Annotated in this window: 48 protein-coding genes and 1 pseudogene (1 of these 49 cut by a window edge); 30 read left to right on the top strand and 19 right to left on the bottom strand. The window is 72.2% G+C overall.

Annotated features, from left to right (window positions below):
* Positions 1-49: 49 nt before the first annotated feature.
* Complete coding sequence (locus AB0M30_RS32415; protein ID WP_364591580.1) at positions 50-802, top strand: fructosamine kinase family protein; 753 nt, start codon at positions 50-52, stop codon at positions 800-802.
* A 70-nt stretch (positions 803-872) separates the two neighbouring features.
* Here AB0M30_RS32415 and AB0M30_RS32410 read toward each other — a convergent pair whose 3' ends face one another.
* The 3 genes from AB0M30_RS32410 to AB0M30_RS32400 form a co-directional block, all read right to left on the bottom strand.
* Entirely contained in the window at positions 873-1538 is a 666-nt protein-coding gene (locus AB0M30_RS32410; protein ID WP_103339214.1) for an HNH endonuclease family protein, read from the bottom strand.
* A 94-nt stretch (positions 1539-1632) separates the two neighbouring features.
* Positions 1633-2244: a hypothetical protein gene (locus AB0M30_RS32405; protein WP_364591577.1), complete on the bottom strand. Its 612-nt coding sequence runs from the start codon at positions 2242-2244 to the stop codon at positions 1633-1635.
* A gap of 687 nt (positions 2245-2931) precedes the next feature.
* Positions 2932-4665 carry a pyruvate dehydrogenase gene (locus AB0M30_RS32400; protein ID WP_364591574.1) on the bottom strand — a complete coding sequence of 578 codons (1734 nt, stop codon included), beginning with the start codon at positions 4663-4665 and terminating at the stop codon, positions 2932-2934.
* Positions 4666-4735: 70 nt separating this feature from the next.
* On the opposite strand from AB0M30_RS32400, the gene AB0M30_RS32395 reads away from it, so the two are divergent.
* Both AB0M30_RS32395 and AB0M30_RS32390 read left to right on the top strand, forming a co-directional pair.
* On the top strand, positions 4736-5638 hold the full coding sequence (locus AB0M30_RS32395; protein ID WP_364591571.1) for a LysR family transcriptional regulator: 903 nt from the start codon (positions 4736-4738) through the stop codon (positions 5636-5638).
* A gap of 51 nt (positions 5639-5689) precedes the next feature.
* Positions 5690-6787: an ionic transporter y4hA gene (locus AB0M30_RS32390; RefSeq protein WP_364591569.1), complete on the top strand. Its 1098-nt coding sequence runs from the start codon at positions 5690-5692 to the stop codon at positions 6785-6787.
* A gap of 202 nt (positions 6788-6989) precedes the next feature.
* Here AB0M30_RS32390 and AB0M30_RS32385 read toward each other — a convergent pair whose 3' ends face one another.
* The 3 genes from AB0M30_RS32385 to AB0M30_RS32375 form a co-directional block, all read right to left on the bottom strand.
* Entirely contained in the window at positions 6990-9380 is a 2391-nt protein-coding gene (locus tag AB0M30_RS32385; protein ID WP_364591566.1) for a SpoIIE family protein phosphatase, read from the bottom strand.
* Positions 9377-13936, bottom strand: coding sequence for a HAMP domain-containing protein (locus tag AB0M30_RS32380; RefSeq protein ID WP_364591656.1), 4560 nt, complete (start codon positions 13934-13936; stop codon positions 9377-9379). Before AB0M30_RS32380 ends, AB0M30_RS32385 begins: the two co-directional genes overlap by 4 nt.
* A 340-nt stretch (positions 13937-14276) precedes the next feature.
* Positions 14277-15248 (bottom strand): magnesium transporter CorA family protein, encoded by a 972-nt coding sequence (locus AB0M30_RS32375; RefSeq protein WP_364591563.1) that lies wholly within the window; start codon positions 15246-15248, stop codon positions 14277-14279.
* 76 nt (positions 15249-15324) lie between these two features.
* Here AB0M30_RS32375 and AB0M30_RS32370 point away from each other — a divergent pair, with 76 nt between their 5' ends.
* The gene (locus tag AB0M30_RS32370; RefSeq protein ID WP_364591653.1) at positions 15325-16005 is read left to right on the top strand and encodes a fumarylacetoacetate hydrolase family protein; all 681 of its coding nucleotides are present in this window, start codon (positions 15325-15327) and stop codon (positions 16003-16005) included.
* Positions 15897-16346 (top strand): annotated as a pseudogene (locus AB0M30_RS32365) (VOC family protein); the annotation flags it as partial. The gene AB0M30_RS32370 and the pseudogene AB0M30_RS32365, both read left to right, overlap by 109 nt.
* Here AB0M30_RS32365 and AB0M30_RS32360 read toward each other — a convergent pair.
* Positions 16329-18182 carry a prolyl oligopeptidase family serine peptidase gene (locus tag AB0M30_RS32360; protein ID WP_364591560.1) on the bottom strand — a complete coding sequence of 618 codons (1854 nt, stop codon included), beginning with the start codon at positions 18180-18182 and terminating at the stop codon, positions 16329-16331. The pseudogene AB0M30_RS32365 and the gene AB0M30_RS32360 sit on opposite strands and share 18 nt — an antisense overlap.
* Positions 18183-18205: 23 nt before the next feature.
* Entirely contained in the window at positions 18206-18640 is a 435-nt protein-coding gene (locus AB0M30_RS32355) for a DUF6292 family protein (protein ID WP_364591558.1), read from the bottom strand.
* 188 nt (positions 18641-18828) lie between these two features.
* Between AB0M30_RS32355 and AB0M30_RS32350 the strand changes: the two genes are divergently transcribed.
* The 7 genes from AB0M30_RS32350 to AB0M30_RS32320 all read left to right on the top strand — a co-directional run bounded on the left by AB0M30_RS32350 (position 18829) and on the right by AB0M30_RS32320 (position 24728).
* Positions 18829-19266 carry a DUF6292 family protein gene (locus AB0M30_RS32350; protein WP_364591556.1) on the top strand — a complete coding sequence of 146 codons (438 nt, stop codon included), beginning with the start codon at positions 18829-18831 and terminating at the stop codon, positions 19264-19266.
* Positions 19263-19802, top strand: coding sequence for a hypothetical protein (locus tag AB0M30_RS32345; protein WP_364591554.1), 540 nt, complete (start codon positions 19263-19265; stop codon positions 19800-19802). Before AB0M30_RS32350 ends, AB0M30_RS32345 begins: the two co-directional genes overlap by 4 nt.
* Before the next feature lie 101 nt (positions 19803-19903).
* Positions 19904-21310: an FAD-binding oxidoreductase gene (locus AB0M30_RS32340; protein ID WP_364591551.1), complete on the top strand. Its 1407-nt coding sequence runs from the start codon at positions 19904-19906 to the stop codon at positions 21308-21310.
* 11 nt (positions 21311-21321) lie between these two features.
* Positions 21322-22587: a class I SAM-dependent methyltransferase gene (locus AB0M30_RS32335; RefSeq protein ID WP_360170712.1), complete on the top strand. Its 1266-nt coding sequence runs from the start codon at positions 21322-21324 to the stop codon at positions 22585-22587.
* A gap of 100 nt (positions 22588-22687) precedes the next feature.
* Positions 22688-22891, top strand: a complete 204-nt coding sequence (locus tag AB0M30_RS32330; RefSeq protein ID WP_004558414.1) for a cold-shock protein — start codon at positions 22688-22690, stop codon at positions 22889-22891.
* Between the two features lie 288 nt (positions 22892-23179).
* Complete coding sequence (locus tag AB0M30_RS32325) at positions 23180-24112, top strand: acyl-CoA desaturase (protein WP_360170716.1); 933 nt, start codon at positions 23180-23182, stop codon at positions 24110-24112.
* A 70-nt stretch (positions 24113-24182) separates the two neighbouring features.
* Entirely contained in the window at positions 24183-24728 is a 546-nt protein-coding gene (locus AB0M30_RS32320) for a polysaccharide deacetylase family protein (protein ID WP_364591547.1), read from the top strand.
* 86 nt (positions 24729-24814) lie between these two features.
* Here the strand turns inward: AB0M30_RS32320 and AB0M30_RS32315 are convergent, their stop codons facing one another.
* Positions 24815-25798 carry an endo-1,4-beta-xylanase gene (locus tag AB0M30_RS32315; RefSeq protein ID WP_364591544.1) on the bottom strand — a complete coding sequence of 328 codons (984 nt, stop codon included), beginning with the start codon at positions 25796-25798 and terminating at the stop codon, positions 24815-24817.
* A gap of 113 nt (positions 25799-25911) precedes the next feature.
* On the opposite strand from AB0M30_RS32315, the gene AB0M30_RS32310 reads away from it, so the two are divergent.
* The gene (locus tag AB0M30_RS32310; RefSeq protein WP_364591541.1) at positions 25912-26973 is read left to right on the top strand and encodes a LacI family DNA-binding transcriptional regulator; all 1062 of its coding nucleotides are present in this window, start codon (positions 25912-25914) and stop codon (positions 26971-26973) included.
* 188 nt (positions 26974-27161) lie between these two features.
* On the opposite strand, the gene AB0M30_RS32305 is transcribed toward AB0M30_RS32310, so the two are convergent.
* From AB0M30_RS32305 to AB0M30_RS32290, 4 genes are read right to left on the bottom strand one after another with little or no spacing between them, the layout of a single operon-like run.
* Positions 27162-30203, bottom strand: a complete 3042-nt coding sequence (locus AB0M30_RS32305; protein ID WP_364591538.1) for a glycosyl hydrolase 115 family protein — start codon at positions 30201-30203, stop codon at positions 27162-27164.
* A 15-nt stretch (positions 30204-30218) separates the two neighbouring features.
* Positions 30219-31043, bottom strand: a complete 825-nt coding sequence (locus AB0M30_RS32300; RefSeq protein ID WP_364591535.1) for a carbohydrate ABC transporter permease — start codon at positions 31041-31043, stop codon at positions 30219-30221.
* On the bottom strand, positions 31043-32014 hold the full coding sequence (locus AB0M30_RS32295) for a sugar ABC transporter permease (RefSeq protein WP_364591532.1): 972 nt from the start codon (positions 32012-32014) through the stop codon (positions 31043-31045). The genes AB0M30_RS32300 and AB0M30_RS32295 overlap by 1 nt, the downstream gene beginning before the upstream one ends.
* The gene (locus AB0M30_RS32290) at positions 32011-33306 is read right to left on the bottom strand and encodes an extracellular solute-binding protein (protein ID WP_364591530.1); all 1296 of its coding nucleotides are present in this window, start codon (positions 33304-33306) and stop codon (positions 32011-32013) included. Before AB0M30_RS32290 ends, AB0M30_RS32295 begins: the two co-directional genes overlap by 4 nt.
* A gap of 134 nt (positions 33307-33440) precedes the next feature.
* Between AB0M30_RS32290 and AB0M30_RS32285 the strand changes: the two genes are divergently transcribed.
* The 5 genes from AB0M30_RS32285 to AB0M30_RS32265 all read left to right on the top strand — a co-directional run bounded on the left by AB0M30_RS32285 (position 33441) and on the right by AB0M30_RS32265 (position 40821).
* A complete protein-coding gene (locus AB0M30_RS32285) occupies positions 33441-34451 on the top strand; it encodes a LacI family DNA-binding transcriptional regulator (RefSeq protein WP_364591527.1) in 1011 nt (336 codons plus the stop codon).
* A 47-nt stretch (positions 34452-34498) separates the two neighbouring features.
* Positions 34499-36796, top strand: coding sequence for a glycoside hydrolase family 3 N-terminal domain-containing protein (locus tag AB0M30_RS32280; RefSeq protein ID WP_364591524.1), 2298 nt, complete (start codon positions 34499-34501; stop codon positions 36794-36796).
* Positions 36793-38022, top strand: a complete 1230-nt coding sequence (locus tag AB0M30_RS32275; RefSeq protein ID WP_364591521.1) for an SGNH/GDSL hydrolase family protein — start codon at positions 36793-36795, stop codon at positions 38020-38022. The genes AB0M30_RS32280 and AB0M30_RS32275 overlap by 4 nt, the downstream gene beginning before the upstream one ends.
* 233 nt (positions 38023-38255) lie before the next feature.
* On the top strand, positions 38256-39056 hold the full coding sequence (locus AB0M30_RS32270) for an Asp23/Gls24 family envelope stress response protein (protein ID WP_364591518.1): 801 nt from the start codon (positions 38256-38258) through the stop codon (positions 39054-39056).
* A 61-nt stretch (positions 39057-39117) separates the two neighbouring features.
* Positions 39118-40821, top strand: coding sequence for a ubiquitin activation protein (locus AB0M30_RS32265; RefSeq protein WP_364591515.1), 1704 nt, complete (start codon positions 39118-39120; stop codon positions 40819-40821).
* A gap of 130 nt (positions 40822-40951) precedes the next feature.
* Here the strand turns inward: AB0M30_RS32265 and ptsP are convergent, their stop codons facing one another.
* Positions 40952-42562 carry a phosphoenolpyruvate--protein phosphotransferase gene (gene ptsP / locus AB0M30_RS32260; protein WP_364591512.1) on the bottom strand — a complete coding sequence of 537 codons (1611 nt, stop codon included), beginning with the start codon at positions 42560-42562 and terminating at the stop codon, positions 40952-40954.
* Between the two features lie 103 nt (positions 42563-42665).
* Between ptsP and AB0M30_RS32255 the strand changes: the two genes are divergently transcribed.
* From AB0M30_RS32255 to AB0M30_RS32235, 5 genes are read left to right on the top strand one after another with little or no spacing between them, the layout of a single operon-like run.
* The gene (locus AB0M30_RS32255; protein WP_364591509.1) at positions 42666-43427 is read left to right on the top strand and encodes a DeoR/GlpR family DNA-binding transcription regulator; all 762 of its coding nucleotides are present in this window, start codon (positions 42666-42668) and stop codon (positions 43425-43427) included.
* Positions 43424-44368 (top strand): 1-phosphofructokinase, encoded by a 945-nt coding sequence (gene pfkB / locus AB0M30_RS32250; protein WP_364591506.1) that lies wholly within the window; start codon positions 43424-43426, stop codon positions 44366-44368. Before AB0M30_RS32255 ends, pfkB begins: the two co-directional genes overlap by 4 nt.
* Complete coding sequence (locus AB0M30_RS32245; RefSeq protein ID WP_364591503.1) at positions 44365-44817, top strand: fructose PTS transporter subunit IIA; 453 nt, start codon at positions 44365-44367, stop codon at positions 44815-44817. The genes pfkB and AB0M30_RS32245 overlap by 4 nt, the downstream gene beginning before the upstream one ends.
* Before the next feature lie 2 nt (positions 44818-44819).
* Entirely contained in the window at positions 44820-46271 is a 1452-nt protein-coding gene (locus AB0M30_RS32240; protein WP_364591501.1) for a fructose-specific PTS transporter subunit EIIC, read from the top strand.
* 11 nt (positions 46272-46282) lie between these two features.
* Positions 46283-46561 carry an HPr family phosphocarrier protein gene (locus AB0M30_RS32235; RefSeq protein ID WP_364591498.1) on the top strand — a complete coding sequence of 93 codons (279 nt, stop codon included), beginning with the start codon at positions 46283-46285 and terminating at the stop codon, positions 46559-46561.
* A 132-nt stretch (positions 46562-46693) separates the two neighbouring features.
* Here the strand turns inward: AB0M30_RS32235 and AB0M30_RS32230 are convergent, their stop codons facing one another.
* Positions 46694-47272, bottom strand: coding sequence for a helix-turn-helix domain-containing protein (locus tag AB0M30_RS32230; protein WP_364591495.1), 579 nt, complete (start codon positions 47270-47272; stop codon positions 46694-46696).
* A 92-nt stretch (positions 47273-47364) separates the two neighbouring features.
* On the opposite strand from AB0M30_RS32230, the gene AB0M30_RS32225 reads away from it, so the two are divergent.
* From AB0M30_RS32225 to AB0M30_RS32200, 6 genes are all read left to right on the top strand, one after another.
* Positions 47365-48657 (top strand): cytochrome P450, encoded by a 1293-nt coding sequence (locus tag AB0M30_RS32225; protein WP_364591492.1) that lies wholly within the window; start codon positions 47365-47367, stop codon positions 48655-48657.
* Positions 48654-49544, top strand: a complete 891-nt coding sequence (locus tag AB0M30_RS32220) for an alpha/beta hydrolase (RefSeq protein WP_364591489.1) — start codon at positions 48654-48656, stop codon at positions 49542-49544. The genes AB0M30_RS32225 and AB0M30_RS32220 overlap by 4 nt, the downstream gene beginning before the upstream one ends.
* Positions 49528-50373, top strand: coding sequence for an SDR family NAD(P)-dependent oxidoreductase (locus AB0M30_RS32215; protein ID WP_364591486.1), 846 nt, complete (start codon positions 49528-49530; stop codon positions 50371-50373). Before AB0M30_RS32220 ends, AB0M30_RS32215 begins: the two co-directional genes overlap by 17 nt.
* Entirely contained in the window at positions 50370-51845 is a 1476-nt protein-coding gene (locus AB0M30_RS32210) for an NAD(P)/FAD-dependent oxidoreductase (RefSeq protein WP_364591483.1), read from the top strand. Before AB0M30_RS32215 ends, AB0M30_RS32210 begins: the two co-directional genes overlap by 4 nt.
* Positions 51846-51878: 33 nt before the next feature.
* The gene (locus tag AB0M30_RS32205) at positions 51879-52745 is read left to right on the top strand and encodes an NAD(+)/NADH kinase (protein ID WP_364591480.1); all 867 of its coding nucleotides are present in this window, start codon (positions 51879-51881) and stop codon (positions 52743-52745) included.
* Positions 52746-52855: 110 nt separating this feature from the next.
* Entirely contained in the window at positions 52856-53557 is a 702-nt protein-coding gene (locus AB0M30_RS32200) for a DUF998 domain-containing protein (RefSeq protein WP_364591477.1), read from the top strand.
* On the opposite strand, the gene AB0M30_RS32195 is transcribed toward AB0M30_RS32200, so the two are convergent.
* The gene (locus AB0M30_RS32195) at positions 53539-53898 is read right to left on the bottom strand and encodes a DNA polymerase ligase N-terminal domain-containing protein (protein ID WP_364591474.1); all 360 of its coding nucleotides are present in this window, start codon (positions 53896-53898) and stop codon (positions 53539-53541) included. The two genes, AB0M30_RS32200 and AB0M30_RS32195, sit on opposite strands and share 19 nt — an antisense overlap.
* 78 nt (positions 53899-53976) lie before the next feature.
* Between AB0M30_RS32195 and AB0M30_RS32190 the strand changes: the two genes are divergently transcribed.
* A complete protein-coding gene (locus AB0M30_RS32190) occupies positions 53977-54966 on the top strand; it encodes a YdcF family protein (protein WP_364591471.1) in 990 nt (329 codons plus the stop codon).
* Positions 54967-54978: 12 nt separating this feature from the next.
* On the opposite strand, the gene AB0M30_RS32185 is transcribed toward AB0M30_RS32190, so the two are convergent.
* The 3 genes from AB0M30_RS32185 to AB0M30_RS32175 form a co-directional block, all read right to left on the bottom strand.
* Complete coding sequence (locus tag AB0M30_RS32185) at positions 54979-56193, bottom strand: glycosyltransferase (RefSeq protein WP_364591468.1); 1215 nt, start codon at positions 56191-56193, stop codon at positions 54979-54981.
* 124 nt (positions 56194-56317) lie between these two features.
* The gene (locus tag AB0M30_RS32180) at positions 56318-57148 is read right to left on the bottom strand and encodes an SDR family NAD(P)-dependent oxidoreductase (RefSeq protein ID WP_364591465.1); all 831 of its coding nucleotides are present in this window, start codon (positions 57146-57148) and stop codon (positions 56318-56320) included.
* Positions 57145-57159 carry the end of an alpha/beta hydrolase family protein gene (locus tag AB0M30_RS32175; RefSeq protein ID WP_364591650.1) on the bottom strand. The gene runs 978 nt beyond the window's last position, so 15 of the gene's 993 nt are visible here — the last part of the coding sequence; its start codon lies beyond the right edge, outside the window; its stop codon occupies positions 57145-57147. The genes AB0M30_RS32180 and AB0M30_RS32175 overlap by 4 nt, the downstream gene beginning before the upstream one ends.

Here is a 57159-nt window from a genome sequence, read left to right as displayed (position 1 = left end):
CCCCCTCGTTCTCCGGCGCCCACCGTAGCGCGCCGGTACCGTGCGGAACATGACCGAGTCCGGAGACGGCCGCGAGGTGGTGGTCAAGCGGGGCCACGCGCCCGGCGCGACGGCGGCCGAAGTGGCGGGCCTGCGCTGGCTGGCCGCGGCGGGCACGGTCCCGGTACCCACCGTGCGCAGCCACGACCGGGACCGGCTGGTGATCGATCGCGTCCCCGCCGGTCACCCGTCGGCCTCCGCGGCGGAACGTTTCGGCCGCGGGCTGGCCGGGTTGCACGCCGCGGGCGCTCCGGCGTTCGGGGCTCCGCCGCCGGACGGACCGGCGGAGGCGTGGATCGGCCGGGCGCCGATGGCCAACGTGCCGTCGGATGACTGGGCGTCCTGGTACGCGGCCGACCGCGTGCTGCCCTACGTCCGGCTGGCGGTGGACGCGGGCACGTTCGGCCCGTCCGAAGCGGCGTTGTTCGAGCGGGCCTGCACGCGGATCCCGGCCTCGGCCGAGCGGCCCGCGCGGCTGCACGGCGACCTCTGGAACGGCAACGTCCTGTGGGACGGGCGCGAGGTGTGGCTGATCGACCCGGCCGCCCACGGCGGGCACCGCGAGACGGACCTGGCCATGCTGCACCTGTTCGGCTGCCCGCACCTCGAGCGCGTCGTCGCGGCCTACGAAGAGGCGTCGCCGCTGGCGGAGGGCTGGCGCGACCGGATCGGGCTGCACCAGCTGTTCCCGCTGCTGGTGCATACCGTCCTGTTCGGACAGTCCTACGCCGGCCGGGCGGTGGCGGCGGCCCGCTCGTTCTAGTGTCGCGCGTCGCAAGTTGTTTGACATCCGGGAAGAGCGCCCGCTGTCACTGAACTTCGGACGCGCGACACTAGCAGTGGTCGAGCATGGTTTCCAGGGCCTTCTTCTCCGGCACGGTGATCGTCAGGCCGTAGTTGCGCTTCACGACGATCCAGTCGGTGGCGTAGACGCACCAGAACGACACCAGCGGCGGCTTCCACGCGTCCGGGGCCTTGTCGCTCTTCTGTTCGTTGAGGTTGTCCGTGACCGCCCTCAGCTGCGGGCGGACGAGGTCGTTCGCGAACTCTTCGCGCCGTTCGCGCGTCCAGCTCTTGGCGCCGCTGATCCAGGCCTGCCCGAGCGGCACCATGTGATCGATGTCCACATCGGACGCCTTGTGCCAGGTCTCGCCGTCGTACGGGCTGACCCAGGTACCCGACTTCGCGGCGCACTGCGCATCGGTCTGGACGTCCTGGCCGTCGCGCTTGAGCACCTGCTCGCGGACGTCGCAGTTCGCGTCGACCTTGTCCCAGTGCGGGAACTCGTCGCGGCTGTAGCCGTCCATGGTGCCGCGCACGGCGATCTGCAGCGCCCCGAGCTCGTTGCGCGCCTCGGCGGGCGCGATCGGCGGGGCGGCGACCGTCCCGGGCGCTTGGGTCAAGGAGCCGCCGGAGGCGAGTCCGTCGGCGAGCTTGCAGCCGGTGACCGACGAACCCACGAGAACGGCGAGAAGGACAAGCGCTCGGGTGCGCGGCATCGTGAACCCCTTTCACGTCTACCGGGAGGTGCCCAGCGGACGCGCCGGGGAAACGGTGCAGATGGCGTAGCTGACGCGAAATAACCGTGGCAGATCAGGAGCCGTGAAAGACCTGGTTGACGAACACGGCGGCCACCACCCCGGCGGTGACGAGCATGATCAGCACGAAGAGCAGGCCCCACGGGACTTGCCGGATCGGCCGCTGGCGCGGGAAGACCAGCCCCCGCCCGCTCGGAGTCCACGGGAGGGGATCGTCCTCGGCCGCCGGCGGTGGCGGTGGTGACGGCGGCGGTTCCGGCAGCACCGGGATCACGGCCGGCAGTTCCGGCAGCCGGTCGAGCACCGGAAGCCGCGCCGGGAACCCGTCGGCGATCAGGGCCGCGCGGGGCGGGGCGAGGTGGGCGAGGGAAAGGGCATAGCAGGCGTCGAGGACGTCATCGGCCGACCAGACGGTCCGCCACCGGTTGTGCTGCGCGATGATCCGCCGCAGGCCACGGCGTTCGGCGAGGACGACGGCGACCCCGGGCACCGGCGGCGGGTCGGGCCAGTGCCCGGGCGGCGGGGCGGTCCGGAAGGCTTGCTGCGCAAGGCCTTCTTCGGCCGACGGCCCGGCCGCCTCCGGCTTACTCGCCTGCGCGCCCTCCACCGGCCCGGGTTCGCGCGCATGCCGGGACGGCCCCAGGTCGCTTGCGGGCGGGACCGCCACCGGCCCACTCCCCCGTGAGCCCTCGACCGGCCCGGGTTCTCGCGCATGCCGTATCAGCTCCGGGTCGCGTGCGGGCGGGACCGGAACCGACCCAGCCCCCTGGGAGCCATCCACCGGCCCACCCGCCTGCGGGCCCACCACCGGCCCGGCCTCCACCGAACTACTCGGCCCCCACCCGGTTCGTGCTTCCGCCGACGGCACCACCGCGACCAGACCAGTCACATGCCGCCCGCCTTCGTGACCCGCGAGGGCTCCCCTCGCCGCCGCCACTGCCGCTCCCGTTCGGTCGCCGGGGCCCGGCCAGGACACCGGACCCGGCTCGTGGGCCGCGATCACCACCACTCCGCACCTCGTGAACACCAGCGCGTCCACGGAGCGAAGACCGAGGCGGGTCGGCAGCGTGATGCCCGCCAGCGCCAGCCCCGTCAGGTGCTCCGGGCCCGGCCCCCACGATCGCAGCAACGCCACCACGTGCTCCGCCGCCGGTGGGAGCGGCCGGTCTTCACCGGTTCGCTGGAGGGCCACGAGCACGCCGGTCACACCTCCGTCGAAGGAACCGCGAGCAGTCCTTCGACGGTAGGAGGAAGACCCGCCGCCACCCAGCAGCCGAACGAGTGGTCGATCACCACCGTGTGTGACGGCGTGCCTCCGGAAGCGTTGATCCCTCCGGGAAGCGGGGCGCTCCGGCTACGGCCGCGGGGTGTTGCGCAGGTTGGCCCGCGCCAGGTCGACCATCTTGCCGACACCGCCGTTGAGCACCGTCTTCGTGGCGCCCAGCGCGAATCCGCGCACCATGTCCCCGGTGATCCGCGGCGGGATCGACAGCGCGTTCGGGTCGGTCACCACCTCGACCACCGCCGGGCCGGGGTGGGCGAACGCCTTCTCCAGCGCGCCGCGCACGTCGGCCGGGTCCTCGACGCGCTCGGAGAACACGCCGCAGGCCGCCGCGATCGCCGCGAAGTTCACCGGGGCGTGGTCGGTGCCGAAGTCCGGGAGGCCGTCGACCAGCATCTCCAGCTTCACCATGCCCAGCGTGGCGTTGTTGAACACCACCACCTTCACCGGCACGTCGTACGCCGGCAGCGTCAGCAGGTCGCCCATCAGCATCGCGAGCCCGCCGTCGCCCGACAGCGACACGACCTGCCGCCCCGGCTGGGACAGCTGGGCGCCGATCGCGTGCGGCAGCGCGTTCGCCATGCTGCCGTGCCGGAACGAACCCAGCACGCGACGGCGGCCGTTCGGCGTCAGGTACCGCGCGGCCCAGACGTTGCCCATGCCCGTGTCGACGGTGAACACCGCGTCGTCGGCGGCGACCTCGTCGAGCACCGAAGCGACGTACTCCGGGTGGATCGGGCGGCGGTGCTCGATCTTCGTCGTGTACGCGCCGACGACCTTCTCCAGCTTCCGCACGTGCTCGCGCAGCATCCGGTCGAGGAATCCGCGTTCGGTGCGGGGCCGCAGCAGCGGGAGCAGCGCGCGCAACGTCTCGCGCACGTCGCCGTGCACGGCCAGGTCCAGCGGCGTGCGCCGGCCGAGACGCGAGGCGTCGTGGTCGAGCTGGATCGTCCGGGCCTGCGGGAGGAAGTTGTCGTACGGGAAGTCCGTGCCCAGCAGCACGATCCGGTCGGCTTCGTGCATCGCGTCATAGCAGGCGCCGTAGCCCAGCAGGCCGCTCATGCCGACGTCGAACGGGTTGTCGTACTGGATCCACTCCTTGCCGCCGAGCGAGTGCCCGACCGGCGCGGCGAGCTTCTCCGCCAGCGCCATCACCTCGTCGTGCGCGCCACGCACGCCCGCGCCGGCGAACAGCATCACCTTCTCACCGGAGTTCAGCAGGTCCGCCAGCTCCTGGACGGTCTCCGAGGACGGCACGGCGGGCGACGGCGTCACCAGCGGGAGGTGCTCGGTGAGCGGGCCGGTGGCCCTGCGGTCGGCGAGGTCGCCCGGGATGGTCAGCACCGCGACGCCGCCCTTGCCGACGGCGGCCTGGGTGGCGATCCGGAGCAGCCGCGGCAGCTGGGCCGGGTCCGCCACGACCTCGCTGAAGTGGCTGCACTCGGCGAAGAGCCGGTCCGGGTGGGTCTCCTGGAAGAACCCGGTGCCGATCTGGTTCGACGGGATGTGCGACGCGATCGCCAGCACCGGCGCGCCCGAACGGTGGGCGTCGAACAGGCCGTTGATCAGGTGCAGGTTGCCCGGTCCGCAGCTGCCGGCGCAGACGGCGAGCTTGCCGGTGACCTGCGCCTCGGCCGCGGCGGCGAAGGCGGCCGTCTCCTCGTGGCGGACGTGCACCCATTCGATGCCGTCGGTGCGGCGGACCGCGTCGACGATCGGGTTCAAGCTGTCCCCGACGATGCCGTAGATGCGCTCGACCCCCGCGTCGCGCAGGGTCCTGACCAGTTGTTCCGCCACGGTAGTCATACCTCCAGCCTGGCCCGGGATGATCGATGCGTCCAATGCCTGATTGGCTGAAAATCCATACACTGGGGACATGGAAGTCCAGACGCTGCGGCTCTTCCGGGAGGTCGCGGCCGGCGCCACCGTCACGGAGACCGCCGCACGGGCGCACCTCACCCAGCCCGCGCTGTCGCGGGCCCTCCGGCGGCTCGAACACGACGCCGGCGCGGAGCTCTTCCGCCGGTCCGGGCGGGTGCTGCGGCTGACCCCGGCCGGGCACGCCTTCAAGCGGCACGTCGCCCTCGCGCTCGACCAGCTCGACCAGGGCCTGCGGGAGGTCGGCGAGATCGTCGCACCGGACACCGGCGTCGTCCCGCTGGCGTTCCTGCACACGTTCGGCACCTGGCTCGTCCCCGCCGTGCTGAGCGGCTTCCTGCGCGAGCACCCCGGCACCCGGTTCGAACTGCGGCAGCACGGCGAAGCCGGGCTCGAGGCGGAGCTGCTCGACGGCACCGCCGACCTCGTCATCACCAGCGGCGACCCCGGGCACCTCCAGCTGCACTGGTCCCGGCTGCTCGTCGAGCCGCTGCGGCTGGCCGTGCCGCCGCACCACCGGCTCGCCGGGCGGGAGCGGGTCCGTCTCGCCGACGTCGCGGACGAGACGTTCATCCTCCTGCGGCCCGGTTACGCCCTGCGGAAGACGACCGAGCAGCTGTGCGCCGAAGCCGGGTTCGCCCCGCGCATCGGGTTCGAAGGCGACGAAGTCGAGACCCTGCGGGGGCTGGTGACCGCCGGGCTCGGCGTGTCCGTGCTTCCGTTGCCGCACACGGCCGCGTTCCCGGCACCGCACCTGGAACTGACCGATGTGGACGCTGCCCGCGACATCGGGCTCGCCTGGGCGGCCGGCCGGAACCTCCCACCGCCCAGCGAAACCTTCCGCCGGCACGTCCTCGCCACCGTGCCCGCCGCGTTCGATCGTCCACAAGGGACGGTGTGAGAAGGGCCGTACGGGCCCGCGAAACCGCGGCCGGTGTGCGAGGGTGGAGGCATGGTCGCCGCGCTGAGATCCTTCCTGCTGTCCTGGACCTCCGTCACCCCGGTGCTCGGCATCCTCGTGCTGGCGCTCGCCTGGGGCCGCGACCTCGGCCCGGTTTTCGTCGCCGTCGTCGCCGTCGCGCTGGGGGCGACCGTGCTGGCCGCGGTGCACCACGCGGAGGTCGTCGCCCACCGCGTCGGGGAACCGTTCGGCTCGCTGGTGCTCGCGGTGGCGGTCACCGTCATCGAGGTCGCGCTGATCGTCACGATGATGGTTTCCGGCGGTCCGGACGCCGGTTCGCTCGCGCGGGACACGGTGTTCGCCGCCGTCATGATCACGACCAACGGCATCGTCGGCATCTCGCTGCTCGTCGGCGCCCGCCGCTACGGCTCGACGCTGTTCAACTCCGAAGGCAGCGGCGCCGCGCTGGCGACGGTCGCGACGCTGGCCACGCTGAGCCTGGTGCTCCCGGCGTTCACCACCAGCACGCCCGGACCGGCCTTCTCCCCCACACAGCTGACGTTCGCGGCACTGGCGTCCCTGGTGCTGTACGGGACGTTCGTGCTGACGCAGACGGTGCGCCACCGCGACTTCTTCCTCCCGGTGGCGGCCGACGGCGCCGTCAAGGAGGACGACCACGCCGACCCGCCGTCGAACCGGGCGGCGCTGGGCAGCCTGGCGCTGCTGCTGGTGGCACTGGTCGCGGTGGTCGGGCTGGCGAAGGTGGAGTCGCCGGCGATCGAAGCCGGGGTGCGCGCCGCCGGGTTCCCGCAGTCGTTCGTCGGCGTGGTGATCGCGCTGCTGGTGCTGCTGCCGGAGACCCTCGCGGCGGTGCGCGCGGCCCAGCGCGACCGGATGCAGATCAGCCTCAACCTCGCGTACGGCTCCGCGATCGCGAGCATCGGCCTCACGATCCCGGCGATCGCGCTGGCGTCGCTGTGGCTGCCGGGCGGGCTGCTGCTCGGCCTGGGCTCGACGCAGATCGTCCTGCTCGCGCTCACGGTGGTGGTGAGCGTCCTGACGGTGGTCCCCGGCCGCGCGACCCGCCTCCAGGGCGGCGTACACCTGGTGCTGCTGGCGGGCTTCCTGGTCCTGGCCATCAACCCCTGACCCGTGTCGACCCCCCAATCACGAGTGATGGCCCCTCAATCACGCATGATGCCCGCCCAATCACGCGTGAGGCCCTGCAGAGCACGGCCGATGCCCGTGCCGGCCCACCGGCCGGCCGTGGGCCGACAGCCCCCGCCCGTGCTGAAACAGGCATCGCCTGTGATTGGAGGGGCATCATGCGTGATTGGGGGGTCGACACGGGTCAGGTGGTGGTGACCTCGATGCCGACCACGCAGGTGTCGTCGTCCGTGTCCGCCGTGCTGTAGGTCAGCAGCCGGTCCAGCTGGTGCTCGAGGCCGCCGTCGTGGCCGTCGACCAGGGTGACCAGGCGGGACACCGAGTCCTGGACCGGGCGGTCGCGGCGCTCGATCAGGCCGTCGGTGTAGATCAGCAGGATGTCGCCCTCGGCGAGCTGAACCTCTTCCTCCTGGTAGACGACGTCGCGGACCGCGCCGAGGAGGGAGCCGCGGATCAGGGGCAACGTCGTCGCCGAGCCGTCGCGGTGGCGGACGATCGGGGGCAGGTGCCCGGCCCGCGCCCAGCGCAGCTTCCGGTGCGCCGGGTCGTAGACCGCCGCGACCGCCGTGGCCGTGACGTGGTCGGTGAGGTGGTAGGCCACCAGGTTCAGCCACGTCAGCAGCTGGGCCGGCCCGGCGCCGGTCGCCGCGAGACCGCGCAGGGCGTTGCGCAGGCTCACCATCCCGGTCGCCGCGTCGATGCCGTGGCCGGCGACGTCGCCGACGCACAGCAGGACCTCCCCGGTCGGCAACGCGACCGCGTCGTACCAGTCGCCGCCGACCAGGTGCTCCTTCTCCGCCGGGCGGTACCGGACCGCCGCGCGCAGGCCCGGCATGTCGATCGGGCCCTTGGCCGGCGGCATGATCGCGTGCTGCAGCTGCAGCGCGAGCCGGTTGCGTTCGATCGCCTCCTGCTCGGTCTCGGCCAGCCTGTCCCGCGTCGCGGCCAGCGCCACCTCGGTCCAGTGCTGCGACGAGACGTCCTGGTAGGCGCCACGGACCGCGACCAGTTCGCCCCGGGCGTCGACGACCGGCTCGGCGACCACCCGGATGTGCCGGGCGACGCCGTCGGAGCGCTGCAGCCGGAACGCCGTCGACGACGGCCGCTTGTGGTGCAGCACCGCCCGCAGGAACCGGCCGATCGACTGCGCGTCGTCGGGGTGCGCGTGCGCGGCCAGTTCGTGCAGCGAGAGCGGCGTCGCGTTCGGCGGGAGGCCGTACAGCGCGAACAGCTCGGTGTTCCAGGTGATCACCCCGGTGACCACGTTCTCCTCGAAGCCACCGATGCGCCCGAGCCGCTGCGCGTGCTGCAGCAGCACCGCGAGCTTCGCCGCGTCGTCCTGGATGCGCAGGATCAGCAGCACGTTCCCGGCGAAGCGCGTCACGCTGACGTCGGTGAGCACGGTCAGCGGCACCTGGTCGACCAGGGTGGTGATCGCCATGCTGTCGGCCCGGAACGGCTCGCCGGTCGCGTAGACGCGCTGGATCTTGTCGAGCAGGCCGCTCTCCTCGGCCGCCATCGGGTACGCCTCCAGCAGCCGCGTGCCGACGATCCGGCTGCGCGGCCGGCCACCCGGGTCCGCGAACCGGACGTTCGCGTGGTGGATCCGGAAGTCGCTGAGCCGGTTGCCGCCGTCGACGCACGGCGACAGCAGCACCGCCGGGTCGTGCAGGCCGTCGACGAAGTCGACCAGCTCGCCGAGGAAGTCGCCGGAGCCGCCCGCGGCCACCGGCGCGACCACGCCGTCCCAGGTGTCGAGGGTGTGCGCGCACAGCTCGGCCAAGGCCTCCAGCTGACGGAGCTGGCGTCCCGGCTCCGCGGGCAGCGGCTCCGGCCAGCACATCTCGACGACGCCGATGATCCGGCCGCCGGTGCCGGTCGGCACCGTCACCCGGCCGCCGCCGGAGAGCGTGTGCTGCCCGATCGAGGGCAGCCCGCCGCCCGAAAGCGTGGGGAACCAGACGGTGTCGCGCTCGAGCAGCGCGCTGCGCGCGGGCGTCGCCACGCCGGGCGGGACGTAGCACCACCGCGCCGCCTCCTCGGCGGAGAACCCGGCCGAACCGGCCAGCGTCAGCGACCCGTCCGGCCCTGCGAGCCACACCGCGACGGCGGTCGCGCCGAGCGGCCGCAGCGCGTGCTCCAAAATGGACTCCGCGACGCGCTGGGTGTCCCCGGCCGCGAGCACGCCGCTCTCGGCGGTCCGCAGCCGCACCGCGACGGACTCCTCGCCTTCGGCGCGGGCCAGGAACTCCTGCGTCACCTCGGTGATGCGGTCCTCGGCCGCCTCGCCGACGACCTCCGCGGCGAACTCCAGCGGCGTCAGCCCGGAGCGCTCGGCCAGCGACTCGAGCTGCTTCGCCGCGTCCGGCGGCGTGCAGTGCAGGCGTTCCATCAGGACGCCCTTGGCCAGCTCGATCAGCCCGCGGCCGTCCGCGACGGCGTGCGCGTGGTCGACCTCGCCGCGCAGGCGGGCAACGGTGTCGGCGAGCCGGGCGAGGTTGGCCGACACCTCGGCCGGCGCGGGCAGCACAGGTACGGCCTCGTCTTCGGCGGCCAACCGCTCTTCCCCGATCACGCCGTCACGTGCCGCTTGATGCGGGCGATCAGGTCGTCCGCATCGACCGGTTTCGTGACGTAGTCGGTCGCGCCCGAGGCGAGGCTCTTCTCGCGGTCGCCCGGCATCGCCTTGGCCGTCACGGCGACGATCGGGATGCCGGCGTGCTCGGGCATCGCCCGGATCTTCGCCGTCGCGGTGTAGCCGTCCATCTCCGGCATCATGACGTCCATCAGGATCAGGTCGATGCCGGCGTGCGACGCGACCGTCTCGACGCCCTTGCGGCCGTCTTCCGCGTGCAGCACGTGCATGCCGTGCAGTTCCAGGATCCCGGTGAGCGCGTAGACGTTGCGCGGGTCGTCGTCGACGATCAGCACCGTCCGCCCGGCCAGGGTGGTGTCGACGTCGGCCGCCCGCACCGGCGTGGCCGGCTCGTCCGGGCGGACCAGCGGCAGCACCGCGCCGGGCTCCTCGGCCGACAGGTGCAGCGCGATCCGCTCGCGCAGCTCGTCGAGCCCGGACAGCACCTCCAGCGACTGCACGTCCGCGCGGGACTGCACCAGCTGTTCGAGCTCGCTGTCGAGCCGGCGGCTGTTGTGCGCGAGCACCGGCACCAGCCGCAGCGCGCTGTCGCCCTGCATCGCGTCGAGGAACGTGAACGCGGTCCGTTCGGGCAGGTCCAGGTCGAGCACCACGCAGTGGTAGGCGTCGGTGGCCAGCGCGGCCGCGGCCTCCTGGGTGCCGACCGCCGTCACGACTTCGACGTCGGCGGGCGAAAGACCGATGTCCCGGCTGTCGGCCAGGTCCGCGGCCGCGCTTTCGGCCACGAGCGTCAGCAGCCCGTGCTGGCGTTCCTCGACGACCAGCAGCCGCCGGTACGCCCGCGGGCCCGAGGACGCGAGGGCCGTCCCGGAATCGGTCGTGACGAGGGCGGTCCCGGGGTGCTCACCCGCCGGCAGCGGCGCGAAGTCCGGCCGCGCGACCGGCAGCGAGAAGGTGAACGTGCTGCCCTCGCCCAGCGTGCTTTCGGCGGTGATGACGCCGCCGAGCAGCTGCGCGATCTCGCGGCTGATCGACAGGCCGAGCCCGGTGCCGCCGTACTTGCGGCTGGTCGTGCCGTCGGCCTGCTGGAACGCGCCGAAGATCGATTCGAGCTGGTGCTCGGCGATCCCGATGCCGGTGTCGGTGACCCGGAACGCGACCGCGGGCCCGTGCACGCGCAACGGCCGCGGCAGCTGCTCCGGGTCGACCGCCTCGATGTGCAGCTCGATCCCGCCGACCTCGGTGAACTTGACCGCGTTGGACAGCAGGTTGCGCAGCACCTGCCGCAGCCGGGAGTCGTCGGTGAGCAGCTCGACGGGCGAGCCGGGCGCCACGGTGATCCGGAAGTCCAGGTTGCGCTGCGAGGTCATCGGCCGGAACGTCGCCTCGACGTAGTCGATGAGCTGGCGCAGCGACACCTGCTCCGGGGTGACGTCCATCTTCCCGGCCTCGACCTTCGACAGGTCGAGGATGTCGTTGATCAGCTGCAGCAGGTCCGAACCGGCGGAGTGGATGATGCCCGCGTACTCGACCTGCTTGGCGGTGAGGTTGCGGGTCGGGTTCTGCGCGAGCAGCTGGGCGAGGATCAGCAGGCTGTTGAGCGGGGTGCGCAGCTCGTGGCTCATGTTGGCCAGGAACTCGGACTTGTACTTCGACGCCAGCGTCAGCTGCTGGGCGCGGGCCTCCAGCTCCTGGCGGGCCTGCTCGATCTCCAGGTTCTTCGTCTCGATGTCGCGGTTCTGCGTGACCAGCAGGGCCGCCTTCTCCTCCAGCTCGGCGTTGGAGGACTGGAGCTCCTCCTGCCGCGCCTGCAGCTCCTCCGAGCGGGCCTGCAGTTCCGCGGTCAGCCGCTGCGACTCGCCGAGCAGCTCGTCGGTGCGGGCGTTGGCGACGATGCTGTTGACGTTGACGCCTATCTGCTCCATCAGCAGCTCGAGGAACGCCCGGTGCACCAGCGTGAAGCCGTGCACCGACGCCAGCTCGATCACGCCGAGCACCTGGTCCTCGACCACGATCGGCAGCACGATCAGGCTGGCCGGCGTGGTGCTGCCGAGGCCGGAGGAGATGGTGGCGTAGCCGGGCGGCACGTCGTCGACGGCGATCGCGCGGCGGCTGCGGGCGGCCTGGCCGACCAGCGACTGGCCGACCCGGAACCGCACCGTGGGGCCGTCGCCGACCGCGCCGGACTCGGGGTGGCCGTACGCGCCGACGAGCCGCAGCTCCGGCACTTCGGCGGTGTCGTCGGCCAGGTAGAAGGCCCCGTACTGCGCGTTGACCAGCGGGACCAGCTCGTCCATCACCGCGGCCGCGACGACGGCGAGGTCGCGGCGGCCCTGCATCAGGCCGGTGATCGTGGCCAGGTTGGACTTCAGCCAGTCCTGCTCCTGGTTCGCCCGCGTCGTCTCGCGCAGCGACTCCACCATCGAGTTGATGTTGTCCTTCAGCTCGGCGACCTCGCCGGAGGCGTCGACGGTGATCGAGCGGGTCAGGTCGCCCTCGGCGACGGCGCTGGTGACCTCGGCGATCGCGCGGACCTGCCGGGTGAGGTTCCCGGCCAGCTCGTTGACGTTCTCCGTCAGCCGCTTCCACGTGCCCGAGACGCCTTCGACCTCGGCCTGGCCGCCGAGGCGACCCTCGCTGCCGACCTCGCGCGCCACGCGCGTGACCTCCGCGGCGAACGCCGAGAGCTGGTCGACCATCGTGTTGATCGTGGTCTTGAGCTCGAGGATCTCGCCGCGGGCGTCGACGTCGATCTTGCGGGTCAGGTCGCCCTGCGCGACGGCGGTGGTCACCTGGGCGATGTTGCGGACCTGCCCGGTGAGGTTGTTCGCCATCGAGTTGACGTTGTCGGTGAGGTCCTTCCACGTGCCGGCCACGTTCGGCACCCGCGCCTGGCCGCCGAGCATGCCCTCGGTGCCCACCTCCCGCGCCACCCGGGTGACCTCGTCCGCGAAGGCGGACAGCGTGTCGACCATCGTGTTGATGACGTCGGCCAGCGCCGCGACCTCGCCCTTGGCCTCGACGGTGATCTTGCCGGACAGGTCGCCGCGCGCGACGGCCGTGGCGACCTGCGCGATCGAGCGGACCTGGCCGGTCAGGTTGGACGCCATCACGTTGACGTTGTCGGTGAGGTTCTTCCACGTCCCGGACACGCCGCGGACGGTGGCCTGGCCGCCGAGGTTGCCCTCGGTGCCGACCTCGCGGGCCACCCGGGTGACCTCGTCCGCGAACGCGGACAGCTGATCCACCATCGTGTTGATGGTGTCCTTCAGCTCGAGGATCTCGCCGCGGGCGTCGACGCGGATCTTCTGGGACAGGTCGCCGCGGGCGACGGCGGTGGTGACCTGCGCGATCGAGCGGACCTGCGCGGTGAGGTTGTCGGCCATGACGTTGACCGACTCCGTGAGGTCCTTCCAGGTGCCGGAGACGCCCTTGACGTCGGCCTGGCCACCCAGCCGGCCCTCGGTGCCCACCTCGCGCGCCACCCGGGTGACCTCGTCCGCGAACGCGGACAGCTGATCCACCATCGTGTTCAGCGTGTCCTTGAGCTCCAGGACCTCGCCGCGGGCGGTGACGTTGATCTTCTGCGACAGATCGCCGCTCGCCACCGCGGTGGCGACCTGGGCGATGTTGCGGACCTGGTCGGTCAGGTTGCCCGCCATGAAGTTCACCGAGTCGGTGAGGTCGCGCCAGGTGCCCGAGACGCCCTTGACGTCGGCCTGGCCGCCCAGCCGGCCTTCGGTGCCCACCTCCCGGGCGACGCGGGTGACCTCGTCCGCGAAGGACGACAGCTGGTCCACCATCGTGTTGATGGTGTTCTTGAGCTCGAGGATTTCGCCGCGGGCGTCGACGGTGATCTTCTGCGAGAGATCACCCTTCGCGACCGCCGTCGTGACCTGGGCGATGTTGCGGACCTGGTCGGTCAGGTTGCCCGCCATGAAGTTCACCGAGTCGGTGAGGTCCCGCCAGACGCCGCCGACGCCGGGCACCTGCGCCTGGCCGCCGAGGCGGCCTTCGCTGCCCACCTCGCGCGCCACCCGGGTGACCTCGTCCGCGAACGACGACAGCTGGTCCACCATCGTGTTGACGGTGTCCTTCAGCTCGAGGATCTCGCCGCGGGCGTCGACGTCGATCTTCTGCGACAGGTCGCCCTTCGCCACCGCGGTCGCCACCTGCGCGATGTCACGGACCTGGGTGGTCAGGTTGCCGGCCATGGCGTTGACCGAGTCGGTGAGGTCCTTCCACGTGCCGGACACACCGGGGACCTTCGCCTGCCCGCCCAGCTGCCCCTCGCTGCCGACCTCCCGCGCGACGCGGGTGACCTCGGAGGTGAACAGCGAAAGCTGGTCGGCCATGCCGTTGAAGACCGTGGCGATCTCGCCGAGCAGGCCGTCGGCCCCGCCCGGCAGCCGGATGCCGAAGTCGCCGTCGCGGACGGCGGTCAAGCCGGCCAGCAGGCGGCGCAGCTCCTGCTCCCCGGCCTCGCCCACGCCCGAGGCATCCGCCCCCGCGCCCGGGCGCACACCGTCGACCATTGCCCCGCTCATCCGCCACCCGTTTCGTCGTTCGTCGGCGCCCGGCGCCCGGCGCCGTCCCGCTGCCTGCACACCGGATGGCTCAGCATAGTGCAGCTGCACTACAGTGAACGGCAACGGTTGAGCAACCAGCCGCGCCCGTGTCCACGCGCGCTCCCCCGGCGGTGCTCGAGAGCCTTTCCTTCTCTCCCAGGCCATCCGGCCACATTGACCCGTTCGGCTGAATGGCGGTACGGGCTACGTCGACGCACACTCCAGTGCGTCGCGAGGCCTCGTCGCGCCCTGCTCCTATGTCCGGAATGGACACTCCACAGTGATACTCCACTGTGGAGCTTCGACGTCAGAGCCAATCCTTTTTCTTGAACAACGCGTACAACCCCACCGAGAGCACCACCAAGATGACCGTCGAGGTCCAGAACCCGCTCGGCGCGCCGTTGCCCGGGTACGGCACGTTCTGGCCGTAGAACCCGGTCACCGCGGTGGGCACCGCGATCACCGCGGCCCAGCCGGTGACCTTCTTCATGATCAGGTTCAGCCGGTTGCCCTGCAGGTTCAGCTGGGTCTCCCGGACCGTCGCGATCAGCTCCCGCATGGCCTCGGTCTGCTCGGCCGCCTGGCGGGCGTGGTCGTGGACGTCCTCGAAGTACGGGCGCGTCAGCTCGTCGGCCAGCCCCAGGTCCGGGCGCATCAGGGCGCTGACCACTTCCCGCATCGGCAGCACCACGCGGCGCAGCGCGGTGAGGCTCTTGCGCAGCCGGAACGAGCGCTGCTGCAGTTCCGAAGCGTCCGGGCGATCGGCGAAGATCAGGTCCTCCAGGGCTTCGACTTCGTCGTCGAGCGCCTGCACGGCTTGGTACTGCCCGTCGACGACGTGGTCGAGCAGGCCGTGCAGCAGGAAGGACGCACCGGACTTCGCCAGTTCCCCCGCCTGATCCCACCGGCGCACGACCGGCTCGATGTCGAAGCCGTCGTCCTTGCGGACGGTCACCAGCGCCCGCGGCGTGACGAAGGCGCCGAGCTCGGCGATGGCGACCCGGCCACTGCCCGCGTCGAACCGCACCGCGTAGGCGGAGAGGAAGGCGTGGCCGTCGTAGCGGTCGAGCTTCGGCCGCTGGTGTTCGGACACCGCGTCCTCGACGGCGAGCTGGTGCAGGCCGAGTTCGCCGGCGAGCCGGGTCAGATCCGCTTCGGCCGGTTCGCAGAGGTCGACCCACACCGTGGTGCCCGGCTCGGCCAGGAACTCCGACACGTCCTCGACGGGGAAGTCTTCCTTCTGCAGCGCGCCGTCGCGGTACACCCGGGTTCTGGTCATCCTCCCGGATACCCGACGCGGCGGCGGCTCACACGATGCCGCGAGCGTGTAGCCCTTCCCCTACGGCGCAGATCATATATTATTTGCGATATGGTTCTCGAGCGGCCCGGCAAGATCATCGCGCTGCACCTCAACTACCGCTCCCGCGCTGGTCATCGGCCGCACCGCCCGCCGCGTCGCCCCCGAAGAGGGCTGGTCGTACGTCGGCGGCGTCACCGCGGCCAACGACTTCGGCGTCTACGACCTGCGGTACGCCGACCGGGGCAGCAACCTGCGCGCCAAGGGCGGCGACGGCTTCACCCCGCTCGGCCCGGTGGTCCTGCCGGCCGCCGGCCTCGATCCGGCCGCCCTGCGCCTGCGCACCTGGGTCAACGGCGAGCTGGTCCAGGAGGACTCCAGCGGTGAGCTGCTCTTCGGCTTCGGACGGCTGGTCGCCGACCTCTCGCAGCTGATCACCCTCGAACCCGGCGACGTCGTCCTGACCGGCACGCCCGCGGGCGCGTCGGTCGTCGTCCCCGGCTACGTCGTCGAGGTCGAAGTCGACGCGGGCGGGCAGACCACCGGCCGGCTGGTGACCACGATCGCCGGCGGGACCGTCCCGCTCGGACCGTACGGCGCGCTCCCCCGGGTCGACGAGAATTGGACCAGACCGGCGGCGACGGCCCGCGGCTGCACCACATCGCGTTCGCCTCGCACGAGCGGCACCAGATCCTGCACATCTGCGACCACCTCGGCGCGCTGCGGAAGTCCGGGATGATCGAGCGCGGGCCGGGCCGGCACGGGGTGTCGAACGCGTTCTACCTCTACGTCCGCGACCCCGACGGGCACCGCGTCGAGATCTACACCCACGACTACTACACCGGCGACCCGGACAACCCGGTGATCACCTGGGACGTCCACGACAACCAGCGCCGCGACTGGTGGGGCAACCCGGTGGTGCCGAGCTGGTACACCGACGCATCGCTCGTGCTCGACCTCGACGGTGCGGTCCAGCCGGTCGTCGAACGGGCCGAGCCGCGCGAAGCCGGCGTCACCGTCGGCGCGGACGGCTTCTCGTTCACCGGCGGGGCGGAGCTCAAGCTAGGCGAGCAGGTGTGAGAACCACTCGCGGGTGCGGTGCAGGAGGTCGAGCTGGTGGCCGCGTTCGCGGAACGAGTGGCCCTCCCGCGGGTACACGACGAATTCGTGCTCGCGGTCGCCCAGGGCGTGGTGCAGGAGTTCGCCCTGCGACAGCGGGACATTCGTGTCGCATTCGCCGTGCACGATGAGGACAGGGGTCGAGATCCGGTCCGCATAGGTGATCGGGCTGTTTTCCCGGCCACCGAGGGCGAGGTCGAACCGGCCCCACTCCCCGGTCGCGGCGAGCAGGGGCCAGTCGATCACGCCCGCGGAGACGACGGCCGCCTTGAAGCGGTCCGTCTGGGTGACGGCCCAGGCGGCCATGAACCCGCCGTGGCTCCCGCCGCCGATCCCGAGCCGGTTCCCGTCGGCGACGCCCGCCTCGACGAGCAGGTCGATCCCGGTGAGCAGGTCGGTGAACTCCGCGCCGCCGACGGCCCCGGCGACGCTCGCCGCGAAAGCGTGCCCGTGGCCGAGGCCGCCGCGCGGGTTCGGGAGGAACACCGCGAAGCCGACCGCGGCCAGGAACTGGCCCCACCGGAACCAGCCGACCTGGGCCTGGTCGGCGTAGCGGTCTTTCGGGCCGCCGTGGACGACGGTGACCAGCGGGAAGGGCCCGTCGGCGCGGGTCCGCCCGGGCGGGAGGACCAGCAGGCCGTCGAGCTCCAGGCCGTCTTCGGCGCGGTAGAACAGCCGTTCCTGGGTGCCCCACCGGATTCCGCTCAGCTGCGGCTCACTCAGCCGGGTGAACGGGCCGCCGGGCGGTCCACAGTAGACGGCCTCGGGCTCGGTGGCGGTGCTCGCGACGAAGGCGATCCGGCCGCCGCTCGCGTTCAGGTGCTGCAGGGCGCCGGTCGCGCCGTGCCGTTCGATGAAGGTGCCGGTGGCGGGGTCGAGGCGCCGGATCGTCGTGTCGAGCCCTTCGGCGAACAAGGCCAGCAGCGCGCCGTCACCGGACTCGGCCAGGCCGATCGGGCAGACGCTCAGCCCGGCGGTGAGGTTGCGGTGGTCACCGGCTTCGAAGACGGCGTCGCCGCCGACCAGGCCGGGCGGGGTGATGCCGAGGTAGGCCAGGCGCCAGCCGGTTTCATCGTGCCACCAGGTGAGCGATTCGGCCTCCGGCGCCGGGACGCCGAGATCTTGCCGGGCACCGGTGGCGGGATCGATCAGGTGCAGGCCGGGTTCGAAGATGCCGGGCTCCTGGTCGGCGACGGACCAGGTGACCACGGCGACGGTGGCGCCATCCGGCCGCACGGCGGCTTCGACGACGTGCCGCGGGCCGAAGTCGCCGAGGGGGCGGACCGCGCGGGTCCGGAGGTCGAGGGACCAGAGCCGCCCGGGCGGGTCGGCGGTGTCCCAAGTGGGGGGTCCGGCATCGGTTCGCCGCACCACCCGGACGCGGGGATCGGCCGCCGCTGCCTTCTCTTCCGGCGCGACGAACACCACCGCATCGCCGTCCGGCATCACCACGTAGTTCTCGAGGCCCGCGCCCCAGTCCGTCAGCCGCTCCGGCTCGCCGCCCTCCCGACCGGCCCGGTACAGCTGCGCCGTCCCGCGTTCCGCCCGGTCGGAAAGGAAGTACACCGAGCCGGAATCCGCCGACCACCGCGGCTCCTGGTCCTCCGCGTCAGCGGCCGCGAGCTGCCGAGGTGGGGAACTCCCGTCCGCGGCGGCAACCCACAGGCCGCTCACCGGATGCGTGCCCACCCGGCCCACCGGCGAACTCGCGAACACCACCCACCGGCCGTCGGGCGAGATCCGGGGCGTCTGCGGCACCATCCGGTCGACCACGGCTTCCGCCGTCAGTTCCCCCATACCGCCAGTCTGCCGTAAGAAAGTCACCCACGGCCAGGCACTGCGGGAACCATCGCCAGCAACCGCTCGTGGTCGCCCGCCTCGCGCAAAACCGGGGCCTCCAGCGTGCCCGCGTCGGGGTCGCCCGCGCGGACCGCCGCCAGGAAGCGGACTACCGCCCGGGGGTCCGGGAGGACTTCGCGCCCCAGGTAGGCCAGTACCGTCGCCGCCTCGCCGGTGGCGTCTTCGACCGCCGCCGCCCAGCCGTGCACCTCGTCCCAGACCAGGGCCAGGTCGTGGCCCTGGAAGCGGGACAAGCGCCAGTCGAGGGCGATGTAGGCCGCCGCGGGCGTTCCCGCGTCGAGCGTGCAGGACTCCCAGCCCACGCCCACGGCCCGGGCCACCGCACCCACGTACCCCTGCAACCCCCGCTCGAACGAGAACTCCGTGTCGCGCTCGAAGTCGATCAGAATGCTCAACGCTGCCTCGCTTTCCCGTCCCCCGCCGCGGGATCCTCCGCGGTCGCCCGATCGGGTACCCCGGTCACGCGCTGCTCAATCCCGGCGTACCGGGCAACCGACGTCGTCTATCCGGCGACAATTCACTTGTCATCGTTCCGATGACATGTTAGAACCGGGGTACCCGAAGAGAAAGGCGAGCCACCCCCGTGACCGCATCGATCGAACTCCCGACCGGTTACCAGCACCCCGCCGTCCCCGCCCTGCTCGGCTACCTCCGCGAAGTCACCGCCGAGCTCGGGATCGGCCTCGAGTCCTGCACCTTCGACCACGACAGCCCGGTTTCGGCCTACGTCGCCCTCGACACCCGGCTGCCGCACTACCCGGACCGGGACGTCGCCCTGCTGTGGGACGAGGAACACGGCTGGGCGGCGGCGATCGAGACGCACTCGGGCGAGGACCTGATCGTCCTGCGCTACCTGGGCGGCCCCACCGTGGCCCCGCCGCCGCGGCGGGTCGCGCGGTTCGTCGCCGCCCTGTACGAAGACGACCACACCGTCGGACGGCCCGACCCGGTGCGCCTCCGGACCGCGGGCGACGCCGCCGCGCTCGCCGCGCTGCTGGCCCGGCCGGCCGTGGCCCGATGACGGCGCCGCTGCCCCTGCCGGAGAGCTTCGCGCTGACGTTCCGCGGTTACGACCGCGCGCAGGTCGACGAGCGGATCGACGAGCTCCTCGCCGAACTGCGCCTGCTCACCGTCGATCGCGACGCGGCCGTCGCCGAGGCCGGCCACCTCGCGCGGCAGCTCGAACGGGCCCGGGCCGAGCACGCCGAGCTGAGCGCCCGCGCCGACCGGCTGTGCCGCACGCCCGCCGACCCGGCCGCGGTCGGCGACCGCGTCCGGCACCTGCTCGACCTGGCGCACGCCGAAGCCGACGGGATCGTCACGACGGCCCGGGAACGCGCCGCCGCGATCGTCCGGGACGCGGAAGAGGCCGCGGAACGGCGCACCGCCGACGCCCGCGCGCAGGCCTACCGGATCGTCGACGACGCCCGGCGCCGGGCCGGCCGGCTGGCCGCGATCGAGCGGCGCACCGCCGACCGGCTGCGGCGGATCGACGCCTTCCTCGCCGACGCCGAATCGCTCCTCGACGAGCAAACCCCGCTGCGCGCCGTCGCCTGACGGGCCGCGGTTGACTCGTTTTCCCGATTCACGAGACACCGATTGCGGCATTCAGGCTCTCGGCGAGCCACCCGGGCCCGCGGTGAGGCAGGATCAGGGGTGTGACCATCGATCAGGCCGGGGTGCCCGAGGCCCGTCCGGGCCCGGCATTCCCGGAGCACGAAGCCCGCGTCGACGCCCTGAGACGGCAGCTCAGCGCGATCAGCGGCGAAACCACGATCCGCCTGGCGAAACGGACCTCGAACCTCTTCCGCTCCCGCTCGGCGGCGAACCACCCGGGGCTCGACGTCTCCGGGTTCGGCCACGTCCTGCGCGTCGATCCGGAGACCCGCACCGCCGACGTCGAGGGCATGGTCACCTACGAGCAGCTCGTCGACGCCACGCTGCCGCACGGCCTGATGCCGCTGGTCGTGCCGCAGCTGAAGACGATCACCCTCGGCGGCGCGGTGACCGGCCTCGGCATCGAGTCCTCGTCGTTCCGCAACGGCATGCCGCACGAGTCGGTGCTGGAGATCGAGGTGCTCACCGGCGACGGCAAGATCGTCGTCGCCACGCCGGACAACGAGCACCGCGCCCTGTTCCACGGCTTCCCCAACTCCTACGGCACCCTCGGCTACGCGCTGCGGCTGCGGATCCTCCTGGAGCCGGTGAAGCCGTTCGTGCGGCTGCGGCACGTCCGCCACCACGAGCGCGGGAAGTTCTTCGAAGCCCTGGGCGAGATCTGCGCGAAGAGCGAACACGACGGCGAGCACGTCGATTTCGTCGACGGCACGGTCTTCGGCCCGGACGAGCTGTACCTGACGCTCGGGACGTTCACCGACACCGCGCCCGCGACGAGCGACTACACCTGGCTCGACATCTACTACCGCTCGATCCAGCGCCGCGAGACCGACCATCTCACCATCCGGGACTACCTCTGGCGCTGGGACACCGACTGGTTCTGGTGCTCGCGGGCGTTCGGCGTCCAGCACCGGCTGCCCCGGCTGCTGCTCGGCCGCCGGCTCCTGCGGTCCTCGGTGTACTGGAAGGCCGTCGCGCTCGACCGCCGGTTCCGGATCGCCGAGCGGCTGCTGAAGCTCCGGCGGCTCCCGCCGGAAGAAACGATCGTGCAGGACATCGAGGTCCCGCTCGGCCGGGCCGCGGAGTTCCTCGAGTTCTTCGAGCGGGAGATCCCGATCAGCCCGGTCTGGATCTGCCCGCTGCGCCAGCGGCCCGGCGGGGTCCGCTGGCCGCTGTACGAACTGGACCCCGACGAGCTGTACGTCAACTTCGGGTTCTGGTCGTCGGTGCCCCTCGACCCCGGCGAGCGCGACGGCGTGCACAACCGGATGGTCGAAGCCGAGGTCACCCGGCTCGGCGGCCACAAGTCGCTGTACTCGGACAGCTTCTACACCGAGGACGAGTTCTGGCGGCTCTACAACGGCGACGCCTACCGGGAGCTCAAGCGGGCCTACGACCCGCGCGAGCGGCTGCTCGGCCTCTACGAAAAATGCGTCCGCCGCCGGTGAAAGGAACGAACGTGACCCAGGAAACCATCACCGTCGGCGCCGTCTTCGAGCGGCTGCTCGGACCGCGCGCCGAGGTCTCGATCACCGCCTACGACGGCAGCCGCAGCGGCCCGGCCGACGCGCCGGTGGGCATCGAGGTGCGCTCGCCGCTGGCGCTGGACTACCTGATGTCCTCCCCCGGCGACCTCGGCCTCGCCCGCGCTTACGTCGCCGGCGCGCTCGACGTCAAGGGCGACCTCTACACGGCGCTGCGCGCGCTGGCCACGCAGGTCGACCAGCTCACCCCGGCCGACCGGCTGTGGCTCCTGCGCAAGCTCGGCCCGCGCCACCTGCGGGTGGTCAAGCCGCCGGCCGAGGAGCACCCGAGCCGGTTCCGGCGCGGGATGACCGCGCTGCGGCACTCGAAAGCGCGGGACAGCGAGGCCATCGCCAGCCACTACGACGTGTCCAACCGGTTCTACGAGCTGGTCCTCGGCCCGTCGATGGCCTACACGTGCGCGGTGTTCCCGCACGAGGGCGCCACCCTGGAGGAGGCGCAGGCGAACAAGTTCGACCTGATCTGCCGGAAGCTCGGCCTCAAGCCGGGCATGCGGCTGCTCGACGTCGGCTGCGGCTGGGGCGGCATGGTCGCGCACGCCGTCCGCCACTACGGCGTCGAGGCCATCGGTGTCACGCTCTCCCGCGAGCAGGCGCAGTGGGGGCAGAAGAACATCGTCGCGCTCGGGATCGCCGACCGCGCCGAGATCCGGCACCTCGACTACCGGGACGTCACCGAAACCGGGTTCGACGCGATCTCGTCGATCGGCCTGACCGAGCACATCGGCGCGCGCAACGTGCCGGGGTACTTCCGCTTCCTGGCCGAAAAGCTCAAGCCGCACGGACGCCTGCTCAACCACTGCATCACCAACCCGGACACCAGCGTCGCCCACCGGTCTCGGGGCTTCATCGACCGCTACGTCTTCCCGGACGGCGAACTCGAGGCGCCGGGCGAGCTCATGACCGCCATGCACGACGCCGGGCTGGAGGTGCGGCACTCGGAGAACCTGCGCGAGCACTACGCCACGACGCTGGCCGGGTGGTGCGCCAACCTCGACGAACACTGGGACGAAGCCGTCGCCGAAGCCGGCGCCGGGCGCAGCCGGGTGTGGGCGCTCTACCTGGCGGCCTGCCGGCTGGCCTTCGAACGCCGCGAGATCGAACTGCACCACATCCTGGGTGTCCGGACCGACCGCGAGGGCGGGATGAGCATGCCGCTGCGACCCGATTGGGGAGTTTGACCACCGGGGGTGGCCTCCGCGCTCCGGCAATGGAAGAATGACCTCGAGACCGGGTGTCCGAACGGGGCGTCCAGGCTCACTACAAAGAGTAGGTATTGGTATGGCTCAGGGCAGTGTCAAGTGGTTCAACGGCGAAAAGGGCTTCGGCTTCATCGCGCAGGACGGCGGGGGCCCGGACGTGTTCGTCCACTACTCCGAGATCCAGGGCAGCGGCTTCAAGTCGCTTGACGAGGGTCAGCGCGTGGAGTTCGAAATCGGCCAGGGCCAGAAGGGCCCGCAGGCCCAGCGCGTCAGCGTCATCTGAGCCACGAGGCATCCTGAAGGCCCTCGCCCCGACCAGGGGCGGGGGCCTTACTCGTGCGCGGCCACACTGCGGATTCACAACGTTCCGGTAACGTGGGAGAGGTCGAGAGCACCCCATACGCCGGCGTCCGGCCGGCCTCACTCTCGCACCGTGGCCTCGAGGCCGATCGCCGGCAGGAGCGGCGACCCGCCCGGGCACCCCAAGACCGCTGACCGCCGGGTGTTCCCGCCCCCGGCCTTCCGCGCCCGGCCAGGTCCGGCGCGGCGTAGACCTCGAATCGAGTAGTGCATGACCGCCTCTGTGAAGGCTGCCCCGCCGGCCCCGAAACCCGTGCTCTCCGGCAAGCAGACGATCCCCGAGCTCATCACCATCCGCACGTTCCTGCTGGTCCCGTTCCTCGCCCTGGCCGTCGCCGTCCCGGTGTTCTGGGGGTGGGGCGTCAGCTGGCTCGACCTCACGATCGGCGGCGCGTTCTTCGTGGTCTCGACACTCGGGGTCACCGTCGGCTACCACCGGTACTTCACCCACGGCTCGTTCCGCGCGAAGCGGGCGCTGCGGATCGCGCTGGCCGTGGCCGGCGGCCTCGCGGCCCAGGGCCCGGTGATCGGCTGGGTCGCCGACCACCGCCGCCACCACGCCTTTTCCGACCGCGAGGGCGACCCGCACTCGCCGTGGCTGTTCGGGACGTCCCCGGTGGCGCTGGCCCGCGGCTTCTGGCACGCACACATGGGCTGGCTCTTCGGCCGCGACAAGACCAACGTCGACCGGTTCGCCCCGGATCTGGCCGCCGACCGCGACCTGCGCGTCGTCGACCGGCTCTTCCCGCTCTGGGTGGTGGTGAGCCTGCTGCTCCCGCCGCTGCTCGGCGGGCTGATCACGCTGTCGTGGTGGGGCGCGCTGACCGCGTTCCTCTGGGCCGGCTTGGCCCGGATCTCCTTCCAGCACCACGTGACGTGGTCGGTGAACTCGATCTGCCACATGATCGGCGAACGCCCGTTCACCAGCCGCGACCGCTCGGCGAACTTCTGGCCGCTGGCCATCCTGTCGATGGGCGAGTCCTGGCACAACACCCACCACGCGGACCCGACCTCGGCCCGCCACGGCGCGCAGCGCGGGCAGATCGACATCTCCGCGCGGGTGATCTGGGTGTTCGAGAAGCTCGGCTGGGCGTGGAACGTCCGCTGGCCGACGGCGAAGCGGCTCGCGGCCCTCGCCCGCTGACTCGCTGACCCGCTGACGAAACCGGCCGAAAGTCCTTGCCGTCGCGCCCGGGTCCGGTGATCTTGGAGCGATGGACACCGTCGCGCTGACCTTCGACGACGGCCCGTACCCCGAGACGACGCCGGCGCTGCTGGCCGCGCTCGGCGGCACGCGGGCGACGTTCTTCCTGTGGGGCGAGCACGCCGCGGCGCACCCGGACCTCGTCCGGGCGATCGCCGCGGCGGGCCACGCGATCGGCAACCACACCTGGACCCACCCGCAGCTGACCACGTTGTCCCCGGCCGCCCGCGACCAGGAGGTCCGGCGCACGCAGGACCTCCTGACCCGGCTGACCGGGCTCCGGCCCGCCCTGTTCCGGCCGCCCTACGGCGACACGGACGCCTCGGTCGCCCGGGTGCTGGCGGCCCACGGGCTCACCGAGGTGCTGTGGAGCGTCGACACCCGCGACTGGGCGGGCTGTTCCGCGGACGAGATCGTCACCGCGGCCAGGAAGGTGCAGCCGGGCGGCGTCGTGCTGATGCACGAAGGCCGCCCGGCCACCCTCGACGCGGTCCCCCGCATCCTCGCCGCGCTCACCGCCCGCGGCCTGCGTCCCGGTCCGGTCCCCGTCCGCTGAGCACGGGCGTCGGACGTCGCGAATGACTCATTCGGGACCTCTGGGGTCCCGAATGAGTCATTCGCGGCATCGGCGACAGCCTCGGATCAGGGGTTGAGGGCGAAGTACGCCGGCTTCGGACGCAGGTTCTCGTCGAAGAGGCAAGCCGCGCCTTCACCCGGGAAGACGTCCGGGACCCACGAGTGCCGGTCCGTGAAACCCCAGGTCGTGAACTCGACACACTTCCGGACGGCGTGGCAGCCGTCCCACAGCTGCCCGAAGTAGCTCGCCTGGGTGGCGAGCTTGGCCGCGTCCGGCGGGGTCGGGATCCGGACGTCCGCCTCGGTGACCGCGGTCTCCACGCCGATCTTGGCGAAGCGCGCCAGGTTCTCGCGGTACTGACCCGGGAAGCCGTACTGGATCGACAGGTGCCCCTGGATGCCGACGCCATCGATCGGCACGCCCTGCCGCCGCAGCGTCTTCACCAGGTCGTACACCGCGTCGCTCTTCGGGTTGATCCCTTCGATGTTGTAGTCGTTGATGTACAGCTTCGCGTGCGGGTCGGCCGCGTGCGCCCAGCGGAAGACGTCGGCGACGAAGCCGTCGCCGAGCTTCTGCCGGAAGACCGTGTCCCGCCGGGTGCCGTCCTCGTTGAAGAGCTCGTTGACGACGTCCCAGGCCCGGATCTTTCCCTTGTAGCGCTTGACTTCCGTGGTGATGTGGTCGCGCAGGACCCGGCGGAGCTCGTCGGCGGGCAGCGCGCCGACCCAGTCCGGGAGCTGGGAGTGCCAGACCAGTGTGTGGCCGCGGACGGTCTTGTGGTGTTGCCGGGCGTAGGCGACGATCGCGTCCGCACCGGACCAGTCGTAGGTGCCGCGCACGGCTTCGACCGTGCCCCACTTCATCTCGTTCTCGGGCGTCACGTTGTCGAATTCCCGCGTGAGCACCGCCCGGTAATCGGTTTCCGAAGCCAGGTACGCCGCCGCCACCGCACTGCCAACGTAACGGTTCGTGGTGTATTGCAGTGGAACCGACGCGGATGCCGCAGGTGCCTGCCACACAGCAATACCCAGCGTGGCCACGACCGCCATCAGGACGCGTTTCTTAGGAATTCTTCCCGACATCTTCATCCTCCGCGAGGCAATGGTTCTCCGAAACTTTCCAACAGTTTCAAATCAGGTTTCGATGACCTAGAATCTCCTTCATGACAACGAAGTCTGACGAGCTCGAGCCGACCGAGGCCCGGGTGACCATCGCCCGGATCGCCGCCGAGACCGGTGTCTCCGTCCCGACAGTTTCGAAAGTGTTGAACGGCCGTCCCGACGTCGCGGAAAGTACCCGCGCCCGCGTCGAAGCGGTCATCGGGAAATACGGGTACCGGCGCCGCGCGGACGAACGTTCCCGCCGTTCCCGGCTGCTGGAACTGATGTTCCACGAACTCGAAAGCACGTGGGCACTGGAAATCATCCGCGGGGTCGAGTGCGTCGCCCGCGAAAACGGAATGGCGGTGGTGCTGGCCGAATCTTCGGGCCGGCACACACCCGGGCAGAGCTGGCTGGAGAGCGTCCTCGCCCGGCGGCCGGTCGGCATCGTTTCGGTGTGCTCGGACTTCACCGGCGGGCAGCTGGCGAAGCTCCGGGCCCGGGACATCCCGCTGGTCGTCGTCGACCCGGCCGGTGCGCCGGGACCGGAGACGCCCTCGATCGGGGCCACGAACTGGCAGGGCGGCCTGACCGCCACCCGGCACCTCGTGGAGCTGGGCCACCGCCGGATCGCGATGATCGGCGGCCCGGAGGGAGTGCTGTGCAGCCGGGCCCGGATCGACGGGTACCGCACGGCGCTGGAGACGGCCGGGCTGGCGTTCGACCCGGCCCTGGTGCGCCGCGGCGACTTCCACGTCCGGGCCGGCTACCGGGAGCTGGCTTCACTGCTCACCCTCCCCGACCGGCCGACGGCGGTCTTCGCCGGGAGTGACCTGCAGGCACTCGGCGTGTACGAGGCGGCCCGCGACGCGGGACTGCGCATCCCGGACGACCTTTCGGTGGTGGGCTTCGACGACCTGCCGATCGCCCGCTGGCTGACCCCGGAGCTGACCACGGTCCGCCAGCCGCTGCAGGAGATGGCGGCGGCCGGTGCCCGGCTGGCGATTTCGCTGGCCCGCGGGGTCGATCCGGAGAGCCACCGCCTGGAGCTGGCGACGAGCCTGGTGGTCCGCCACAGCACGGCGGCCCCGGCGCACCGGGGCTACCGGGTGCTGACCGGCTGAGCGAGGGAGCACGGATCGGAGCTGATCAACGGCCGGCGGGCGCGGCGCCGGCGGTCGGTCGGCGGCTTTCGTGCCCCGGAATTGTCGGTGCCCACCGGTAGCGTGGAAAACGGGGGGCGCCCCCGGCGGGCGGCCCTTCCGCGGCCTTTCCCGCCGGCGTGACCCCAGACCGCGACCCTTCGCCTCGCTCACCACGGCCACCGGGTGCTCTCCGGCGGGCCCAGGTAACTCGCCCGCAGCCCCCCGGTGTCGATCACCAGCCTCTGCACGATCACCGCCGGGTCGACCATCCAGAACTTCAGCACGTGCGGCCCCGCCGCCCCGATCACGTGGCGCGTCGCCGTCAGGTTCACGTTGTCCGACGTCGTCCGCTCCCACTGGCGGTTCATGGACGTGTCGTCCGCTCCCGTCGCCGTCGTGATGTTCACGACCTGCGGGTCCGCGTCGTCGAACGCCACCGCGTACCGCAACCCGTCGCCGGCCAGCACGTTGCTGCGCGGGGACAAGTACGCCCACACCGTCACCGGCCCGGTCGTGAACAGCGTCATCCGGTACTCCAGGCGCGGCCCCGTTCCCGGTGCGCGGCTCGCCGCCGTCACCGGGAACGGGGTCATCCCCGCCCCGGTCCGTCCGATGTCCGGGATGCGCCGCCACCCGGCGTCCGCGGTGCCGACGTTCGCGCTGCAGTGCTCGGCTTCCATCGACACGTATCCGCCGGCTTCGACGAAACCGCGTCGCCACGGCGGCGGCAGCTCCGGGTTGCGGACCACCGCGTCCACCGCCACCGAAGCACCCGCGCCCGACACCGTGATCGGGACCGTCGTGGTGCCCTTCGGGGCCCGGGACCAGTCGATCCGGACGGTCATCCGCAGCTCCTCGGTCACCCGGCCGCCGCGCGGCTCGACGAGCACCCACGGCGCTCCGGCGGAGACCGTGCAGCGGAACGGTTCCCGGCCGCGGTTGAAGACGTCGACGTACTGCGGCGGCGCGCTCTGCTGGGGGCTGAACTCCGGCAGCACCGGCCGTCCCGCGGCGCCGGGCCACGCGTCCGGGGAGCCGTCGACGGCGACACCCAGCGACGCCGCGGCCGGCAGCTCGAGGCGTTTCACCGCCGGGAAGATGACGTCCGGCAGCGCCACGTTGTCCTTCTCCGGCTGCTGCCAGGGGGCGTTCGGGCCGTAGCGGGCGACGTCGCCGTAGTCGATGTGCGGCTGGGTCTGGAACCCCTTCCACTTGCCGCCGGCGATGCCGGTGTTGTACTTCTCCGCCAGCGCCAGGTCGTCGGCGAACCGGGCCTCGGTGACGGCGGCGAGCGCGTTCGCCGAAGCCCGGCCCTGCGCCGCGTACAGCAGGTTCGTGAACTCGGCGCGCCGCAGCGCGTACAGGTTCGCCGTCGCCTGGGTCGCGTACTGCACCAGCTCGTAGAAGGCGTCTTGGAAGCCCTTCGGCAGCCGCGCGCCGATCTTCGACGCCCGCGCCGCGAGGTCGTGCCACTCGTCGGTGACCCGGTCCAGCTCGCGGTAGTTGACCAGACTGAACGGCGTCATCTGGTCGTCGTAGGTGATCGTCCCGGCGGCGTCCACCGTGATCCGCCGGTTGAGCAGCTCCGGCTTGCGGCGGGACTGCAGGCGCCCGTAGTCGTGCAGCACCCCGGCGATGTCCGCCGCCAGGGCCGACCCGAAGTTCGTCCCGGCGAACTGACGCTCCCAAGTGGACAGTTTCTCGACCGGCAGGGCCGCGGGGTCCCAGGCGTAGTCGAGGAAGAACTGCAGCGGCAGCTCGTTGCCCTTCATGTCCCCGACGTTGGCCACCCACAGCCGGTCGTTGCCGTAGGCGAAGGCCTGGTGCAGCTGCTCCCACGTGTTCGCGAGCAGCGCGGTGTCGACCCACTTGTAGTTGCGGCCGCCGCCGACGTAGTCGAAGTGGTAGTAGAGCCCGTACCCACCGGGATGCGGGGGCAGGGACAGGTCGGGCATCTTGCGGATGTTGCCCCAGTTGTCGTCGGTGAACACCACGATGACGTCGTCCGGCGGGCGCAGGCCCTTCGCCCAGTACCGCTGGACTTCCTTGTACAGCGTCCAGACCTGCGGCACGGTGGTCAGGTCCCGGCCGGTCTCCCGGGCGAGGATCTCCCGTTCGGTGGCGATGATCTCGCGCATCAGCTCGATGCCGTCGCCGTCGGGCAGGCCGACGTCGCCGTTGCCGCGCATGCCGAGCGTGACGACGCCCTCGAAGTCCTCGCGGACCATCCGGCGGATCCCGTCGGTCCAGTAGGCCTTGATCGCTTCGCCGTTGCGGCGGAAGCTCCACTCCCCCGTGCCGCCGTACGGGTCGTGCCCCGGAGTCGTGATGTTCCCGGCCGCGTCGCGGACCGCGGGGACCGCGTGCCGGTTCCACTCCTCGATCCCGCGCATCATCGGCGCCTCGTGCGAGGTGCCCATGACGATGCCGTACTCCTTGGCCGTCGCGTGGTTGAGCGGGTCGTCCTCGGCGAACGCGCGTCCCCACACCGCCGGCCAGAGGTAGTTGGCCCGCAGTCGCAGCATGGTCTCGAAGACCTTCGCGAAGAACAGGTGGTTGAAGCCGTTCGGGAAGCCGGGCGCCTGGCCCGGGCCGAAGAAGGCCGGGGCCCAGGTGCCGAGCGCCGGGTTCTCGTCGTTGATGAAGAACCCGCGGTACTTCACGTGCGGGGTACCGAGGCTGAACCGCTCGCGCGGCAGGTGCAGCTCCGCTTGCCGGAGCGGCGGCACGTCCGCCCACCAGTACCAGGGCGAGACGCCGATGCGCCGGGAGACCTCGTAGACGCCGTAGATCACGCCGCGCTGGTCACTGCCGGTGAGCACCAGGCGGCCGTCGACGACCTGGCTCAGCGACGTCTCCCACTTCCCCGCGATCCCGGTGACGTCGAGCTTGCCGGCCGCGACCAGCCCGTCCACCAGCGGGCTGTGGCCCAGGGTGCCGACCACGACGACCGGCCCGTGCGCGGGGACGACGTCGAACGACACCGCGGGCCGCACCCCGGTGACGCGTTCGACGTCGGCGGCCAGGTCGCCGACGACCCGGCGGACGCCGGGGAAGTCGGCCGACCCGACGACGATCGTCGCGGCCTTTCCCCGCGACACCAAGGGAAATCCGGTGCCGGCTTCGGCGAGGCCCGGGAGAGCCACGGACCCCGCCCCGGCCAGCGCGAGCAACTGCAGGAACGCACGACGGTGGACCTCGGACGGCACGGCAGACCTCCTGAGTCAGCCCTTCACGGATCCGGTCAGCCCGCCGACGATGCGCCGTTCGGCGAGCACGAAGAACGCGAGCGCGGGGATCGCCGACAACGCGGTGAACGCCAGCACCCGGGCGGTGTCCTGGGAGAAGGCGGACTGGAACATCGCGACACCGAGCGGGAGCGTGAAGTGCCCGGAGTCGTTGAACACCAGCAACGGCAGCAGGTAGGTGTTCCAGCTGGTGACGAAGGCGAGCACGGCGACCGTGGTCAACGCCGGCGTCGAGAGCGGCAGCAGGATGCGCCAGAAGAAGCCGAGCCTGGTGGTGCCGTCGAGCACCGCCGCGTCCTCGATCTCGCCGGGAATCGCGTGCATGAACGGCCGGAGGATCACGATCGTCACCGGCAGCGAGAACGCCGCCTCCGGGATCGCCACGCCCCAGAAACTCTCGAGCAGGCCCAGCTGGCGCAGCCACAGGTACAGCGGCAGCGTCGCCACGCCGATCGGGAACAGCAGGCCGAGGGTGAACAACGTGTAGAACGCCTCGCGACCCCTGAACTGGTAGCGCGAAAGCGCGTACCCGGCCATCGAGCCGAGGCCGACGGCGAGCGCGGTGGCGATCACCGCGATCAGCGCGCTGTTGCCGAGGAACGTCCAGAACGCACTCGAACCGAGCACCGAGGCGTAGTTGTCGAACACCCACGGTCCCGGCAGCGCGGCCGGGTCGTTGTTGATCTGCGCGTTGGTGCGGAACCCGCCGAGCGCCACGAACAGCAGCGGTACGACGGTCACGCCGACCACCACGATCGCCGCGAGGTAGCCCATCGACAGGCCGAACTTGCCGGACCGCATCAGCCCACCATCCTGGTCAGGGCCCCCTGGGTGTCGCGGCGCAGCGCGAACCGCTGGTACAGCAGGGCGAACACGAAGCAGATGACGAACAGGATCACCGCGACCGCCGAGCCGAACCCGAACTCGTAGCGCTTGAAACCGTGGTCGATCAGGTAGGTCGCCATCGTCGTCGACGCGTTCGCCGGGCCGCCCGTCGTCATGATCCAGACGACGTCGAACAGCTGGAGCGAGCCGATCACCGACAGGAAGATCCAGATCCGGATGGTCGGCCCGAGCAGCGGCAGCACGACGTGCCAGGTGGTCTGCCACGCCGAAGCGCCGTCGAGCGCCGCGGCTTCGCGCAGTTCGGCCGGCACGCCCTGCAGGCCGGCGAGCAGCAGGATGATGCCGAACCCGATGTACTTCCAGGTGATCACCGCGAACAGCGTGTAGAGCACGATGCCCGGATCGGCCAGCCAGTTGTGGATCAGCCCGCCGAGCCCGGCGCCCTTCAGGACCCGGTCGGCGAAGCCGTTCGGCTGCAGCATCAGCGACCAGATGACCGCGGTGATCGCCTCGGACAGGACGTACGGGGCGAACACCAGGGCGCGCAGCGCCGCGCGCCCCCGCAGCTTCCGGTTGAGCAGCAGCGCCAGCCCGATCGACAGCGGCAGCTGCACCACGATCGACAGCCCGGCGATGATCAGGTTGTGCACGATGGCGCTCTGGAACACCGTGCCGCCGAGGGCGTCGGCGTAGTTCTTGAACCCGACGAAGTCGTCGAGCGGGCCGAACCCGTTCCAGTTGAAGACGCTGTAGAACGCCGCGATCCCGATCGGCACCAGGACGAACCCGGTGAACAGCACCAGCGCGGGCCCGAGCAGCAGCGCCAGCTCGAGCCGCTTGCGCCGGCCGGGCCGGTGCTTGCGGGCGGTGACCGCCGGTGCGGACGGCTTCGCGGCCGTCCGCACCGGGGTCGTGGCCGTGGTCACTTGTTGCCCGCCGCGGCCTGGTTGACGGCCGTCACGATGCCTTCGGGGGTGCCCTGGCCGGCGAACATGTTGGCCACCGCGTCGTTCAGCGCGGCGCCGACCGCCGTCGGGAACGCCCGGTCGAAGTACATCTGCAGGTACGGCGCCTTCGTGCCGTAGTCGTAGACCTGCCGCAGCGTGTCGGTCTTCAGTGCCTTCGCGGCCACGGTGTTGACGGGCAGGCCCGCGCCCTGCGCGGCGAGCTGCGTCTGCACCGGCTCGCTGCCCAGGTACTGCAGGAAGTCCGCGCACGCCTTCGACGCACGGGTGGTGCAGGCGAACCCGTCACCGCCGCCGAGCACCGCGTTCGGGTCGCCCTGGCCGCCCGCGACGGACGGGAACGCGAACCAGCCGACCTTCGAGTCGAGGTCCTTGTCGTCGGTCAGCGACGACATCGTGCCGGGCTCCCAGTCGCCCTGCAGCTCCATCGCGGCCTTGCCGTTGGCGACCAGGCCGGCCGAGCTGCCCGCGCCCTGCTGGGCGGGCGTGCCGGCGAACCCGGTCTGGAACGGCTCGGTGGCCAGGAAGTTCTTGAGGTCCTGCCCGGCCTTCGTCCAGCACGGGTCCTCGAGCTTGACCGCCTTCACCGACTTCTTGAGCACGTCGACCGAGCACTCGCGGACGGCGAAGTAGTTGAAGTAGAAGGCATCCGGCCAGCGGTCCTTGCCGCCGACCGCGATCGGCGCGATGTTCTTGGCCTTCAGTTGCGTGACGGCGGCGTTCAGCTCGTCCATCGTCTTCGGCGGGGTGGTGATCCCGGCCTGCTGGAAGAGGTCCTTGCGGTACCAGAAGCCGACGAAGTGCTGTTCGAACGGCACGCCGTACTGCTTGCCGTCGACCTGCCAGTTCTCGCCGAACTTGCCGGTGGTCTGGGTGATCCACGACTTCGTGAAGTCGGTGATGTCGGCGACCTTGCCCGAGGTCAGCTGGGAAGCCAGGTCACCGGCACCCCACGACTGGTAGATGTCCGGCGGGGTCGACGACTGCAGGGCGAGGGGCACCTTCGTGCCGAAGTCCTCGTTCTGCAGCGGCTGGGCCTTGATCGTGACGTCGCCGTGCGCCTGGTGGTAGTCGGCGACGACCTTCTCCCAGATCGACTTGATCGGGTCGGTGGTGCCGTTGTGCCACCAGGTCAAGGTGACCGGGCCGCTCGGCTGCGCGGGGGTTTCGTTCCCCCCGCTGCACGCGGCGAGCGCGAGCGGGACGACGGCCGCCAAGGCGGCGAGAACGGTGATCCGGCGTTTCACAAACATTGTGGGTCCACTCCTGACGACTTCGGCCGAGTTGGACGGGGCGGCACTGCGCCCGGGTTGGCGAAGAGTCTGCTCCCGGGACAAATGCGATGTCAATCGTTGTCGATAACGTTTTCTATGGCTAGTCTGAGCCGATGCAGCCCAGTTCCAGGGTGACCATCCGTGACGTCGCCGCCCGGGCCGGCGTCTCGGTGGCCACGGTTTCGAAGGTGATCAACGAGCGCTACGGCGTCTCCGCCGCGACGCTCGCGCGAGTCCGCGCCGTGATCGACGAGCTCGGCTACGAAGCGAGCCTGGTGGCGCAGAGCCTGAGAAACCACCGGACGAACGTCATCGGCATCCTGGTCGCCGACCTCGAACCGTTCTCGACCGAGCTGCTCAAGGGCGCGGCGGACGCCATCCGCGGCAGTGGCTTCGAACTCGTCGTCTACTCCGCCGGCGGGCGCACCGGAGATCCGCTGGGCTGGGAGAAGCGCTACCTCTCCCGGCTGAGCGGCACCCTCGTCGACGGCGCCGTGCTGGTCACCCCCACCGTTTCCCTGGAAGTCGTGCCGGGCACGCCGGTCGTCGCCGTCGACCCGCACACCGGGCCGTCGCACCTGCCGACGATCGACTCCGACAACCTGCGCGGCGCGCAGCTGGCCACCGAGCACCTCCTCGACCTGGGGCACCGGCGGATCGCGTTCCTCGCCGGCCGGCCGGACCTGCAGTCGGCCGAGCTGCGGAAGACGGGGTACCTGCGGGCGTTGACCGCCGCGGGCATCACGCCGGACGAAGACCTGATCCGGATCGGCGCCTACGACCCGGAGGTCTCCGCGGCCTCGGCGCACGCGCTGCTGACCGGGCCGGACCGGCCGACCGCGGTGTTCGCCGCGAACGACATCTCGGCCATCGCCACCGTGGGCGCGGCCCGCGAGCTCGGGCTCGCCGTGCCCGACGACCTTTCCGTGGTGGGCTTCGACAACGTGCCCGAGTCGGCGCTCTGCAGCCCGCCACTGACCACAGTGGACCAGCCGATCCGCGAGATGGGCCACCGGGCCATCCGGATGCTCATCGCGCTGATCAACGGCGACGACGTCGAACGCACCCACGTCACGCTCGACACCGGCCTGGTCGTGCGGCGCTCGACCCGCGCCCTCCCCTGAACCGGTTCCACCTCCTCACTCCTCCCCAGACGAAGGGCGGAAAAGCCTTGACCACGCAGCCCACCACGGCCGGAGAGCCGTGGCGCGACCCCGCGGCCGACCCGGGCGAACGCGTCCGGGCCCTGATGGCCCGGATGACCCTGCGCGAGAAGCTCGCCCAGCTCTACGGGGTCTGGGTCGGCATCGACTCCGGCGGCGAAATGGCGCCGCACCAGCACGAATTCGTCGACGCGGCGGTCGACTTCGACGAACTGGTCCGCCACGGCATCGGGCAGCTGACCCGCGCGTTCGGCACCCGGCCGGTCGACCCGGTGATCGGGGCGCACAGCCTCGCGCGCACCCAGCGGCAGATCGTCGCCAGCGGCCGGTTCGGGATTCCCGCGGTGGTGCACGAGGAGTGCCTGACCGGGCTGGCCGCGTGGCAGGCGACGATCTACCCGGCGCCGCTGTCGTGGGGCGCGACCTTCGACCCGGACCTGGTGCACCGGATGGCGGCGCGGATCGGGCGGACCATGCGGGACCTGGGCGTGCACCAGGGTCTCGCGCCGGTCCTCGACGTGGCCCGCGACCTGCGCTGGGGGCGGGTCGAGGAGACCATCGGCGAGGACCCCTACCTCGTCGGGACGATCGGCAGCGCGTACGTCGCCGGCCTCGAGTCGGCGGGCGTGGTCGCCACCCTCAAGCACTTCGTCGGCTACTCCGCCTCCCGCGCCGGGCGCAACCTGGCGCCGGTTTCGGCGGGCCCACGGGAAATCGCCGACGTCCTGCTCCCGCCGTTCGAACAAGCGCTGCGCGCCGGCGCCCGGTCGGTGATGAACACCTACACCGACGTCGACGGCGTCCCGGGCGCCGCCGACCCGGACCTGCTGACGGAGCTGCTGCGGGACACCTACGGGTTCACCGGCACGGTCGTGTCCGACTACTTCTCCGTGGCGTTCCTGCACCGGCTGCACGGCGTCGCGGCCGACCGCGCCGACGCGGCCCGCCAGGCGCTCACCGCGGGCATCGACGTCGAGCTGCCGACCATGGACTGCTACGGCGAGCCGTTGCTCGCCGCGGTGGAAGAGGGCGCGGTCGAGGTCGCCGCCGTCGACCGCGCCCTCGAACGCGTGCTGCGCCAGAAGTGCGAGCTGGGGCTGCTCGACGCGGACTGGGCGCCCGAGGTCCCCGAGGAGATCGACCTCGACGACGCCGAGTCGCGGGCGCTGGCGCGCGAGGTGGCCGAACGCTCGATCGTGCTGCTGCACAACGACGGCGCGCTCCCGCTCTCCCCCGGCACCCGCGTCGCCGTGGTGGGACCGCGCGCGGACACACCCGGCGCGATGCTCGGCTGCTACTCCTTCCCGCTGCACGTCGGCGTCCACCACCCCGACGTCCCGTTCGGTGTCTCGGTGCCGACCCTGCTCGAGGCGCTGGGCTCGACCTACGACACGGCCTACGCCCTGGGCTGCCCGGTCACGGGCGGGGACGACGACGGGATCGCGCAGGCCGTGGCGGCCTGCGAAGAGGCGTCGGTGTGCGTGGCCGTGCTGGGCGACCGGGCCGGGCTGTTCGGCGGCGGCACGTCCGGTGAAGGCTGCGACGCGGCCGACCTGCGGCTTCCGGGCCGTCAGGAGGAACTCCTCGACGCGCTGCTGGACACGGGCAAGCCCGTGGTGCTCGTCCTGCTCTCGGGACGGCCGTACGAGCTGTCCCGCCAGCTCCCGCGGCTGGCCGCGGTCGTCGCCGGGTTCTACCCCGGCGAAGAGGGGGCCGCGGCACTGGCCGGCGTCCTCAGCGGACGGATCAACCCGGCCGGCCGGCTGCCGGTGAGCTTCCCGGCGGCCGGGGCGAGCCAGCCGTCGACGTACCTGGCCGCGCCGCTCGGCCGGCGCAGCGAGGTGTCCACAGTGGATCCTTCGCCGCTGTTCCCGTTCGGGCACGGGCTGTCCTACGCGCCGGCGACCTGGCTGGACGTCAGCGCGACGGGCTCGCTCTGGCCGACCGACGGCGTCTGCCGGGTGCGGGTGACCCTGCGCAACGACCACGATCGCGAGACTTCCGAAGTGGTGCAGGTTTACCTGCACGACCCGGTGGCCGAGGTGGCCCGGCCGGAGCGCCAGCTCATCGCGGCCCGCCGAGTTTCCCTGCCACCGGGCGAAACCTGCGTCCTGGAGATCGGCCTGCACGCGGACCTGACCTCCTACACCGGCCGCGCGCGGCACCGCCAGGTCGACCCCGGCGACGTCGAGCTGCGGGTGGGCACTTCGAGTGAACAGATCGTCGCCACCCTGCACTGCACGCTGACCGGGTCCCGCCGCGTCGTCGGCGCCGACCGGGTCCTGACCCCGGAGTTCTCGTTATGAGACGTCCTCTGGTGATCTTCTTCCTGGCCGTGCTGACCGTGCTCTTCGTCGGCGCGTCCGGCCGTCCCGCGCCCTCGCACTGGGTGGCGACGTGGACGTCGATGCCCCAGCTGACCGAGCCGGGCAACCTGCCGCCGGCGCCCTTCACCGGCACCGACCGGGTGCTCGACGACGCGTCCCTGCGCGAGACGGCGCAGGTGACCGTCGGCGGCCCGCGGATCCGGCTCCGGTTCTCCAACGCCTTCGGCGGGGCACCGCTGCCGCTGACCGCGGTGTCGGTGGCGCGCCCGGCCGCCGGAGCCGCCGGCGTCTCCGCCGTGGTCCCGGGCAGCGTTCTTCCGGTGACCTTCCACGGCAAGCCGTCGACGACGGTCCCGCAGGGCGCCCAGGTCGTGTCCGACCCGCTGCCCTTCCCGGTGCGCTCGCTGGAGAACATCGCGGTGACCGCGTACCTGGCGCACGGCCAGGCCTCGACGTCGATCACCTCGCACCCGGGCTCGCGCACGACGTCGTACCTGCTGTCCGGCAACCACGTCTCCGACCTCGAACTGCCGGGTGCGACCCCGGTCGACCACTGGTACTTCCTCGGCGGCATCGAGGTGCTGTCCCCGGCGTCCGCGGTGGCGGTGATCGGCGACTCCATCTCCGACGGCCGCGGCTCGACGACCAACGGGAACGACCGCTGGCCGAACGTGCTGGCTTCGCGCCTGCACGGCGTGGCGGTGGTGAACGAGGCGGCGGGCGGCAACCGCGTCCTGCAGGACGGCCTCGGCCCGAACGTGCTGGCCCGCCTGGACCGCGATCTGCTGTCCACGAGCGGGGTTTCGTGGGCGATCGTGTTCGAGGGCGTCAACGACATCGGCACGGCCACCCCGGCGGCCGCGCCGGACGTGGCGGAGCAGCTGATCGACGCGTACGACCAGATCCTGGTCCGCGCCCACGCGCAGGACATCCGGGTGTACGGCGCGACGATCACCCCGTTCGGCGGCAACACCGCCTACGACGACCCGGCCCGGGAAGAAGCCCGGCAGCGGGTGAACGCGTGGATCCGCCAGCCGGGCCACTTCGACGCGCTGCTGGACTTCGACAAGGTGGCCCGTGACCCGGCGGCCCCGGCGCGGCTGCTGCCCGCCTACGACGTCGGCGACCACCTGCACCTGAACCCGGCGGGGTACCGGGCACTCGGCTCGAGCGTTCCTCCCGGCCTTTTCCGGAACGAGGACTAGAAATGGTCAAGCGCCAAAAAGACGACAATTCCCGGACGTGATTTCCGCCGGGTAGTCACTGATCGCCGAACCCGGCCTGACGGACGGTGATCAGCCCGGCGAGCGCCGGATATCTGTTGGGACACAAGCGAGTCTCGATGACAGGGGGCCCGTGACGCACGTCACGGGCCGTCCCCTAACATGTCGCCGTCTGCTGTCCCCACAGGTAGTCGTCGCTCCCGGAAAGGGAACCCATGTCCGACGTCATCAACAGCATCTTCGGCCGCCCCAAGAACGAAAGCACCGGCTCGGGCGAGTACGCCTACGGCACCGTCGAGCCCGCCCCCGCGGTCGCTCCCTCAGCCGCCGAGGCGGCCGTCATCGAGGAAGCGGATTCCGCACCCGAGGCGGAAGCCGCCACGGAAACCGCCGAAGCCGAAACGGCCGACAGCGACCAGGTCGAGGACGAATCCGCCGAAGAGCCCACCGAAGAGCCCGTCGGCGACACGGCCGAAGCCGGCGAGGACGTCACCGGGACCGACGCGGAGGACACCGGCGAGGACGCTGCCGAGACCGAGCCGGTCGCCGAAGTGGCGGAGGACGAGCCGGTTGCCGAAGCCGTGGAGGCTGAGCCGGTCGTCGCCGAAGCTGTTGAGGCAGAGCCGATCGCGGACGCCGAGCCGGTCGTCCCCGAAGCCGAACCGGCCGCGGAGGCCGCGCCGGTCGCCGACGCCGAGCCCGCCGCGGCCCGGCCCGCCGCGGGCAGCCGCGGCAGCACCACGGTGGCCGACGGCGTGGTCGGCAAGATCGTCGTGCGCATCGCCGCGCAGACCGAGGGCGTGCACAGCGTCGCCGAAGACGGCATCAAGGTCGAGCTCGCGGACGAGGTCGCCTGGGTCACCATCCCTGTGGTGGTCGAGTTCGGTCACGCGGTCAAGGCGGTGGGCGAGCAGATCCGCGTCGCGGTGATCGGCGCCGTCGAGCAGTACCTGGGCCTGGACGTCGAGGTCGTCGACGTGCACGTCACCGACATCCACTTCCCGGAAGCGGACTGACTTTCCATGCCCGGTCCCCCTCCGGGACCGGGCATCGGCCCTTCCGGAGAAAAGGCGGCACTTGACCCTGCTGGAGCACCCCGGCGCACCCGTGCCGGAAACACCCGACTGGCACGTCACCGCGTTCCTCGGAGCGCGGTCCGGCGAAGGCCGCGCGAGGCTCGACGCCGTCCGCGCCCTGCGCGCCCGCATCCCGGTCGACCACGGCCGCCGTCCGGCGCGGCTGCGCGAAGACGGCGGTCACGCCGAAGACCAGGACCTCGACTTCGGTGCCTGGCACTTCCTCGCGCGACGCAGTCCCGGCGGCCCGCCGCTCGGCTACATCCGGCTGTCCACACCGGACACGGGCGCGCTGTTCCGGACCCGCGGCTTCCTCGGCGACGAGCGCTACGAAGAACTCCTGGCGACCGAAGGCTTCGGCGCCGCGGACGTGTTCGAGCACGGCCGGCTGGTCGTCGAGCACCAGGCCCGCCGGTTCGGGCTGGGGCTCCACCTCAACGCGCTGGCGATCGGCGCGGCCCACCACCTCGGCGCGCGGGCGGTGATCGGCACGTCCGGGACGAAGGACGGCCAGGACCGGTTCCACGAGCGGTTCGGCTTCCGTCCGGTCCCCGGCACCCGCCGGTACGTCCCGCAGGACACCGAAGACGTCGTGATCATGCTGCACCGCACCGCCGACGGCGGCGGGCGGCACCACGACCTCGTCACCCGGCTGCGCGACGAATTCCCCTTCATCGCGGCGGCGGGCGCCACGCCGCTGACGCCGTCCGGCACCGGTGCGCCGGACCGCGAGACCTGGCGGCCGGTGCTCTGCGCGGCCGCCGACGCCGACGCGCTGCTCGCGTCCGGGACCGTCCGCGAAGTGCACGACACGATCGACGACCAGCTCGCCGAGCTGGTCCGCAGCCGCGAGCCGGCGTGCCATGACGAAGAGGGGCCCGAGAAGCCGGCCGGCGCGCAGCGGCGCGAGTACGGCACGTGGGCGTGGTACCCGTGGTCGGGCCGGCTCGTGCACGTGCTGCCGCGCGAAGAGTTCCGGCTGGTCCGCACCGACGGGGACCGGGGCCGCATCGAACGGCCCGGCGAACGGCGGCTGTTCGACAAGAAGATCGGCGTCATCGGCCCGTCGGCCGGCCCCGGCGCGGCGCTGACGTTCGCGCTCGAAGGCATCGGCGGCGCGTTCAAGCTGGCCGGCTCCGGCGGCTTCGGGCTGTCCGACCTGGGCCGGCTGCGCGGCGGGCTGCACGACCTCGGCGTCGACAAGGCGGTGCTGTCGGCGCGGCGGATGGCCGAGATCGATCCCTACCTCGACATCGAGGTCGAGCGGGCCGGGCTGACGCCGGAGACCATCGAACGGTTCTTCGCGGGTGGTCTCGACCTGCTCGTCGAGGAGTGCGACACGCCGTGGGTGAAGATCGCGGCCCGCGAGTACGCGCGCGACCTCGGCATCCCGGTCGTGACGGCGTGCCCCGGCCGCGGCCTCCTCGACGTCGAGCGCTTCGACCGCGAGCCCGACCGGCCGCTGCTGCACGGGCTCCTCGGCGACGTGAAGTCGGTCGATCTGCTGGAGCTGACCCCGCAGGAGCGGACGGCGGCGTTCGGTGGGCTGGACAGCCGGCCGCACCCGGCGCCCGGCGGGGCACTCGGCGGCGCGTGGTGCGCGGAGGCGGCACGCCGCATCCTGCTGGGCCGGCCGTGCGAGTCCGGCCGCTTCCACACCGACCTCGAGCCGCGGCCGCACCTGTCGGGCAGCCACCGCGGCTGAGCTGACGGTGGCTCCGGGCGGGAGCCACCGTCGTCACTGCTCGGCCCGCGCCCGGGCGATCACCTCTTCCAGCCGTAGCGGGCCGGCCGGGTGGTGGGACCGGCACAGCAGCGTCACGCGGCGTTCGTCGTCACCCCGCGGACCGCCCGGCCGCCCGAACTGGCGCTGGGCGATCCGACCGTGACCTGGCGCGGCAGTCGTCCAGGTCCACCTCGCGCAGTGCCGCGCCGACGCCCGCCAACGCCGCCGCGTTCATCGACAACGACGTCACACCCAGGCCCACCAGCACCGGCGCCAGCGCGGGGTCCGCCGCCGCCTCGCCGCACACGCCCACCGGCTTTCCCGCCGCCGCACCGGCTTGCGCGACCAGTCCCACCAGCTTCAGCAACGCCGGCTGGTGGGGGTCGTTCAACGCCGCCACCGCGCCCAGCTGGCGGTCCGCCGCGAACACGTACTGGGCCAAATCGTTCGTTCCCAGCGAAACGAAGTCCACCTCCGCGAGGATCTCCTCGGCGCACAACGCCGCCGCCGGGATTTCGATCATCACGCCCACCCGCTCGATGCCCGCCGCGCGGGCGTGCGCGGCGAACCAGGCCGCTTCCGCCGCCGTGGCCACCATCGGGGCCATCACCGACAGTTCCACGCCCGTGTCCGCGGCCGCCGCCGCGATCGCCGCCAGCTGGCGGTCCAGCAGTTCCGGGCGGTCGAACGCCACCCGGAGGCCGCGGACACCCAAGGCCGGGTTGGGTTCCTCGCCCATCGGCAGGAACGCCAGGGGCTTGTCCGACCCCGCGTCCAGCGTCCGGACGACGACCGGCTTGCCCGCGAACGGGGCCAGCACCGCCGCGTACGCTGCCCGCTGCTCGGCCTCCGTCGGCTCAGAAGCCGCTGAGAGATAACAGAATTCGGTGCGGAACAGGCCGACGCCTTCCGCTCCGGCCGCCGCCGCGGCGTGGGCGTCCGCCGCGGAACCGACGTTGCCCAGCAGCTTCACGCGGTGGCCGTCGGCGAGGCGGCCGACGCCGTCCCACACCGGGCGGGAGGTCCGGGCCGGCGCGCGCACCGTGCCGTCGGAGGGGGTCACCGTGCCCGCCGAACCGTCGACCGCGAGCCCCGGGCTGTCCAGGTCGAGCACCCCGGCGCACGCGACCACGGCGGGAATGCCCAGCGCCCGCGCCAGGATCGCGGTGTGGCTCGTCGGGCCGCCTTCCGCCGTCACCAGCGCCAGGACCAGCTCCGGGTTGAGCCCGGCGGTGTCGGCCGGGGCGAGGTCACGCGCCACCAGCACGCTCGGCGACGTCAGGTCCGGCACGCCCGGCGGGGCCACGCCCAGCAAGGCCGCGACGATCCGGTCGCGGACGTCGGCGACGTCCCGGGCGCGTTCGGCCATGTAGCCGCCGGCCGCCCGCAGTGCCGTCATGAACTCCCCCGCCGCTTCCCACACCGCCCGCGGCGCCGGGAGCGAACGCGCGCGGACGAGCTTCTCAGCGGACGCGGTCAACGCCGGGTCGGCGGCCATGGCGGCCGTCGTCTCCAGGACCGACCGGGCATCTCCGGACACGGAACGGGCACGATCGGACAACGCGGCCGCCACTGAGGCAGCCGCCTGCCCGATCTTGCCCGCTTCGGCCTCGAGGTCCGCCGGAGCGGGTGTGGAAGCGGGTTCGGGCAGGTCAGCGGCCACGAGGACACGCGGGCCGTCGACCCGTCCGGGGCTGACGCCGACTCCGGACAGCTGCATTTCGGGACCTCCGGAAGCAAAGGATCTCGTAACTGGGGATTGACACTACGGTAACAACGGGCACAATCAAACGGCAACGGGCAAATATCGGAGAGGAACGGGCATGTACGCCGCCGAACGGCACCAGCTCCTGGCGCAACGCGCACGACGTGACGGCCGTGTCGACGTCGGTGACGTCGCCGCCGAACTCGGTGTCGCCCCCGAGACCATCCGACGCGACCTCGGCGTCCTCGAACGCCAAGGCGTGGTCCGCCGCGTCTACGGCGGTGCGGTCGCCGTCGAACGGCTCGACTTCGAACCCGAGGTCGCGCAGCGGGACCAGACCAACGCCGCCGAAAAGGACGCCATCGCCCGGGCCGCGCTGGACCTGGTGCCCGACCGCGGCTCGATCCTGCTCGACGCCGGCACCACGACCAGCAGGCTCGCGACGCTGCTGCCCGCCGACCGCGAGCTGACGGTGATCACCAACTCGATCCCGGTCGCCTCGATCCTCGCCACCCGGCCGGGCATCACGCTGCACATCCTGGGCGGCCGCGTCCGCGGGACGACGCTCGCCGCGGTCGAGGCCTGGACGCTGCGCGCACTCGAAGACCTGCTCGTCGACGTCGCTTTCCTCGGCGCCAACGGCTTTTCCGCCGAGCACGGCTGCACGACGCCGGACATGGCCGAGTCCGCGGTGAAGGCCGCCGTGGTCGCCGCCGCCCGCAAGCGGGTGCTGCTGGCCGACCACAGCAAGTACGGCACCGACCAGCTCAGCCGCTTCGCGCGGCTGGCCGAGATCGACGTCCTGATCACCGACAGCGGCATCGACGCGGGCGCGGTCGCCGAACTCGAAGAAGCGGGCCCGGAGGTGGTGCTGGCGTGATCGTCACCGTGACCCCCAACCCGAGCCTCGACCGGACCGCGCGGCTGGCCGAGCTGCGCCGCGGCGAGGTGAACCGAGCCGAAGCCGTCCGGCTCGACCCCGGTGGCAAGGGCGTGAACGTCGCCCGCGCGCTGGCCGCCGCCGGGACCCCGACCGTCGCGCTGCTGCCCGCCGGCGGCCCGGTCGGCGATCGGCTGGCCGACCTGCTCGCGCCCGAAGGCGTCCCGGTCGTCGCAGTGCCGATCGCCGGATCGACCCGCAGCAACATCACGCTCGTCGAAGCCGACGGGACCACGACGAAGATCAACGAGCCGGGACCGGAGATCTCCCCCGCCGAACTCGCCACCCTCGAACGCCGCGCCGTCGAACTGGCCGCGCGCGCCGAATGGCTGGTGTGCTGCGGCAGCCTCCCCGCCGGCGTGCCCGACGACTTCTACGCCCGGCTGACGAAGCTCGCCCGCGAAGCCGGGGCGAAGGTCGCCGTCGACTCCTCCGGCGCGCCGCTCGCCGCCGCCTGCGCGGCCGGCCCCGACCTGCTCAAGCCCAACCTCGACGAGCTGATCGAGCTCGCCGGCCGCCCGCTCCCGCTGCTCGGCGACGTCGTCGCGTTCTGCCGGGAGCTGATCTCCGGCGGCGTCGGCCGCGTGCTGGTCAGCCTGGGCGCGCGCGGCGCGGTGCTCGTCGAGGAGACCGGAACCTGCCACGCGCTCGGGCCGCTCGTGGCCGTGCGCAGCACCGTCGGCGCCGGAGACGCCGCACTCGCCGGGTTCCTCCACGCGGGAGGAACCGGCCCCCAAGCCCTGCGCGCCGCGGTCGCCTACGGCACCGCCGCGGTCACGCAGGAGGGCAGCCGCATGCCCACCCCGCAGGACGTGCACCCCGACCAGGTGCGCGTGCTCGACGCCGACCCCACCTTCACCCTCAGCGGAGCCGCCGCATGACCACCCCAGACCTGATCACCGCCGACCTGGTCGACCTCGGCCTCGACGCCGCCGACAAGCAGGCCGCCATCCGCGGCCTCGCGCAGCGGCTCGTCGACGCCGGCCGGGTGACCGACCTCGACCTGTTCCTCAAGGACGTCGCCGCCCGCGAGGAGCAGATGGCCACCGGCCTCGAAGGCGGCATCGGCATCCCGCACTGCCGCTCGGCCGCGGTGACCGCGCCGACGCTGGCGTTCGGCCGCAGCGACGCGGGCATCGACTTCGGCGCGCCGGACGGCCCGGCGAAGCTGATCTTCCTCATCGCCGCGCCGGAAGGCGGGGGCAGCGACCACCTCAAGGTCCTGGCCGCCCTCGCCCGGCGGCTGGTCCGGGCGGAGTTCAAGCGGAACCTGCTGGACGCCACCGACGCCGCCGCCCTCGCCGAGTACATCCGCCAGGAGGTGGCCTGATCATGAAGTTCGTCGCCATCACCGCCTGCCCCACCGGGATCGCCCACACCTACATGGCGGCCGAGTCGCTGGAGCAGACCGCCAAGGCCAACGGCGACGAGATCGTCGTCGAGACCCAGGGTTCGGCCGGGTCCGAACCGCTGTCCGCCGAGGACATCGCGAGCGCGGACGCCGTCATCTTCGCCGCTGACCTCGCGGTGCGGGGCCGGGACCGCTTCGCCGGGAAGCCCATCGTCGAGGCGCCGGTCAAGGCCGCGATCAACGACGCGGCCGGGCTGTTCGAGCGCGCCAAGGCCGCCGCCCGCGAGCCCGTCGACGCCGCGCCCGCCACCCCGGAACTCACCTCGAAGGTCGGCGCGAACGACAACGCCGGGACCAAGATCCGCCAGTGGCTCATGACCGGCGTCAGTTACCTGATCCCGTTCGTCGCCGCGGGCGGCCTGCTCATCGCGCTGAGTTTCGCGCTCGGCGGCTACAAGATCGTCGACGCGCCGAAGGTCACTGAGCACTTCGACGCGAGTTCGGTCGCCGGCTGGGCCGCGCTGATGTTCCAGATCGGCAGCGCGGCGTTCGCCTTCCTGGTGCCGGTGCTGGCCGGGTTCATCGCCTTCGCGATGGCCGACCGCCCGGCGATCGCCCCCGGTTTCGTGGGTGGCGCGATCGCCGTCACCGTCGGGGCCGGCTTCCTCGGCGGCCTCGTCGCCGGTCTGCTGGCCGGTGGCGTCGTGCTGGCGCTGAAGAAGATCCAGGTGCCGAAGGCGATGCGGGGCATCATGCCGGTGGTGGTGTACCCGCTGCTCGGGTCCATTGTGGTCGGTGTGCTGATGTACGTCGTGGTCGGCAAGCCGATCGCGGCGGCCACGACGGGCCTCACGAACTGGCTCAACAGCCTCAGCGGCGTCAGCGCGCTGCTGCTGGGCGCGCTGCTCGGCCTGATGATGGCCTTCGACATGGGCGGCCCGGTCAACAAGGCGGCGTACGCCTTCGCCGTCGGCGGCCTGACCACCGGTGCGACGGCGTCGCTGCAGATCATGGCCGCGGTGATGGCGGCCGGGATGGTGCCGCCGCTGGCCCTGGCGCTGGCGTCGACGGTCCGCAAGAAGCTGTTCACCGAGGCCGAACGCGAGAACGGCCGCGCGGCCTGGCTGCTCGGCACGTCGTTCATCACCGAGGGCGCGATCCCGTTCGCCGCGGCGGACCCGTTCCGGGTGATCCCGTCGATCATGCTCGGCTCGGCGGTCACCGGCTCGCTGTCGATGGCGTTCGGCACTACGCTGCGCGCCCCGCACGGCGGGATCTTCGTGCTCCCGCTGATCGGCAACCCGCTGCTGTTCCTGGTGGCGCTGATCGCCGGGACGCTGGTCGCCGCCGGGTCGGTGATCGCGCTCAAGCAGGTGCGCTTCCGGGCGGCCGAGCGTTCCGCCGCCGTTTCCAGCCAGCCGGTCAACGCGTGAAGGAGTCCACTGTGTACCAACGCCGTACGCTCGTCGCCAGCAGCGTCGGGCTCCACGCCCGCCCGGCGGGCCTGGTCGCCAAGTCCGCGGCCGGGCAGCCCGCGAAGGTGACGATCGCCAAGATCACGGCCGGGGTGGCGGGCGACCCGGTCGATGCGGCCAGCGTCCTGGGGTTGATGACCTTGGGCGCGGCTTTCGGCGACGAGGTGGAACTGACCGCCGAGGGCGACGCGGCCCGGGAGTCCGTCGACGCACTGGCCGAGCTGATCGCCCAGGACCTGGACGCGTAGCAGCCGCCGCGGCTCCGATCGCCCACGACCGGAGCCGCGGCGGCCGGCCGCGTTCTCAAGGCCGAGCTTGCCCGTCATTGCCACCCGAGTGAGCAGCTCCTCAGTGCCTGGCACCGCCACAGCCCGGATCGGTCAAGCGGGGCCGAGCAGGGCGATCGACGCCCGCACCGCGAGCTCGGTGACATCACCGGCCCGGCCGCCGTCCTCCACGGTCGTCGCGATCAGCTCGCGCAATCCGCCCAGCAGCATGATCGACAGCTGCCGGGACGGCGGGCTGATGCCCGCCGCGCGCATCTCCGGGGTGTCCGTCAAGCGCTGCGTCATCGCGATGAACCCCTCCATCGCGTCACGCTGCAGTTCGCGGGCCGGCGCGCCCAGCGCGGGGACGTCCCGGATCCAGCTCAGCGTGATCGCCGGCTCCGACTCCGCGCAGCCGATCCATGCCTCGATCGCTTGACGCACCTGGACGGCCCACGGCGCGCGCGGGTCCACCGCCTCGGAAATCTGCCGGATCATCGACCGGTTCGCCTCCGCCAGGAGCGCGATCAAGCACTCTTCGCGGCTGGAGAAGTGCTCGTAGAAGGTCCGCCGGGACGTGCGGGCGCGGCGGACGACGTCGGCCACCGTCGTGTCGCGGAAGCCGGCCTCGGTGATCGATTCGGCCAGCCCGTCCAGAAGGCGCTGGCGGAATCGGCGGGTGTCGACGTCCACGAAGTCACGCTATACCCCTCCTCTTGAAACCGGATGGTACACCGGCGTACCGTACCCACGGTACGCTCGCGTACCACCTTCCGGGAGGGTCGATGACGACCATGACACGCCCCGCAGTGCTGCCGCCGGGGCCCACCGCGCCCCGCGCCGTCCAGGGCGCTTATGCACTGACGCAGCCCCTGCGCGGCATGCGGCGGCTCAAAGAACGCTATGGGGACGCCTTCACGGTGAACGTGCCGATCTTCGGCAAGGCCGTGGTGATCAGCGGCGCCGCCGAAATCAAGCAGCTGTTCACCTCCGGGCCCGAGCTCGTCGACAACCTCGAGGTCAACCTCGGGCGGGTGCTCGGCTCCCGGTCGATGTTCGCGCTGTCCGGCGACGAGCACAAACGGCAGCGCAAGCTCCTGGTCCCGCCGTTCCACGGCCGCCGCCTCGCCGCGTACGAGAAGATCGTCGAGGAAGAAACCGCGCGCGAACTGGCGAGCTGGCCCGAAGACCAGGCGTTCGCCACGCTGCCGTCGATGATGCGGATCACGCTCAACGCCATCCTCCGCGCGGTGTTCGGCGCCGAGGGGGCCGAGTTCGCCGAGCTGCGCGAGCTGCTCCCGCCGTTCGTCACCCTCGGCTCCCGGCTGGCCGTGCTGCCCATCTCCAAGAAGGGCCGCTTCAACCCGTGGCGCCGCTTCGAGCGGATGCGCCGCGAGTACGACGCCATCGTCGACCGGCTGATCGCCAAAGCCCGGCCGGACGGCGACGACGTCCTCTCGATGCTGCTGCAGACCCGCTACGACGACGGATCCGGACTGAGCCGCGAAGAGATCTCCGACCAGCTCCTCACCCTGCTCACCGCCGGGCACGAGACCACGGCGACCACCCTCGCCTGGGCCCTCGAGCGTCTCCGCCGCCACCCCGCGCTGCTGGCGGAACTGCGAGACGACGACGGAAAACTGCTCGACGCCACGATCCTCGAAGTCCAGCGCACCCGGCCGGTCATCGACCTCACCGCCCGGCAGGTCAAGCAGGACGGCTTCCGGCTCGGCCGGTGGACGCTGCCGAAGGGGTACGCGGTGCTCGTCAGCATCGCGCTGATCCACGACGACGACGCCGTCTTCCCCCACGCCGCCGCCTTCGACCCGCACCGCTTCGCCGGCGCGCGCCCGGATCTCTCCCAGTGGATTCCGTTCGGCGGCGGCACCCGCCGCTGCCTCGGCGCCGCCTTCGCGACCATGGAAATGACGGTCGTGCTGCGAACCCTGCTGCGGGACTTCACGCTGGTTCCGACGAGCGAGCCCGGCGAACGCTGGCACTCGCGGGGCGTGGCCTACGCCCCGGCCAAGGGCGGCCGCGCGATCGTGCGCCGCCGGACCACCGGAGGAGATTCGTGACCGACCAGATCGCCGACGCCGGCCGGGGCATTTCCCTGGCCTACGAGCGGATCGGGGACACCGGCGCCGAGCCGCTGGTCCTCGTCGCCGGCCTGGGCCAGCAGCTGCACAGCTGGCCGGACGCCTTCTGCGCGAACCTCGCCGAACGCGGGTACGAGGTCATCCGGTTCGACAACCGCGACGCCGGCCGCTCCACGCACCCGCGCTTCCGGCCGCCGAGCCTGCTCGGCATGCTCGCGGGCCGGTTCCCCGCGCAGCAGTACGACCTCACGGACATGGCCGCCGACACGATCGGCCTGTTCGACGCCCTCGACCTCGAGACCGCGCACATCGCGGGCGTCTCCATGGGCGGCATGATCTCCCAGACCACGGCCGCGTTGTACCCGGAGCGGATCCGCACCCTGACGTCGATCATGTCGACGACCGGGTCGCGCGTGCTCGGCCGGCCCGCGCTTTCGACGTTGCGGATGATGGGCGCGAAGCCGCCGAAGTCCCGCGAGGAGGCGGTCGAAAGCGCCGTCCGGATGTTCCGCCACATCGGCTCGCACGGCTTCCCGTTCGACGAGGCCTTCGTGCGCGAGCTGGCCGGGACTGGCTGGGACCGCGACCCGACGGCCGGCGGCGTGGGCCGTCAGCTCGCCGCGATCATGAAGTCCGGCAACCGGACGCCGCTGCTGCGGAAGATCACCGCGCCGACGCTGGTGATCCACGGCGACCGCGACCGGATGGTGCACCCCACCGGGGGTGCGGCCACCGCGCGCGCCATCCGGGGCGCCCGCCTCGAAACCGTCCGCGGGATGGGCCACGACCTGCCCGAAGGCGCGTGGGCCACGGTGCTCGACCTCATCGACCAGCACGCGAGGAGCAGCGATGTCCCGGCCCCGTAGCCTCACCGGCCGCCCGGTGGTCATCACCGGCGCGGCGTCCGGCATCGGCCGGGCGCTGGCCACCCGGCTGTCCCGGCTCGGCTCGCCGGTCGCCCTCGCCGACGTCGACGAAGACGGCCTCAAAGCCACCGCGGCCGCGCTGTCCGGCCGGGTGCTGACCCGCGTCCTCGACGTCCGCGACGCGGAAGACCAGCTGCGGTTCGCCGCCGAGGTCCGCGAATGGCTCCCGGCCCCGCTGGCCGCGGTGTTCAACAACGCCGGTGTCGCGGTGACCTCGACCGTGCTCGACGCGGTGCCCGAGGACGACGACTGGCTGCACGACATCAACTTCCGCGGTGTCGTGCACGGGACGCGGGCGTTCCTGCCCATCCTCGTCGAGCAGGGCGACGGCGCGATCGTGAACACCTCCAGCGTGTTCGGCCTGCTCGGGATGCCGTACCAGAGCGCCTACTGCGCGGCGAAGTTCGCCGTCCGCGGCTTCACCGACTCGCTGCGGCAAGAACTGCGCGGCACCGACGTCCGCGCGATCACCGTGCACCCGGGCGGCATCACGACGAACATCGCGCGCAACGCCCGGGTGCGGCGCGACCCCGAAGGGCGCGGTCGCACCCACGAGCAGATGGCCGCCCAGTTCGAGGCGATGACGATGACGTCGCCGGAGAAAGCGGCGGCGATCATCCACGCCGGCGTCGACCGCGGGAAGGCCCGGATCCTGGTCGGCCCGGACGCCTACCTGTTCGACGCGCTCGCCCGCATCACCCCGACCCACTACAACGCCGTGCTGACGCGCGTCATGCGGCGCGCCCGGCGGACGGAGACCGTGTCATGACCGAACACCTCGACGTGCTGATCGTCGGCGCCGGGCTGTCCGGCGTCGGCGCGGCCCACCACCTGCGCTCGGCGTTCCCGCGCAAGAGCTACGCGATCCTCGAGGCCCGCGACGCGATCGGCGGCACGTGGGACCTGTTCCGCTACCCCGGCGTCCGGTCCGACTCGGACATGCAGACCCTCGGCTACCGGTTCCGGCCGTGGACCGACGCGAAGGCCATCGCGGACGGCCCGTCGATCCTGCGGTACGTCCGCGACACCGCGGCCGACGCGGGGATCGATCGGCACATCCGGTTCGGGCACCGGGTGGCTCGCGCCGAGTGGTCCACAGAGGACGCACGGTGGACGGTCGAAGCCGAGCACGACGGGAAGCGTGTCGAGTTCACCGCGAAGTTCCTGTACCTGTGCAGCGGCTACTACGACTACGCGGCCGGGCACACGCCGGAGTTCCCGGGTCTCGAGCGGTTCGGCGGGACGGTGGTGCACCCGCAGCACTGGCCCGAGGACCTCGACTACACCGGCAAGAAGGTCGTCGTCATCGGCAGCGGCGCCACCGCGGTCACCCTCGTCCCGGCGATGACCGACCGCGCCGCGCACGTGACGATGCTGCAGCGCTCCCCCACCTACATCCTGTCGCTGCCGTCGGAGGACGCGCTGGCCAACCGGTTGCGCGGGCTGCTCGGCCCGAAGCTGGCGTACCCGATCGCGCGTTGGAAGAACGTCGCGGTGAGCACGCTGGTCTACCAGCTCAGCCGGCGTCGCCCGGCCGTGGTGAAGGCGATGATCCGCAAGGCGACCGCGAAGCAGCTGCCGGCCGGGTTCGCCGTCGACACCCACTTCAAGCCGCGGTACCAGCCCTGGGACCAGCGGCTGTGCCTGGTCCCGGACGGCGACCTGTTCCGGTCGATCCGCCGCGGCGACGCCTCGATCGTCACCGACCGGATCGCGGAGTTCACCGAACGGGGTATCCGGCTCGAATCGGGTGACGAGCTCGAGGCGGACGTCGTCGTCACCGCGACCGGGCTGCGGCTGCTCGCCTTCGGCGGCATCGAGCTGGCGGTGGACGGCACCCCGGTGAAGCTGCCGGAAACCCTGGCCTACAAGGGCATGATGCTCAGCGGCGTACCGAACTTCGCCTTCACGATCGGCTACACGAACGCGTCGTGGACGCTCAAGGCCGACCTGGTCGGCGAGTACGTCGTCCGGCTGCTGCGTCACCTCGACCGGCACGGCTACGACCAGTGCGTGCCGGTCAACGACGACCCGGCGGTCACCGAGCGGCCGCTGCTGGACTTCGACGCCGGGTACGTGCAGCGGTCGATCGACGAGTTCCCGAAGGCGGGTTCGCGGGCGCCGTGGCAGCTGGGCATGAGCTACGCGCACGACGTCGTCAAGCTCCGGCACGGCCGGATCGACGACGGCGCGCTGCGGTTCTCGCGGCGGCGAGCGGGAGCGGGCAGACTGAGCGCATGACGCTCGGTACCTCCCCCGCCCAGGGCCGCTGACATGCACTCAGCGGGCCTCGTGCTGCACCCCCGCCGCGACTCCGCGGCCGCCGTCGAAGCCGTCCTCGGCTGGGCGAGCAACCGGAACATCGAAGTCCTCGGCATCGCCGACGAGATCGTCCGGCTGAACTGCGCCGCGATCGGGGTGACGCCCGAGGAGCTCGGCCGCCGCTCCGACCTGGTGGTCAGCCTGGGCGGCGACGGCACGATGCTGCGGGCCATGCGGCTGGCCGACGGCCAGCGCGCGCCGGTGCTCGGGGTGAACCTCGGCAAGCTCGGCTTCCTGGCCGAGGTCGACGTCCCCGACCTGCCCGGCGCGCTCTCGGCCATCGACGGCCACGAGTTCACGGTGGAGCCGCGGCTGGCCGTGGACGCGGTGCTGCAGGGGCGGAAGATCACGGCGTTCAACGACATCGCCGTGGTGCGGGTGCCCGGCGACGGCAGCGCGGTGGTGGCCGTCCGCGTCGGGGGCCAGCCGTTCGTGAGCTACTCGGCCGACGCGGTGGTCGTCGCGACCCCGACCGGCTCGACGGCGTACAGCTTCTCGGCGGGCGGCCCGATCACCAGCCCGGCGGTGGAGGCGCTGCTGGTGACGCCGGCGGCGCCGCATTCGGCGTACAGCCGGGGCGTGGTGCTCTCGGTGCACGACGAGGTGACCCTGGAGCTGCTGCCGACCAGCGGCCGGCTGGCGGTGGAGGTCGACGGTCAGGTCGAGGGGTACGTCTCCCCCGGCGAACGGCTCGACCTGCGCGGCCGGCCGAGCGCGGCGCGGGTGGTCCGGCTCGGGATGACGACGTTCTACCAGCGGGCGCGGCGCAAGCTGCGGCTCACGGATTCGGCCGAGATCCCGCAGGACGGCGACCACTGACGGTGTCCTGCGTCACAGCGGGGACGCGTCGGCAATGGTCACGGAAAGGTCACGGGTAGCGTCCGCGCCTGCGCCTGAACCAGCCGAACCGTCCCGGAGTGTTTCCCCACATGCTGTGTCCCGCACCCGTCCGTCCCCGCCTGCGCGCCCGCCTGCTCGTGCCCGGCGCCCTCGCCGCCTTCGCCGGCGCCGTCGTCCTGCTCGCCGTGCTGCACGTCGACCGCCGGCTCGCGCCCCTCGACCCGGTCAGCACGATGCTCAGCGACTACGCGCTGAGCGCGGGCCGCTGGATGTGGGACGGCGCGCTGCTGCTCACCAGCACGGGATCGGCGCTGCTGCTGGTCGCGCTCTACCGCCGTGGCCTGCTGGCCAACCCGGCGCTGGTGGCGGCGAAGGCGTTGTGGTGCGTGAGTCTCCTGGCGGTCGCGGTGTTCGCGAAGGATCCGCAGGGTGGCGCGGTCACCGCGACGGGCAAGATCCACCTGTACGCCTCGGCGGTGACGTGCCTGAGCCTGCCGGTCGTCGGCTGGGCGCTGGGGCGGCGGCACCGCGACGACCCGCGCTGGCGGCGCTTCGCGACCTGGTCGCGGCGGCTGGCGCTGGCGGCGATCCCGTTCTACCTGCCGTTCATCGTCCCGTTCGCGGTGAACGTCGTCCTCGGCGGCCACCTGCCCACCGTGGCGACCGGCCTGGTCGAGCGGCTGATGATGGTCCTGGAGATCGCCTTGCTGGGCGTCCTGGGTCACTGGGCGCACCGGGCGATGCCGGCCGGGGTCCGGTTCCGGCCGCGTGCTCAGGTTTCGCCCGGCTGATCGCGGGTGCGGTGCAGGAGCCAGTCGCGAGCGGTGCGGATCAGCGCGTACCGCACCGCGCCCGCCCGGCCGTGCAGGGTGAACAGGATGCGCTTGGCCGTCCGGTCGTGCTCCTCCCACCAGCCGGTGTCGGCGATCTTCTTCGTCTCGTCCTCGTAGCCGAGGTGGTCGAGAGCGTGGTCGGGCACGGCGACGGCGAGCCGGTCGGCGCCCGGATCCGGCGGGAGGCCGCGCGGGACCGCCCAGGAGCGCAGCACGCCGTCCTCCTCCAGCCGCAGGTCGAAGTGGTGCCGCGGGCGAAAGTGCTCGTGCAGCACGAACGCCGGTCGCTGATCGCTCACGGCGTTCACCATGCCAGATCACCCGTCCGGGTAAGCCCGGCTAGGTTGGGACCCACAGGGGATTCCAGGGAGGCCGGGGTGACCGTCGCCGGTGGGGTGCTGCCGGTCGCCGCCGGCGTGGCCCTCGTCGTGTTCGCAGCGAGGCTGGCGCGCGAACCGCGGCGGCTGGGCAACGCCGTCTGGCTCGGCGTGGCACTCCTGCTGACCGCGTTGTGGCTGCTGCGCGCGGCCCTGCACCTGGAGTGGCTGACGCCGGTGCTGCTCGGGCTGCTGGGCGTCGTGGCGGTGCTCGTCGCCCTGGGGCTGCCGGCCGCGCTGATCGTCAATGGCGTGCGGATGTGGCGGCGGGAAGGCCGCAGCGCCGGGAACCTGCTGTCGCTCGGCCTCGGCGCCGGCCTGGTCACGCTGGAGGCGCTGACCTTCGCCCCGCTCGGCCGGTGGGGTTCGGCTTTGGTGGCCATCGCCGTCGTGCTGACCGGCTACTTCGGGTTCCTCTTCCTGTCGCTGCTCGTCTATTCGGTGATGTACAGCCGGATCGGCCGCCGCGGCGGGTTCGACGCGATCATCGTGCTCGGCTGCGGCCTCGACGGCGAGCGGGTGCCGCCACTGCTCGCCGGGCGGCTCGAACGCGCGATCCGCCTCCACGACCGGGAGCAGGCACCGCCGCTACTGATCGTTTCGGGCGGCCGGGGTCCCGGCGAGACGATCTCCGAAGCCGAAGCGATGCACGCCTACCTGCGGGACCGCGGCATCCCGGACGACCGCATCCGGTGCGAGGACCAGGCCCGCACGACCGAGGAGAACCTCCGGTTCTCGGCCGCGCTGCTCCCCGCCGGCGCGCGGCGGGTGGTCGCGGTGACCAGCAGCTACCACGTGTTCCGGGCGGCGGTGGAGTGCCGTCGGCTCGGCCTGCCGTTCCACGCGACGGGCGCTCCGACAGCCCGCTACTTCCTGCCGAGCGCGCTGCTGCGCGAGTTCGCGGCGCTGATCCTGCACTACCGCCGGACGACGATCGCGGCGTGCGTGGTGATCGTCGGCGCGGGCCTCCTGCTGGCGATCTTCGCCTGAGCCGCGGACCACCTAGCCCGCACGCAGGACCGAGCACGCGCGAGCCACGCCTGCCTCGGCCCGCAGGCGCGCGCCGACGTACTGCGCGCCCCGGCGGAACAGCGGGTTCTCCGTCAGCTCCCGCAGCCGCGCGGTCAGCGATCCGACGTCGAGTTCGTCCAGCGGCAACGGTTTCGGGCCGGCGCTCAGCCGCGACACCCGCTCGCCCCAGTAGGGCTGGTCGGAGAAGACGGGGCAGACCAGCGCCGGCACCCCGGCCCGCAGCCCGGCGGCGGTGGTCCCGGCACCACCGTGGTGGACGACGGCGGCGGTGCGCGGGAACAGCCAGTCGTGCGGGACGTCCCCGGCGATGAGCAGGTCGTCCCCGCCGGCCCCGGTACTGAGGACGCCGCGCAGCCCGGCCCGGCGCAACGCCGTGGTGACGACGTCGTACGTCCGCTCGGCGTCGGCGGGCTGCATGCTGCCGAAGCCGGCGTACACCGGCGGCGGTCCCGCGGCGAGGAAGTCGCGCAGCCGCGGGTCCGGGTCCGAGTGCGCGGTGTCGAGGAACCAGTAGCCGGTAACGTGCACCCGCGTGGGCCAGTCGGGCGGCCGCGGCACGACGGCGTCGGAAAATCCGCACAGCACGGGCGAAGAGCGCCGCGGCCCGCGTAGTCCGGCCTTCGGCAGGCCGAGCGTCTCGACGCGCCAGCGGTCGACTTCGGGCCGCAGGACCTGCCAGGCGAAGACGTCGACGGCGGTGAAGCTGAGGTGCCGTCCCCACGGGCCGAGCCGGGCGGCCTGCGGCAGGAGCGGGTGTGCGAAGGCGCGCGTCGGGATGCTGGGCTGGTAGTGCAGCTCGACGTCGGGGACGCCGAGGTGGGCGCCCAGGTGCGTGCCGAGGAAGCCGAGGGAGGGGGCGAGCACGAGGTCGGCCCCGGCGGCGCCGGCGTGGACGTCGGCGAGAAGCCGGTCGAGCACGGGCCGCAGAACGGCCCGCAACCCGGAGAGAAAGCTCCGGCGGCTCCCGGTGGTCCACGCCCGCCCGGCGGCCGAGCCGAGGACGGCGGCGGGATCGGCCGAGAGGGGCGCGAACTCGAGCCCGTGGGCTTCGGCGAGCGCCCGGAAGCCGGGCGCGGCGAGCAGGCGGACACGATCGCCATCGGCGGCCAGGCCACGGCCGAGAGCGACGCACGGCTGGACGTCACCGCGCGAGCCCGGGGCGACGATCACGACGAGGCGGCTCATCGCTTCGCTCCGGCCCAGCGGTGGGTCGGACTCGGCTGGCCGTTCACCGCACTGCCGCCGCACGGCCCCAGCCACAGACCCGGCCAGCCCTCCGCCGCACCACCGCCAAATTCCCAGCCACGCCTCATCGCTTGGCCGCCGTCAGGTGGTACCGCACCCGGAACGGCAAGCTCGCCAGCACCGCCGCCAGCCGGGCGTCCCGGCCGACCAGATAACGCGGGGCCGGCCGGCGGGACGTCAGTGCCCGGACGACCGTCTCCGCCGCACGGCGTGGTGGCACCCCGGTCCGGGCCGAGCGGGCCGCGCTGCGTTCTGCCGTCGCCAGTTGCTCGGTGTACCTCTCCAAGGCCGCCGGGGGCAACCGCTCGCGGACCTCCTCCGCCGCCGCGCGGGCTCGGGGCCAGATCGGGGTGGCCACCGCTCCCGGCTCGACCAGCACCACCCGGATCCCCTCCGGGGCGAGCTCCGCGCGCAGGCTGTCGGTCAAGCCGACCAGGGCGAACTTCGACGTGTGGTACGGCCCGACCATCGGGCCCGCGATCCGGCCGCCGATGGAGCCGATCGTCACCACGCGCGGGGATTCCGCGCGCCGCAACGCCGGCAGCATCGCGCGCGTCACCGCCAGCTGGCCCGTGACGTTCACCTCCAGCTGCTCCCGGAACGCCGCCAGCGGCACGTGCTCGAGCGGCCCCGGCCGCGCCACTCCGGCGTTGTTCACCAAGCCCCGCAACGGCCCCGCCGCCGCGACGCGCTCTCCGCACCGGGCGACCGACTCCGCGTCACGCAGGTCCATCCGCAGCACCGTGACCGCGTCGCCGTACGCGCGCTCGAGGTCCGCTTCGTCCGCGTCGGTGCGTACGCTCGCCCACACGTGCGCGCCCCGCCGGAGCAGCTCCGCCACGCAGGCGCGGCCGATCCCGCCCGCCGCCCCGGTGACCACGTAGGACGGCTTCACGACGCCAGCAC

The sequence above is a fragment of the Amycolatopsis sp. NPDC051716 genome (assembly GCF_040681595.1).
Lineage (GTDB): Bacteria > Actinomycetota > Actinomycetes > Mycobacteriales > Pseudonocardiaceae > Amycolatopsis.
The sequence above is the reverse complement of the archived record's forward strand: the minus strand, read 5'-3'. Positions and strand labels throughout refer to the sequence as shown.

Excerpts from the sequence above, each read along its gene's own strand:
- AB0M30_RS32415 (WP_364591580.1), top strand. The coding sequence starts at position 50 with ATGACCGAGTCCGGAGACGGCCGCGAGGTGGTGGTCAAGCGGGGCCAC.
- AB0M30_RS32410 (WP_103339214.1), bottom strand. The coding sequence starts at position 1,538 with ATGCCGCGCACCCGAGCGCTTGTCCTTCTCGCCGTTCTCGTGGGTTCG.
- AB0M30_RS32400 (WP_364591574.1), bottom strand. The coding sequence starts at position 4,665 with ATGACTACCGTGGCGGAACAACTGGTCAGGACCCTGCGCGACGCGGGG.
- AB0M30_RS32395 (WP_364591571.1), top strand. The coding sequence starts at position 4,736 with ATGGAAGTCCAGACGCTGCGGCTCTTCCGGGAGGTCGCGGCCGGCGCC.
- AB0M30_RS32390 (WP_364591569.1), top strand. The coding sequence starts at position 5,690 with ATGGTCGCCGCGCTGAGATCCTTCCTGCTGTCCTGGACCTCCGTCACC.
- AB0M30_RS32380 (WP_364591656.1), bottom strand. The coding sequence starts at position 13,936 with ATGGTCGACGGTGTGCGCCCGGGCGCGGGGGCGGATGCCTCGGGCGTG.
- AB0M30_RS32375 (WP_364591563.1), bottom strand. The coding sequence starts at position 15,248 with ATGACCAGAACCCGGGTGTACCGCGACGGCGCGCTGCAGAAGGAAGAC.
- AB0M30_RS32360 (WP_364591560.1), bottom strand. The coding sequence starts at position 18,182 with ATGGGGGAACTGACGGCGGAAGCCGTGGTCGACCGGATGGTGCCGCAG.
- AB0M30_RS32345 (WP_364591554.1), top strand. The coding sequence starts at position 19,263 with ATGACGGCGCCGCTGCCCCTGCCGGAGAGCTTCGCGCTGACGTTCCGC.
- AB0M30_RS32330 (WP_004558414.1), top strand. The coding sequence starts at position 22,688 with ATGGCTCAGGGCAGTGTCAAGTGGTTCAACGGCGAAAAGGGCTTCGGC.
- AB0M30_RS32325 (WP_360170716.1), top strand. The coding sequence starts at position 23,180 with ATGACCGCCTCTGTGAAGGCTGCCCCGCCGGCCCCGAAACCCGTGCTC.
- AB0M30_RS32320 (WP_364591547.1), top strand. The coding sequence starts at position 24,183 with ATGGACACCGTCGCGCTGACCTTCGACGACGGCCCGTACCCCGAGACG.
- AB0M30_RS32315 (WP_364591544.1), bottom strand. The coding sequence starts at position 25,798 with ATGGCGGTCGTGGCCACGCTGGGTATTGCTGTGTGGCAGGCACCTGCG.
- AB0M30_RS32310 (WP_364591541.1), top strand. The coding sequence starts at position 25,912 with ATGACAACGAAGTCTGACGAGCTCGAGCCGACCGAGGCCCGGGTGACC.
- AB0M30_RS32300 (WP_364591535.1), bottom strand. The coding sequence starts at position 31,043 with ATGCGGTCCGGCAAGTTCGGCCTGTCGATGGGCTACCTCGCGGCGATC.
- AB0M30_RS32290 (WP_364591530.1), bottom strand. The coding sequence starts at position 33,306 with ATGTTTGTGAAACGCCGGATCACCGTTCTCGCCGCCTTGGCGGCCGTC.
- AB0M30_RS32285 (WP_364591527.1), top strand. The coding sequence starts at position 33,441 with ATGCAGCCCAGTTCCAGGGTGACCATCCGTGACGTCGCCGCCCGGGCC.
- AB0M30_RS32275 (WP_364591521.1), top strand. The coding sequence starts at position 36,793 with ATGAGACGTCCTCTGGTGATCTTCTTCCTGGCCGTGCTGACCGTGCTC.
- AB0M30_RS32270 (WP_364591518.1), top strand. The coding sequence starts at position 38,256 with ATGTCCGACGTCATCAACAGCATCTTCGGCCGCCCCAAGAACGAAAGC.
- ptsP (WP_364591512.1), bottom strand. The coding sequence starts at position 42,562 with ATGCAGCTGTCCGGAGTCGGCGTCAGCCCCGGACGGGTCGACGGCCCG.
- AB0M30_RS32255 (WP_364591509.1), top strand. The coding sequence starts at position 42,666 with ATGTACGCCGCCGAACGGCACCAGCTCCTGGCGCAACGCGCACGACGT.
- AB0M30_RS32245 (WP_364591503.1), top strand. The coding sequence starts at position 44,365 with ATGACCACCCCAGACCTGATCACCGCCGACCTGGTCGACCTCGGCCTC.
- AB0M30_RS32240 (WP_364591501.1), top strand. The coding sequence starts at position 44,820 with ATGAAGTTCGTCGCCATCACCGCCTGCCCCACCGGGATCGCCCACACC.
- AB0M30_RS32225 (WP_364591492.1), top strand. The coding sequence starts at position 47,365 with ATGACGACCATGACACGCCCCGCAGTGCTGCCGCCGGGGCCCACCGCG.
- AB0M30_RS32215 (WP_364591486.1), top strand. The coding sequence starts at position 49,528 with ATGTCCCGGCCCCGTAGCCTCACCGGCCGCCCGGTGGTCATCACCGGC.
- AB0M30_RS32210 (WP_364591483.1), top strand. The coding sequence starts at position 50,370 with ATGACCGAACACCTCGACGTGCTGATCGTCGGCGCCGGGCTGTCCGGC.
- AB0M30_RS32205 (WP_364591480.1), top strand. The coding sequence starts at position 51,879 with ATGCACTCAGCGGGCCTCGTGCTGCACCCCCGCCGCGACTCCGCGGCC.
- AB0M30_RS32200 (WP_364591477.1), top strand. The coding sequence starts at position 52,856 with ATGCTGTGTCCCGCACCCGTCCGTCCCCGCCTGCGCGCCCGCCTGCTC.
- AB0M30_RS32185 (WP_364591468.1), bottom strand. The coding sequence starts at position 56,193 with ATGAGCCGCCTCGTCGTGATCGTCGCCCCGGGCTCGCGCGGTGACGTC.